At 54.9% G+C, this 42,882-nt stretch carries 36 protein-coding genes and 8 pseudogenes; 22 read left to right on the top strand and 22 right to left on the bottom strand.

All coding sequences use genetic code 11. From position 1 onward, the window contains the following. Positions 1-101: pseudogene (locus tag AC2FIT_RS20970) on the bottom strand (IS110 family transposase); the annotation flags it as partial. 157 nt (positions 102-258) lie between these two features. Here AC2FIT_RS20970 and AC2FIT_RS20965 point away from each other — a divergent pair. Then, positions 259-522: pseudogene (locus AC2FIT_RS20965) on the top strand (DDE-type integrase/transposase/recombinase); the annotation flags it as partial. 84 nt (positions 523-606) lie between these two features. On the opposite strand, the gene AC2FIT_RS20960 reads toward AC2FIT_RS20965, so the two are convergent. After that, positions 607-1,539, bottom strand: a complete 933-nt coding sequence (locus tag AC2FIT_RS20960) for an AraC family transcriptional regulator (RefSeq protein WP_496832151.1) — start codon at positions 1,537-1,539, stop codon at positions 607-609. A gap of 159 nt (positions 1,540-1,698) precedes the next feature. On the opposite strand from AC2FIT_RS20960, the gene AC2FIT_RS20955 reads away from it, so the two are divergent. From AC2FIT_RS20955 to AC2FIT_RS20945, 3 genes are all read left to right on the top strand, one after another. Continuing rightward, positions 1,699-2,223, top strand: coding sequence for a DUF4142 domain-containing protein (locus AC2FIT_RS20955; protein WP_496832149.1), 525 nt, complete (start codon positions 1,699-1,701; stop codon positions 2,221-2,223). A gap of 26 nt (positions 2,224-2,249) precedes the next feature. Beyond that, entirely contained in the window at positions 2,250-2,567 is a 318-nt protein-coding gene (locus tag AC2FIT_RS20950; RefSeq protein WP_496832147.1) for a cupredoxin domain-containing protein, read from the top strand. Positions 2,568-2,961: 394 nt separating this feature from the next. Further along, positions 2,962-3,501 carry a YcnI family copper-binding membrane protein gene (locus tag AC2FIT_RS20945; protein WP_496832145.1) on the top strand — a complete coding sequence of 180 codons (540 nt, stop codon included), beginning with the start codon at positions 2,962-2,964 and terminating at the stop codon, positions 3,499-3,501. Between the two features lie 64 nt (positions 3,502-3,565). Here AC2FIT_RS20945 and AC2FIT_RS20940 read toward each other — a convergent pair. The 4 genes and pseudogenes from AC2FIT_RS20940 to AC2FIT_RS20925 all read right to left on the bottom strand — a co-directional run. Further along, positions 3,566-3,819, bottom strand: a pseudogene (locus tag AC2FIT_RS20940) (IS6 family transposase); the annotation flags it as partial. Between the two features lie 129 nt (positions 3,820-3,948). Then, complete coding sequence (locus AC2FIT_RS20935) at positions 3,949-4,254, bottom strand: helix-turn-helix domain-containing protein (protein ID WP_496832144.1); 306 nt, start codon at positions 4,252-4,254, stop codon at positions 3,949-3,951. A 197-nt stretch (positions 4,255-4,451) separates the two neighbouring features. Next, on the bottom strand, positions 4,452-4,688 hold the full coding sequence (locus tag AC2FIT_RS20930) for a helix-turn-helix domain-containing protein (RefSeq protein ID WP_496832142.1): 237 nt from the start codon (positions 4,686-4,688) through the stop codon (positions 4,452-4,454). Continuing rightward, positions 4,685-5,254, bottom strand: coding sequence for a GNAT family N-acetyltransferase (locus AC2FIT_RS20925; protein ID WP_496832141.1), 570 nt, complete (start codon positions 5,252-5,254; stop codon positions 4,685-4,687). The genes AC2FIT_RS20930 and AC2FIT_RS20925 overlap by 4 nt, the downstream gene beginning before the upstream one ends. A 199-nt stretch (positions 5,255-5,453) precedes the next feature. Between AC2FIT_RS20925 and AC2FIT_RS20920 the strand changes: the two genes are divergently transcribed. Then, entirely contained in the window at positions 5,454-5,726 is a 273-nt protein-coding gene (locus AC2FIT_RS20920; protein WP_496832140.1) for a hypothetical protein, read from the top strand. Positions 5,727-5,772: 46 nt separating this feature from the next. Here AC2FIT_RS20920 and AC2FIT_RS20915 read toward each other — a convergent pair whose 3' ends face one another. From AC2FIT_RS20915 to ectA, 5 genes are all read right to left on the bottom strand, one after another. Further along, the gene (locus AC2FIT_RS20915) at positions 5,773-7,146 is read right to left on the bottom strand and encodes an aspartate aminotransferase family protein (RefSeq protein WP_496832138.1); all 1,374 of its coding nucleotides are present in this window, start codon (positions 7,144-7,146) and stop codon (positions 5,773-5,775) included. 344 nt (positions 7,147-7,490) lie between these two features. Continuing rightward, positions 7,491-8,927 (bottom strand): aspartate kinase, encoded by a 1,437-nt coding sequence (locus tag AC2FIT_RS20910; RefSeq protein ID WP_496832137.1) that lies wholly within the window; start codon positions 8,925-8,927, stop codon positions 7,491-7,493. A gap of 32 nt (positions 8,928-8,959) precedes the next feature. Continuing rightward, positions 8,960-9,352: an ectoine synthase gene (locus tag AC2FIT_RS20905; RefSeq protein WP_496832135.1), complete on the bottom strand. Its 393-nt coding sequence runs from the start codon at positions 9,350-9,352 to the stop codon at positions 8,960-8,962. Between the two features lie 4 nt (positions 9,353-9,356). Next, positions 9,357-10,646 (bottom strand): diaminobutyrate--2-oxoglutarate transaminase, encoded by a 1,290-nt coding sequence (gene ectB, locus AC2FIT_RS20900; RefSeq protein WP_496832133.1) that lies wholly within the window; start codon positions 10,644-10,646, stop codon positions 9,357-9,359. Positions 10,647-10,709: 63 nt separating this feature from the next. Beyond that, complete coding sequence (gene ectA, locus AC2FIT_RS20895) at positions 10,710-11,240, bottom strand: diaminobutyrate acetyltransferase (RefSeq protein WP_496832153.1); 531 nt, start codon at positions 11,238-11,240, stop codon at positions 10,710-10,712. 213 nt (positions 11,241-11,453) lie between these two features. Here ectA and AC2FIT_RS20890 point away from each other — a divergent pair, with 213 nt between their 5' ends. Then, complete coding sequence (locus AC2FIT_RS20890) at positions 11,454-11,930, top strand: MarR family winged helix-turn-helix transcriptional regulator (protein ID WP_496832131.1); 477 nt, start codon at positions 11,454-11,456, stop codon at positions 11,928-11,930. Between the two features lie 153 nt (positions 11,931-12,083). On the opposite strand, the gene AC2FIT_RS20885 is transcribed toward AC2FIT_RS20890, so the two are convergent. Next, complete coding sequence (locus AC2FIT_RS20885) at positions 12,084-13,307, bottom strand: M20 family metallo-hydrolase (RefSeq protein ID WP_496832129.1); 1,224 nt, start codon at positions 13,305-13,307, stop codon at positions 12,084-12,086. Between the two features lie 91 nt (positions 13,308-13,398). Between AC2FIT_RS20885 and AC2FIT_RS20880 the strand changes: the two genes are divergently transcribed. Together AC2FIT_RS20880 and AC2FIT_RS20875 are read left to right on the top strand one after the other, a co-directional pair. Then, complete coding sequence (locus AC2FIT_RS20880; protein WP_496832128.1) at positions 13,399-14,160, top strand: FadR/GntR family transcriptional regulator; 762 nt, start codon at positions 13,399-13,401, stop codon at positions 14,158-14,160. 56 nt (positions 14,161-14,216) lie between these two features. After that, on the top strand, positions 14,217-14,519 hold the full coding sequence (locus AC2FIT_RS20875; protein ID WP_496832126.1) for a glutaminase: 303 nt from the start codon (positions 14,217-14,219) through the stop codon (positions 14,517-14,519). Between the two features lie 44 nt (positions 14,520-14,563). Here the strand turns inward: AC2FIT_RS20875 and AC2FIT_RS20870 are convergent, their stop codons facing one another. Beyond that, positions 14,564-15,244, bottom strand: coding sequence for a DUF1028 domain-containing protein (locus AC2FIT_RS20870; protein ID WP_496832124.1), 681 nt, complete (start codon positions 15,242-15,244; stop codon positions 14,564-14,566). Between the two features lie 89 nt (positions 15,245-15,333). Between AC2FIT_RS20870 and AC2FIT_RS20865 the strand changes: the two genes are divergently transcribed. The 7 genes and pseudogenes from AC2FIT_RS20865 to tnpC all read left to right on the top strand — a co-directional run. Continuing rightward, positions 15,334-16,908 (top strand): ABC transporter substrate-binding protein, encoded by a 1,575-nt coding sequence (locus AC2FIT_RS20865; RefSeq protein ID WP_496832122.1) that lies wholly within the window; start codon positions 15,334-15,336, stop codon positions 16,906-16,908. A 53-nt stretch (positions 16,909-16,961) separates the two neighbouring features. Then, entirely contained in the window at positions 16,962-17,909 is a 948-nt protein-coding gene (locus AC2FIT_RS20860) for an ABC transporter permease (protein WP_496832120.1), read from the top strand. Further along, positions 17,906-19,792 (top strand): dipeptide/oligopeptide/nickel ABC transporter permease/ATP-binding protein, encoded by a 1,887-nt coding sequence (locus tag AC2FIT_RS20855; RefSeq protein ID WP_496832119.1) that lies wholly within the window; start codon positions 17,906-17,908, stop codon positions 19,790-19,792. Before AC2FIT_RS20860 ends, AC2FIT_RS20855 begins: the two co-directional genes overlap by 4 nt. Further along, on the top strand, positions 19,789-20,754 hold the full coding sequence (locus tag AC2FIT_RS20850) for an ABC transporter ATP-binding protein (protein WP_496832117.1): 966 nt from the start codon (positions 19,789-19,791) through the stop codon (positions 20,752-20,754). Before AC2FIT_RS20855 ends, AC2FIT_RS20850 begins: the two co-directional genes overlap by 4 nt. Before the next feature lie 408 nt (positions 20,755-21,162). Continuing rightward, positions 21,163-21,393: pseudogene (locus AC2FIT_RS20845) on the top strand (IS6 family transposase); the annotation flags it as partial. A 414-nt stretch (positions 21,394-21,807) separates the two neighbouring features. Beyond that, positions 21,808-23,301 carry a methyl-accepting chemotaxis protein gene (locus tag AC2FIT_RS20840; RefSeq protein ID WP_496832115.1) on the top strand — a complete coding sequence of 498 codons (1,494 nt, stop codon included), beginning with the start codon at positions 21,808-21,810 and terminating at the stop codon, positions 23,299-23,301. A 56-nt stretch (positions 23,302-23,357) separates the two neighbouring features. Continuing rightward, positions 23,358-24,786, top strand: a pseudogene (gene tnpC, locus AC2FIT_RS20835) (IS66 family transposase); the annotation flags it as partial. A gap of 139 nt (positions 24,787-24,925) precedes the next feature. Here tnpC and AC2FIT_RS20830 read toward each other — a convergent pair. From AC2FIT_RS20830 to AC2FIT_RS20820, 3 genes are read right to left on the bottom strand one after another with little or no spacing between them, the layout of a single operon-like run. Continuing rightward, positions 24,926-25,978, bottom strand: a complete 1,053-nt coding sequence (locus AC2FIT_RS20830) for an ABC transporter ATP-binding protein (protein ID WP_496832114.1) — start codon at positions 25,976-25,978, stop codon at positions 24,926-24,928. 14 nt (positions 25,979-25,992) lie between these two features. After that, entirely contained in the window at positions 25,993-28,149 is a 2,157-nt protein-coding gene (locus AC2FIT_RS20825) for an ABC transporter permease (protein WP_496832112.1), read from the bottom strand. 58 nt (positions 28,150-28,207) lie between these two features. Next, positions 28,208-29,242: an ABC transporter substrate-binding protein gene (locus AC2FIT_RS20820; protein ID WP_496832110.1), complete on the bottom strand. Its 1,035-nt coding sequence runs from the start codon at positions 29,240-29,242 to the stop codon at positions 28,208-28,210. A gap of 239 nt (positions 29,243-29,481) precedes the next feature. Here AC2FIT_RS20820 and AC2FIT_RS20815 point away from each other — a divergent pair, with 239 nt between their 5' ends. The 3 genes from AC2FIT_RS20815 to AC2FIT_RS20805 are packed head-to-tail and all read left to right on the top strand — an operon-like array spanning position 29,482 to position 33,342. Then, a complete protein-coding gene (locus AC2FIT_RS20815; protein WP_496832108.1) occupies positions 29,482-30,237 on the top strand; it encodes a response regulator in 756 nt (251 codons plus the stop codon). Continuing rightward, entirely contained in the window at positions 30,234-32,765 is a 2,532-nt protein-coding gene (locus AC2FIT_RS20810) for a sensor histidine kinase (protein WP_496832106.1), read from the top strand. The genes AC2FIT_RS20815 and AC2FIT_RS20810 overlap by 4 nt, the downstream gene beginning before the upstream one ends. Continuing rightward, positions 32,728-33,342: an HAD family hydrolase gene (locus tag AC2FIT_RS20805; protein ID WP_496832104.1), complete on the top strand. Its 615-nt coding sequence runs from the start codon at positions 32,728-32,730 to the stop codon at positions 33,340-33,342. Before AC2FIT_RS20810 ends, AC2FIT_RS20805 begins: the two co-directional genes overlap by 38 nt. A 108-nt stretch (positions 33,343-33,450) precedes the next feature. Here AC2FIT_RS20805 and AC2FIT_RS20800 read toward each other — a convergent pair whose 3' ends face one another. The 4 genes from AC2FIT_RS20800 to phnD form a co-directional block, all read right to left on the bottom strand. Then, a complete protein-coding gene (locus AC2FIT_RS20800) occupies positions 33,451-34,578 on the bottom strand; it encodes an ABC transporter substrate-binding protein (RefSeq protein ID WP_496832102.1) in 1,128 nt (375 codons plus the stop codon). Between the two features lie 24 nt (positions 34,579-34,602). Further along, a complete protein-coding gene (locus tag AC2FIT_RS20795; RefSeq protein WP_496832100.1) occupies positions 34,603-35,715 on the bottom strand; it encodes an ABC transporter ATP-binding protein in 1,113 nt (370 codons plus the stop codon). A 3-nt stretch (positions 35,716-35,718) separates the two neighbouring features. Beyond that, the gene (locus AC2FIT_RS20790; protein ID WP_496832098.1) at positions 35,719-37,554 is read right to left on the bottom strand and encodes an ABC transporter permease; all 1,836 of its coding nucleotides are present in this window, start codon (positions 37,552-37,554) and stop codon (positions 35,719-35,721) included. Positions 37,555-37,648: 94 nt separating this feature from the next. Next, positions 37,649-38,596: a phosphate/phosphite/phosphonate ABC transporter substrate-binding protein gene (phnD, locus tag AC2FIT_RS20785; protein WP_496832096.1), complete on the bottom strand. Its 948-nt coding sequence runs from the start codon at positions 38,594-38,596 to the stop codon at positions 37,649-37,651. A gap of 125 nt (positions 38,597-38,721) precedes the next feature. On the opposite strand from phnD, the gene AC2FIT_RS20780 reads away from it, so the two are divergent. Genes AC2FIT_RS20780 through AC2FIT_RS20770 form a run of 3 tightly spaced genes read left to right on the top strand, consistent with a single transcriptional unit; the run spans position 38,722 to position 41,791 of the window. Beyond that, positions 38,722-39,402 carry a response regulator transcription factor gene (locus AC2FIT_RS20780; protein WP_496832094.1) on the top strand — a complete coding sequence of 227 codons (681 nt, stop codon included), beginning with the start codon at positions 38,722-38,724 and terminating at the stop codon, positions 39,400-39,402. Next, entirely contained in the window at positions 39,403-40,800 is a 1,398-nt protein-coding gene (locus AC2FIT_RS20775; RefSeq protein WP_496832092.1) for a sensor histidine kinase, read from the top strand. It abuts the gene before it with no gap. Continuing rightward, on the top strand, positions 40,790-41,791 hold the full coding sequence (locus AC2FIT_RS20770) for a hypothetical protein (protein ID WP_496832090.1): 1,002 nt from the start codon (positions 40,790-40,792) through the stop codon (positions 41,789-41,791). The genes AC2FIT_RS20775 and AC2FIT_RS20770 overlap by 11 nt, the downstream gene beginning before the upstream one ends. 250 nt (positions 41,792-42,041) lie before the next feature. Here AC2FIT_RS20770 and AC2FIT_RS20765 read toward each other — a convergent pair. Both AC2FIT_RS20765 and AC2FIT_RS20760 read right to left on the bottom strand, forming a co-directional pair. Continuing rightward, positions 42,042-42,186 (bottom strand): annotated as a pseudogene (locus AC2FIT_RS20765) (hypothetical protein); the annotation flags it as partial. Positions 42,187-42,239: 53 nt separating this feature from the next. After that, a pseudogene (locus AC2FIT_RS20760) lies at positions 42,240-42,428 on the bottom strand (DDE-type integrase/transposase/recombinase); the annotation flags it as partial. Positions 42,429-42,451: 23 nt separating this feature from the next. Here AC2FIT_RS20760 and AC2FIT_RS20755 point away from each other — a divergent pair. Next, positions 42,452-42,658 (top strand): annotated as a pseudogene (locus AC2FIT_RS20755) (DDE-type integrase/transposase/recombinase); the annotation flags it as partial. Positions 42,659-42,882 lie beyond the last annotated feature (224 nt).

The following is a 42,882-nucleotide window of genomic DNA, read 5'->3' as shown; positions in this document are numbered from 1 at the left end:
AGTTTTGATCTGGTCACCTTCTTCGAGATCACCTCGCCCTGATCGGTGATCCCGTGGATGTGAAACGACTGTTTGCCCAAGTCAATCGCAAGTAACTGCATTCTGTGAACTCCTTCTGCTTGCCACGTCTGCCGAAAACTATCGGCGTCGGTGCAAGGGGCGTCCATTCCATAAGATGAGGAAGAAACCCGGAACCAAGCAGAGCCACGGTGAGAAAGTTGTAAACGACATCCGCCGCGCCACACGCAAACAGTACTTAAGCGAGAGGTCGCGCCGGGTTTGGATCATTGGTCGCACAAAGGCCCCAACAATCGAGCTGAAAACATTCATCTCCCTTTCCGAAGCCGGGAAAGGGCGATGCCAGGCTATCGCTCTCCACCAGGGTTGCGAAGGTTCCTGGCTACCCACTCAGTAATCCGCAATTGCTTTAGCGTCCCGGCTCTCGGCCGCTCCGCCTTAACAATCAAATATCACCGTCTCGAGGCATTAGACGCTTGGAACCCTGCCACTCAAGCCATTTGAAATCCGAAAACCAGGATTTCTATGTGGATCGCGAGTTAACGTGACAACACCGCAGATCTTTTGAATCACCGAACTGTCGGTGGATTAAAGCTGCCGAAACTCCGCCGGCGACATTTTCGTCTCTTTTTTGAACATGCGAGCAAACGCTGAATCAGACGCATAGCCTGCACTTTCGGCCGCATCCGTCAGCGATGACCCTGATGATAGAAGAACTTTCTTAGCAATTTCCATGCGCCACTTGGTGACGTAATCTATCGGCGTCATATCCATTGCTTTTTGAAACTGAACAGCAAAACTCGTCCGGGACATACCTGCGACTTGTGCAAGTGTTTCGACTGTCCAACTGTTGGCTGGGGCCTTGTGAAAGGCATCCAGCGCGCGACAGAGGTTTTTGTCCGCAAAAGCGCCCAACCCTCGCTCCAAAGCGTCACTTCCTTCAATGAAAGTTCTGATGGCTTGCGCTAATATTGCTTCGGACATTTTCAGAGCTATTAAATCGCCACCCAAATTTTGCCCACCGGTTTCTTCACCGATGATCCGCAATGTTGCTTCCATCCAGCGCCCTGCGCTTTCACCGTAGTTCTTGAGATGAATAAAAGAAGGTAGCCGTTCCATCAGGATGTGCCGCGCGTGGGGATCAAAGTCAAAATGACCACAAATAACCTGTGTTTCACTTTGCGGCTCTTCACCGCCATAGACGAGCACCCCTGAGCCATTGAAGCCTGAGGCTTCGAGAACCGTATCGAGCGGCAGGATCGTGTTTTTAGGATCTTGACCGCAGTATAGAACGTGAGCCGTGCCGTGGGGGATGATAACCAAATCCCCTTGCGCTAGACCGATGGGTTCATCGACACCATCGACGCGAATAAGACAGTTGCCGCGATGCGCGAAGTGAAATCTCGCGACGTTTCCATAGCTTGGAACTGCGACGCCCCACGGCCTTGTGAATGATGTGCGAAAATAGATCGTTCCGCGCATGGAAAGACTGGTCAGGATGTCACTCAGAAGATCAAGCATGGTAAAACCATACGGCACAAAGCGAACGTGTACAGAGGTCTCAACGAACTTGTACAGAGGTCTGAACTATCTGCATGACATTTGGAACGTTCGCGCATTCAAACACATCAAATCCTGTGGGTACTCATACGGTATCGACAATCCAAAGGAAATTCCGGCATGAAAAAACTACTGACCACGGTTGCAATCGCTCTGTCCATGGCAGGTGTTCAGGCGTCCGCAAAGGATGTTGCTGACATGAGTGATCTTGAATACGCACATATCGCCTACACGGCTGATAACATCGATATTCGCTACGCGTATCTGGCGCTCGCCCTATCGAACAACCCCGACATCCATGAGTTTGCAAATACAATGATCCGCGACCATACAGCGGTAAACGAAGCCGCATTGGGCCTTCTCGACAAGCTTGGTGCATCGGCACAAGACAATGCATTCAGCCAGAAGCTTAATGCAAATGCAGACGAGATTATTGATGGTTTCGTAAAACTGCGCGGCGCAGAGTTTGACGCGGCATATGCAGCCAACGAACTCGCCTATCACAAAGCGGTGAACGATCTGGTCGAGAACACGATGATCCCGAATATCGACAATGCCGAAGTAAAGGCGCTGTTCGAGCAGGGCCTTGAAATATTCAAGGCCCATGAAGGTCACGCCGAAATGATGGTTAAATCGCTGCAGTGAAGCGGGATTTACCAACACGCAGGGGCGTGATTGTTGGAGCGGCTGCAGTAGCAGCCGCTCCGATTCCGCAGCTTCTTATGGCCGAAACGCCGGTGGTGCACGAAGTTGAGATTCGATCATTCGAGTATCTTCCTGCCGTGGTCCACGTACGCATTGGCGATACCATACGATGGACGAACAAGGACATTGCTCCTCACACGGCAACCGCTGATGAGTTTGGGTGGGAAACCGAGACCCTGGAACGGAACGACACGGCTTCAATCGAGGTATTTGAAGCTATGGAGTTGTCCTATTTTTGTGCTTTCCACCCGCACATGAAAGGTCAGATCGAGATCATCGAGTAGCGGGCCAAAAAAGCACAGCGGATGCTTAGGCGGGAGTTGCATACAAAGAAGAGCAGACATCTGAGTGGCCCGCAGCATATGTCGATTTGGGCGCAGAGCAGACCCCAGAGGCGGTGCTGCATCGCGTGGTATGTACTGTCGGTTTGGCTGCTGCTGTTGGACTTGATCGCAGTTACGACCCTCGCTGTCGGCGGTGTGCTGGGAGGCGAGCTTGTTCACAAACAAGGCGCCACTTTGAGATCATCCTCAGGACAGCCGAATTCCTCTCGACCGGAAACATCTTAGGATCTTCAAAAACCCAGCCTGATCAAAGGCCCGCTCGTAAGACACACCCGGCGTCCCAGCCTCGTTTCGAAATCCAACTGAATCAGAACGCAAAGCAAAAACAGAACCCATGAAACAAATCACTTCCCTCACTGCGATTACTTCTTTGCTGATATTCGCATCCCAGGCGAATGCGCATGTTTCCCTTGCAGAAACCGAGGTTGCGCAGGGGGAAACCGCGCGTCTGACGCTGCGCATTCCCCATGGCTGCGGAGACGAGGCAACCTTGCGCGTCCGTGTACAAATTCCAGAGGGATTAATCGCGGCGCAGCCGATGGTCAAAGCCGGATGGGCACTTGAAACAGTGATCGGCGAGTACCAGAACAGCTACGAATACTATGGAAGTACCGTCTCGGAAGGTGTGCAGGAAATCATATGGTCGGGAGAGCTTCTGAACGCTTACTACGATGAGTTCGTATTCCGCGCCTGGATCAGCGATCGTGTTTCTGCAGACGAAATCCTCTACATTCCCGCGATCCAGGAATGCGCGAATAGCGAGCGACACTGGATCGAAATCCCTGAGGCTGGGCAAGACGGTCATGACCTGGAAGCTCCGGCACCAGGTGTTTTGGTTGTGCCGGCGAGTGCTGATGAGGGCCACAGCCACTGACTGGGCCCTGTCACGTTAACCGCCGTTCGGTTGCTCTTGCCTGGATTAGGACGTAGGGGGCATCGATGAATTCATCCAGGTGCCATCTGTCAGCCGCTGTATGCCGGTCGCGCTTAACACATCTGGCGAAATGCCGACCAAACCGGTTAACCCATTTGCGGACGGTTTCCCGGCTGACAATTCGCCTCGCTCGGCAAGCAGGTTCTCCACGTCCGCCGTGCTAAGTGCGAAACGGCGGTACGCCCACACTGCATAAGCGATAATCTCACGTAGGAAACGGAAGCCTTTCAGGCGCGGCATATCAGCTGGAATATTCATAGTCACCGGCTAGACGCCCTCAGGGGGTGCAGCAAGTCTGCAATCCCAGAGGAACTGCTGCTGCAGGAAATCCTGACTGCAATTGAGACAACACCAATGGAAGTACGCACTTACCGCTGAGTTTTGCACTCAACAATATTGCTGCAGTCGGGAAATCATTTCTTTTGGGTGAGCGTTCAACAAAGCGAGCAGCCTATATGCTGGACCTCCGGGGCGGCGTGTTTCCTGTTCCCACATCCGATAGCCAAACTCGGTCATCCCGATAAGTTCGGCCATTTCCGATATGGTTAAGCCGACCTTTTCGCGCACCTCAAGAGGTGAGGCTTCAGCGAATGACCTGGTCTTTTTTTGAGCGCCTTGCACCGGGTCAGCGGGTAAAAGATTGGGGTCCGGTTCCGTCATAATCTGCTCCTTTCTTGTTGCCCTTTGACGCATGACCGTAAGTCATGCCTAAAGTTCGTAATTGCGCAGAAATCACGTTCTGCCGCGCAGGTGTTTTTCTACCGTGCGCAGTCCGCGCGTCGCCTGTGCGATATCCGCCTGAAGGCTCCTGAGCTCATTTAGGATATCCCGCATGTTTTTTGAGGCCAACGAAGCATCGACGGGGTCAGGACCACCTTCTCCCTCACCGCTTAGAAGCAAAACCAGAGATACCCAAGAATGCCGGACATCATCTGCGCTTTGTTTGCACGTGGCTCTGTGCGGTCTTCGTCCCATCTCTGGACGGTCTTCAGCTTAACGCCCAACCTTGAGGCAAGTTCCTTTTGCGAATACCCCACGGCTTCACGCGCGGCGAAGATCCGGTCTCCCAGAGTTGCGGTTGCTTTACGGCTCGGATTCTTATTCGATACGGTCGTGTCTACGTTCATTCCACACTCCCACTTTCGCAAAAAAATAGAGGCGCTCCGGCCGCACGCTCAGAGCGACTCCCAAGGCGGATCGTCACAAGATTGCTGTTTTCGTGGCGGCGAAAAGGCTCCAGCGCTTGGGTGATGAAAGGCTGGATATCCATCCGCGACCGTTGCCACCTTGCAAACCGACGAAACAACGCCCAGTTCCGCTTGTCGCTTGATGGAATGACGGTCTGAACACGGGTTACATCGGCACACACGTCCCGCTGCATCACCTGCCCCAGCATGAGCGAGGCAAGTCCTTTTTCAGCCTCACTCTCAGATACATACACTTGCCAGATAAACAGAGTTTCCCGGTCGTAGGGGGGAATATAGGCCAACATCGCGCCAACCGTTTCCCCATCAAGTTCAGCGATGATCGAGAATTTATTGTAATCCTCGAATTTCGCGAGTTCACGTAGCAAGTTTCCGAAAGTTTCTTGATCTGCGCTTACGGTCAACGAAGCTACCGCCATGCCGTCTTGCGGCAAAAGGGTACGTAATACCGGAAATGGTTGTTCGAACAATTCCAAAAAATGCTGCATACAATACTCCATCATTAAACTTTGATATGCTAACTATCACAGAGAAGAGAAAAGACAAAAAAGCGAATTTTAAACTGATAAATTTTCCATATAGCTTTTGCTTTATGTTTCGCTAGGCTAATAAAATTTCAGGACAATTCGATTTGAGCTATCGACTCGGTTTAGACAATCTCGTGCTCTTTGAGCCAAGAGTAGATACTTGCATCGTATCGACATCAACCTTGTCGCCTCGCGCCAAGTTCTGTGTGCCGCCAAGATGTCTGGCCCGAATTTGGAGAAATCCGCTGGGCTGACCGAGGTCGATCCGTTGAGGATGCCCCAAGTCCTCGACAAGAGTGGGTTTAGACAGATGGAAGAACGAGAAAGATCAACGATTGTAGCCGTGCTTGAGCGGGTTGCCAGGGTGCTCGATACCAAAGACCTTCCGGACGGTGCAAATCTGACGACAGGTGAGTTTCAAAAACCGGAATGAAAAGGGGCCGGCGCGGCCGGCCCTTTCGTCTTGCTTTCCTGGCACCTTATCCGAGAACGGCTTTTACCGCCTGTACCGTCCCGGCAACTACCTGATCGGCCTCTTCGCGGGTCAGGCAGAAGGGCGGCGCAAAGCCCAGGATGTCACCTTGCGGCATGGCGCGGGCGATGACCTTGCTTTGCTCCAATAGCTTGGCCGAGATTTGCGGACCGATTTTGTCGGCTGAGTCGAAGAAGGTACGGCTATCCTTGTCTTTCGCGAATTCCACCGCACACAGCATCCCTTCGCCACGGACATCACCGACATGGGCGTGATCGGTCAACGCCTCGGCCATGGTCTTGTTCAGATAGGCGCCCACTTCACCCGCTTTTGAGACCAAATTCAGTTCGTCAATTAGCTTGAGGTTGGCAACACCGGCCGCAGCACCGATGGGGTGCGCCGAATAGGTCCAGCCATGTCCGATTGGTCCGTATTCATCCGTACCCTGTTCCAGCACTTCCCAAACCTTGTCACTGACAATCGAGCCGGACAGCGGCGCATAAGCCGATGTCAGACCCTTCGCGATGGTGATGATATCGGGTTCGATCCCGTAGTGATCAGAGCCGAACATGGTGCCAAGGCGACCGAAGCCAGTGACGACTTCATCGGCAACCAGCATGATGTCGTGTTTCTTCAGCACCGCCTGAATGGCCTCCCAGTAACCTGCGGGCGGGGGAACGATGCCGCCTGTGCCCAGAACCGGCTCACCGATAAAGGCGGCGATCGTGTCTGCGCCTTCGCGCTCAATCAAAGCTTCCAGTTCGGCAGCGCAATGGGCGACGAATTGCTCTTCGGTCTGGTCCAGATTTTCACGGCGATAGTAGTAAGGAGCCTCGGTGTGGATCACCTGTTCGACCGGCAAGTCAAATTTCTTGTGAAACAGTTCCAGCCCGGTCAGCGAACCCGTCACAAGACCCGAGCCGTGATAACCACGCCAACGCGAGATGATCTTTTTCTTTTCCGGGCGGCCCAGAATGTTGTTGTAATACCAAATCAGCTTGATGTTGGTTTCATTCGCGTCCGAGCCGCCGAGGCCGAAATAGACCTTGGACATGTTCGCAGGTGCCCGGTCGAGGATCATTTTCGACAAGGTGATCGATGCCTCGGTGCCGTGGCCTACATAAGCGTGGTAATAGGCCAACTCTTTGGCCTGCTCGCCGATGGCCTCGGCAATTTCTTGACGGCCATAGCCGACGTTCACACAATAAAGTCCGGCAAAGGCGTCCAGCAGTTTGTTCCCGTCACGGTCTTCGATAAAGACACCGCTGGCGGTCTTAATTACGCGGTTCGGGCTTTCACCACGCGCGTGCTGTGCCAGATGGGTCGAAGGGTGGAAAAAATTTTCGCGATCCCACTGGTCGAGTTGGTCATTCTTCAACATTAGCTTTCCCTTTGTGTCACAGCAAACTTACACCCGATTGCGGCGGTCAGCAGTCTCGGAGAAAATTGCTTGTGACAAACACTCCGCGCCCTTCATTGGTCTGGGAAGGGCACAAGACCAAGAGTGGATGATGTTTCAGACTTCGGACAAGTGCAACCCATGCGATCTGTGGCCAGGCAAGCTTCTTTGACAATGCCCGTCCACGCACCACCGCCTGTTGCCTATCGCGAGCTTAGTGCCCTGATCATTCCGCATACTATTCACTCCTATACCACGTAGTGCCTTTGTGGGTGCGGTTGCAGACCAACCTTGCCGACGCATCTTGAGATGTTAGGTAATGAGGTTCATGCGGCCTTGCCAAGTTGGATCATTGCAGACTTGGTGATCAGCGCCTCATGCAACGCAACGATTGCGTCACTGGCTGCATCGCGCGGAACAACGAATTGAATGTCCACATTGCGTGTCGTTTGTTGCGCCGCAATCACGTCTATATCCGCCTTTTCCAGCGCTTGCAGACCCGCACTGAAAGACTGTAAGCCGGACAGGTCGCGCCCTATTGCAGAAACGACGGCTACGGAGCGCGCGCTAATGTCGGCGGAAGGAAAAGACTTCTCCAAATCTGAAATAACCCGACGGACAGTTTTCAACGAAGCCTCTACATAATGAGTGATCGTGTTGGCATTCGAAGACTTCGAAGCAATGCGTACATTGTGTCTCCGCAATGCTTCCAACGCTGTCGCATCGTAACCTTTTACCCCCACCATGTCCTGCTCGAACAACTCTAGCGCCACGACATCCAGACCCGTTATAATCTCGACGGCCGGGGATTGAGCGGGCTGATCATCAACCAATGTTCCGGGGTCTTCCGGATCGAACGCATTGGTCACGCGCAGAGCAACCTTTGACTGGCGGAGGATCTTGGCAGCATTTGGGTGAATAGCCTCCATGCCCATGTTGGAAAGCTGGTCAGCGACATCATAGTTTGTATGCCCCAGCTTGCGCACAGCTGCCTCGCCCACCAGTGCGGGATCGGCGGAAGACAGGTGAAATTCCTTGTGAATTATCGCTTCTTTTGCCTTGGTATAGGCAGCAATATTGGAAAACGTAACCTCAGAGTAACCGCGATCGTATTCGCGCATTAATCCTTCACGGCACTGCGCATAGCCTGTGACAATCGGCATTTCACAGGACAGGTCGACATCGCCAAAGCCGCTGGCGATACGTTCCTCAAGTGACCGTTCGATTTCATCCCGCCAACCACTGAGATCGACAAAGCGTGCATTAACGCCCGCGCGCTGCAACATCAGCGTGGTGACAAAGGCCGAGTGTGCTTCGCCCAGTCCGGACAAAAGCTCGCGTACGATCATCATTTGACTGGACAGGCGAAAATGCCCGTACGAGCATAAACGTTGCAGGTCGAACAGGCAACTCCGGGCGCCCTCAATGCGCTCGCGAACGAAATCCTCAGCCAAGGCGCGATCACCTTGATTGCCCAAGACCGCAGCATGCGCTTCGGACATTGCCTTTGCGACCCGTGAAAGGGCATCAAGCCAGCCATGATCGCTGTCGTCATTTGCAAAAAGTGCGTAAACGCCGGGCTCACCGGTTTTCTTGTGTTCCAACAATAAGTTGGTGATGCCGCCAAAAGCTGACACAACGAAAACACGATGATACAGGTCGGCACCCTTGCGGTCACCGATGAAAAGCGTGTCGCGCAACTCGCGGACGCGACTCATTGATGTTCCGCCGATCTTTTCGACGGTGTGTTCTGGGAAAGTCACAGATTGTTCACCCGGCGCGGGCCGGGGCCTCTTTAGCAGGTTTCCAATGCGTATGAGCCGTCTTCGCGGTGCACTTCGGCTCCGGTGACGGGTGGGTTGAACACACAGGCCATGACCAGCTCTTCTTCGGCACGCAAGACGTGGCGGTCATGCTTATCAAGCGCGTACATGACGCCGGGCTTGATATAGTGCGTCTCACCTGTTGCGACGTCTGTGATCGAGCCCGACCCCTGCATGCAGTAGACACTTTCAAAGTGGTTCTTGTACTCGAACGTGTGTTCGGAACCCTCTTCCAGAAACGTTATATGGAAAGAGAAACCCATGCCGTCTTGTGCCAGCAGCATGCGCACAGAAGACCATTTTGCGTCAGAGACTACTCGGTCTGGGTCGTTTTTTATAATGTCGTTGAAATCGCGTACAATCATGATGCTACTCCGCCGCCATTTTGTAGGTTTTCATTGCGTTTCGGGATGCGTCTATCAGGATAGAAAGACCTTTTCGGAAGGTTTCGTCCGGTGTCGTCAATGGGGCCAGAACCTTGACCACTTGATCATCGCTACCGGATGTTTCAATAATCAGCCCATCTTCGAAGGCGCGGCGGCAAATCTCGGCGGCCAACTCGCCAGACTGAACGTCAACGCCCTGCATCATCCCGCGCCCTTTCAAAGTCGCACCCGGAACCTTTTCTGCCACCTCGGCCAGAGCCGAGGTCAAAACCAGAGCCTTGGCGTTAATCTCTTTCTGAAACGTCGCGTCCGACCAGAACTTCTCGATTGCAACACGGGCCGTGACGAAAGCATGGGTGTTCCCACGAAAGGTTCCATTGTGTTCAGCCGGGCCAAATACGTCGTGTTCCGGGCGCACCAGCATGAGAGCCATCGGCAGACCGAACCCTGACACGGATTTCGCAAGCGTCACGATATCCGGGACAATCCCCATTTCTTCAAACGAGAAAAACCCACCGGTTCGACCGCATCCCGCCTGAATGTCGTCAATGATCAATAGCGCGCCGTGTTCCTTGGCAAGTTCGGCTACACGTTTCACAAATTTTGGCTGTGCCGCGTTCAGACCGCCCTCGCCCTGCACGGTTTCAAGCAGGATTGCTGCCGGGGCATCAATTCCGCTGGACCTGTCTTTAAGCATGACATCCAGGAAATCGGCGGCATCGTGATCACCTGGAAAAAAACCGTCATAGGGCATTCGGGTTACGCCATTCAGCGTGGTGCCGGCTCCTGAGCGATGGTATGAATTACCGGTTGCTGCCAAAGCCCCCAGAGTAACGCCATGAAACCCGTTGGTGAAGGCAATTATATTGTCCCGGCCGGTTACCTTGCGCGCCAGTTTCAAGGCAGCCTCGATCGCGTTGGCACCTGTTGGCCCGGTAAACATGACCTTGTGATCCATACCGCGAGGCTTCAAGATATTGCGCTCGAATACTTCGAGGAATTCAGCCTTTGCATCGGTGTGCAGGTCAAGCGCATGGGCCAGACCATCGGACGTGATGTGCTCGATCAATGCAAGCTTCATATCCGTGTCGTTGTGGCCGTAATTCAAGGACGAACAGCCCGACAAAAAGTCGATGTAGGTATTGCCGCTGGTATCGGTCAATTCCGAACCCTGCGCATGGGCAAAGACCGTATCGAAGTTTCGACAATAGCTGCGCGCCTTGGATTCGCGACGTTTGAAAACAGAGATTTCGGCTGACGTATCAGTCGGCATATCAAGTCCTTTTGGGATTGGGTAATTGAAAACAGGTAATCGCCACATAAAGTCGGCACCTCTTTATGCGGCCAGTCTAGTTGCTTCCGGCAAGTCGATCGTGACCATGTATTCCGTGCTTTGACGGTCGCAAAAATGTTGCGTTTGGGTGAAATGGGCCTGACTTTTCAACACAGCACCGCGCGCTTGGGAAAATTTCCGGAACAAGGCCCATGAGGCCATGTTGTCGCGCGTGATCGTGGTTTGAAGGCTTTTAATGTCTCTGCAAGCATCGCGTCGCAAAAGGGAGCTGAGCATAATAGAGCCCAATCCTGTTCCCCGCGCCGCTTCAGACACAGCCACCTGCCAGACAAACACAGTGTCGAGGTCGTGGGGAAGAATATAGGCAGATATCCAACCAACGACTTCGTCATTCAGCTCTGCCACCACACAGGTGTCCCTGAAGTGGTCACACTGGATCAGGTTGCAATACATGGAGTTTTCATCAAGCGGTTTGCATGAGCGCACTAGGTCCCACACCCGGGGGCCATCTGCGGCTTCGGGCTTCCTTAAAGCGGGAAATGCTTTGCGAGGAAAATCTCGTGCATGTTGCATTGATAACACTGTCTCCATTTGCTTTGAAAAACTAAGTAACATCAGTCACAGATGCTTTCAAGTCGATGGCAAACTAAAAGGCATATTTCCGAAATTGGCCTAAATTTAACCAGTCTTTGTGACGTTGTGGAGAAATTTTCGTTTTGATGATCTAATAAAAAATCAAAATTCTCCTCTGTTGATCTTCTCGCCCCTGTCTGACAAAACCGAAAAATGAATAGGATTGACACCAGCCTTGTTGCCTTGCGCCGAATACTACGGGCAACGGACTTGTTCGGCCGCGAACTGGCACAGTCCGTAGGATTGACGGCGGCCCAGTTCAGAGTCTTGCAGATCATTGCTGAAACAGGACAATGCACTGCAACGGCAATTTCGCAGCGCATGCGCATTTCACAAGCAACAGTGACCTCGCTTGTCGACAAACTGGTTCGACAGAACATGGTGGTGCGTGAAAAATCGCAAACAGACAGGCGGCGAACCAACATTGTGGTGACAGAAAAGGGAAAACAGGCAATTTCAGATGCCCCTGATCCTTTGCAGCAAAGGTTCGTTCGAAAATTTGATGCCTTGGAAGATTGGGAACAAGCTGCGTTGATCGCGTCACTTGAACGCGTGGCCGCCATGCTGGATGCGGAAGATATCGACGCGGCTCCTGTTCTGGATGCGGGTGAATCTCTTACACCTTCGTGACTCTATGACTTTGGTCGAAACAATAACATTGTTTTCGGCGAATCGTTGAATGATTGTTGGGCAAACAAGTTGGCAATGTCGGCGGAACTGAACTTGGTATCGAAAGCTCCCGCAAAAGCGCAAAGCGCATAAGCGCCTAGACCTTCTCGCGCATTATCGCGTTCCTGACAGGGCCATTAGAAACCCTGCTATGGCGCGTATTGCTGCATCCATGTCGTCGCCAGTAGCAAATTCTTCCGGCTTGTGGCTGACTCCGTCTTTACAGCGAACAAACAGCATTGAGATCGGGCACAGATCGGCCATGGCCGAGGCATCATGGGTCGCTCCGGATGGGAGTCGCGGCGCAACCCGGCAGATCGCATTGGCAGAGGTTTCAAGCAACTCGATCAACGAAACGTTGCAGGGAACTGCTGGCTGTTCATATGTACGCGTCATGGAGAAATCGGCGTAGCGTTTTTGCGAAATAGCTTTGCCCTGAGAGCGTGCAAGCTTGGCGAAGTTCTCTCGGACGCTATCCTGCAGAGCGCGAATTTCTAGCGTGAGTTCGACTTTACTTGGGATCGCGTTCACTACGTTGGGATGCAAAGACAGGAATCCCACGGTTGCGCGCAGATCGGCGACATCACCAGCGGCATCATGGATGGCCGCGATGAAATCCGAAGCGGCCACCAAGGCATCACGGCGAGAACTCATGGGTACGGTTCCGGCATGTCCTGTGTCACCGGTAAATACAACGGTATTGCGTTCGATCCCGCAAATGCCCGTGACAATGCCGAGCGGTGAATCGACTGTTTCAAGTACCGGCCCCTGTTCGATATGGGCCTCCAGATAGCCCAAAGTGTTCTCTGGATCACGGGCAAGCGTCACAATCCCGTCCGGATCGCCGCCAAAGGCAGTCAATGCCGCGCGCAGCGTTACGCCTTTGACGTCGGTCATGGCCAGAACCGATTTGTCGAACGTTCCTGCCAGCGCGCGTGGCCCTAACAGCGCAGTGGGAAAACGCACGCCCTCTTCATCGGCGAAGGCCAGCACCTCGACAGCAAAGGGTAGGTTGACGCCCTCAGCCGCCAGTTTCTCCAAGGCCAGGCATCCTAGAAGCACACCCATGATTCCATCATAACGACCTCCATCGCGAACAGAGTCCTGATGAGAACCGATTAGAAAGGTTGGTGCGCCCGCGGGGCCTTCCTTCCGCCCTACAAGGGTTCCTGCCGCATCCATATGCGAGTCCAGCCCTGCCTGCGCCATCCAGTCGCGTATGACGCCAAGCGCCGAATCGTGCTCTGGAGTGAACGGAAACCGTGTGACGCCGTTAGACTCCAGGCTGCAACGCGCGATTTCTGACAAACGCGTCTGAGCAATTTCACCCCAGGTCACAATTATCCCCTATTTATCATGATAAATTTACCACTACACATGCACTATGGACGTGTCTATATTTTTATCATGATAAAATTTGAGGTGCAGAATGGATGGCGGCGATACATTACCGATCAAACCCAAAAGATCGCGACCTGTTCGAGTTGCCGATGAAATCAAACAGTGGGTTGTCAATCGTGATTTGAAGGACGGGGACAAGCTGCCAAATGAAAGCGCGATGATCGAATTGTTCGGTGTTTCGAAAGGTACGGTGCGCGAGGCGCTTCGTATACTGGAAGCCCAGGGATTGATCGTGACCAAGACAGGACCCGGCGGCGGCAGCATCGTAGGAGAGGTATCGGCAGAGCGTGCCCGATCTCTGCTTGCCAACTATTTTTACTTTCAGGAACTGTCGCTTGCTGACATCTATCAGATGCGCAAGGCACTTGAGCCCGAGCTTGCGGCCAGCCTGGCTGGTCACCTCAGCCCGTCGCAGATTGACGAATTGCAAAGCTTGGCAGAGCGCTATCCCGAACCGGCAAATTCTGCCGCGGAAGAGAAAGAGCAACACATCTCGTCCTTGGTCTTTCATGCCCGACTGTCGGAATTTGCCGACAATCGGCTGCTTGGGTTCGTCATCGGGTTCATGGCGCGAATTCTCACTGACTTAACGGTCTACCGTAAACTTTATGACCTTCCCAATATCGAGCTTTGGCGCAAAGGCCGGGAACACCAACTGCATTTGGTCGAAGCACTGCGCAACGGCGAAGCGGACAGGGCACGTGAAATTATGGCGTCGCACATGAGTATCGCGGAAGAACTGATGCATGTTCAGGAAGCCCGGCTAACTCGCCAATTCATAGGAGAATAGTTTGCCCTTGACCGAACGCGCCCTGCGCTATCTTCAGTACCAAGTGGTTCGTCAGCATGATTGAGGCTCGCTCGCACAATACGCCCCCGAACCCTTCTCGCGCCCCAAGGAATAGCCCGCAATCTATGTCTTGCAGATGGCCATTGCCTGAACGCATTGGCTGCGGACACGCCATTTTAATTTCAACACCTGCGCAGGTCTTCGTACTTGCAGTGACCTTAGGTCGGCTCGGCGATCAGTTTTGGAAACGTGTTAAACGCGAACCTTGTGGCATATCGTTCGACACCATCGTGTTAGGGGAGTCTGAATACGATCGCCCCCGCATCCCATTCGTAAACGCCGAGGCAGAGCACTTTTGAGGACCTGCGGCCTTGATAAAACGGTCAAACGGGCGGGCCGTTTTCTAAGGCGCGCATGAAACCTTGTTGGGGGCACGGGTTTTGTCCGCCTTCACGGGAACTTCGGACAGCCAATCGAAATAGGGTGATTGCCGTGCGCGTCGCCACAATGTCTTTAACTCTGAAATCGGCTCTTCACTGCAATCAATGCGCAGATCCAGGGGAGGGTGATCCGGCGCGAGAACCAGCAACGCAGCAGACATGAGCCCTCGGCTGTCACCTCCGGCTTGTTGGGCTGCTTCGAGGACGCGCAACATTCTTTGATCAACGGGGCTTTGTTCTGCCCGAGCCGTGTGTCTCATCGCCTCTAACACATCTGGTCCGTCCAGCATGTTTCCTGCGACTGCCAATCCAGGTTCGGTAATGTGGCTCGCAAATGCAACGCTATCCTCGCCGGTGAAGCCATGGGTAGTCCCTTGCCGATCCATTGCGATCAGCTGCCGATATGAGCGCCCTGAATCGGGCGTGGTTACTAACTCAACCGCCTCCCGGGCAGACTGTCCCTGATACATGGCCCGCAAGGCGTCATCACGCCAGAAGGTGCTGGGTGCAGTTCCCTGAGACGCTACTAGGCCCGATTCGATATCTCCGCGCAAAACCCAGCCCCCCACACAAAGGCTTCCGGTCGCTGCAGCGGCAGCAAAAACGCCTGTTTTGTCTTCAAAGGTTAGAATTGAGAAGGTCATCACACAGTCCTATCACATTTATCTTGAATTTATCATGATAATTTGTCTAAATGCAATTCTTCATGATAAATTGTTAGGGAGGACAGCTCATGACATTGTTGAAATTGACCCGCCGAGCAATGCTGGCGGCTGGGGCTGCAACTGCCCTTGCCCTTTCACCGCTGGGTGCATCCGCACAATCACCATCTGAAGTTCTGATCGTCGGTCAGATTGCGGAACCCAAAGCTCTTGATCCAGCGGCCGTAACAGCCGTCAACGACTTCCGAATTCTGATGAATGTCTATGACGGTTTGGTGCGCTACAAGGGCGGGACGCTCGAGGTTGAGCCCTCGCTGGCTACCTCGTGGGACATCAGCGAAGACGGAACTATCTATACATTCACGCTGCGCGATGGCGTGACCTTCCATGACGGCAGTGCCTTCAACGCCGATTCGGTCAAATTCAACTTCGATCGGATGCTGGACGAAAACCACCCCTATCACGACACCGGCCCCTTTCCGCTTTCCTTCTTCTTCTCGGCAATTGAAAATATCGAAGTTGTGGACGACTTGACCGTCAGGTTCACGCTTAACGCACCCTACGCACCGTTCCTGTCGAATCTAGCTTATCCGACGGGTTTGATCGTCTCTCCGTCCGCTGTTGAACAGCATGGTGCAGACTTCGGACGCAACCCCTCTGGTACCGGCGCTTTCAAATTTGCCGAATGGCGTTCGAACGAAGCCGTAGTCGTCGAGGCCAACCCGGATCACTGGGACGGCGCGCCGGAATTGCAAGCCGTAGTCTTCCGTCCAATCAGCGACGCCAATACACGCACCGCCGAAATGCTTGCAGGTGGCATCGACCTTATGGTTGAAGTTCCGCCAGTAGCGCTCAGCGAATTTCAAGGTGATGCCTATACAGTTCATGAACAGGCGGGTCCTCATGTCTGGTTCCTGATCCTGAATGCCAAAGAAGGCCCCTTTGCTGACGTACGGGTGCGGCAGGCGGCCAACTACGCCATCAATAAAGAAGCCATCGTGAACGATGTTCTCGAAGGTACGGCCGAAGTTGCAGCAGGTCCAACCCCGCCTGCCTTTGCATGGGCCTACAACGAGAACCTCGAGCCCTATCCATACGATCCTGACAAAGCGCGCGAATTGATCGCCGAAGCAGGGGCCGAAGGGTCTGAACTGACTTTCTATGTTACCGAGGGTGGCTCTGGCATGTTGGATCCGATTGCCATGGGCACCGCCATTCAGGCTGATTTGAATGCTGTTGGCCTGGATGTGAAAATCGAGACCTATGAGTGGAATACCTTCCTAGGAGAGGTGAACCCTGGCCTTGAGGGCAAGGCGGACATGGCCCAGATGGCCTGGATGACCAACGACCCTGACACCCTGCCATTCTTGGCGTTGCGCACAAGCGCATGGCCGGATCAGGGTGGGTTCAATTCGGGCTATTATTCCAATCCCAAGGTTGACGAGTTGTTGGAAGCTGCCCGCGCGGCAACCGAACAGGCTGAACGCGCACGCCTGTACCAGGAGATGCAAACCATCGTTCAGGAAGACGCGCCCTGGGTGTTCGTCGCCAACTGGAAGCAGAACGCGGTAACGTCTGATCGGATCGAGAACTTTTCCTTGCAACCGTCCTTCTTCCTGCTGCTGGACGACGTCATCAAAAACTAACACCAAGGATGCAGCCGCACTCACTCTGCGGCTGCACCGCTCTGGGAGGGGACATGGCAGGGTATATCCTAAAACGGCTGATTTCAGCGATCCCGGTTCTGTTGGGAATTTCCATCATCGTATTCGTGATCATGGCGATGATTCCCGGCGATCCTGCCACGGCGATCCTCGGCTCTTACGCGACGCCAGAAAATGTTGAGAAGCTAAACCGCGACCTTGGATTGGATAAGCCCATGGTTCAGCGATATTTTATTTGGCTCGGCAATATGCTGCAGGGTGACTTCGGGCGCAGCTTCTCCCTCAATCGTGATGTTCTGGATGAAGTCCTCGACCGGTTCGGGGCAACCTTGGTCCTCGCCGGCACTGCCTTTGTTCTGTGCTCGCTGTTTGGGATCGCTGCGGGCGTCATTTCGGCGGCACGCCAATACGGTGCGGCCGACAAGACCATTACCTTTGCTGTTTTGTTGGGAATATCCATTCCATCATTCTTTCTTGGGATGATGATGATCCTCGTCTTCGCGGTGAAACTGCGCTGGTTTCCGGTGTCGGGCATGTGGCCTGTTTACGGCGCGCGCGACCTTTCAGCGCTAATCAGTCATCTCACTCTGCCCGCCTTAGCGCTCGCTGTCGTTGCAACTGGCGTCATCGCGCGCCTGTCACGCTCGGCCATGCTTGAGGTTTTGCGGCAGGATTTTATCCGGACCGCCCGAGCCAAGGGTGTGCATGAGCGGTCGGTGATCTGGCGCCATGCCCTGCGCGCCGCCATGGTCAGTATCATTCCGGTTCTCGGGGTTCAGGCCGGATTTGTCCTGTCCGGTGCAGTCTACATCGAAATGGTGTTCCAGTGGCCCGGTGTCGGGCGCATGCTTGTCGACGCCATCCTGAAACGCGACATTTTGCTTGTTCAGGGTGGGGTCGTTTTTGTCGCGGCCTGTTACGTGCTGTTCAACATCGCTGTCGACGTTGCCCAGAGCATGCTGGACCCGAGGATCAAGACATGAAGAATTTCCTTTTGCTCTTGGCGCGCAACCGGCTTGCCCTCGGTGGCCTTGTCGTGATGGGGCTGGTTGTTCTGCTAGCACTTATCACACCACTCCTTCCGCTTGCCGATCCGGATGTGACCGACACGGCAAATCGCTTCAAGAAACCGTTTTCCGAAGGCGCGATTCTGGGTACCGACCATCTGGGCCGCGATCTGCTGAGCCGTTTGCTTTGGGGCACGCGACTTTCCCTCGCGGTTGGTTTTGCAGCCGCAATTCTGGCCGCCACGTTCGGTGCGGCAATCGGCATTATCGCGGGCTTTTATGGCGGACGGACGGACAATGTCATTATGCGCGGCGTCGATATGCTGATGGCCTTCCCCTATATTTTGCTGGCGCTGGCTATTGTGGCAGCACTTGGTCCGGGGCTCCTGAACGCGCTGATTGCTGTCGCCGCAGTTAATATCCCGTTCTTTGCCCGAAACATCCGCGGTATCACCGTTGGCATCGCACACAAAGAGTTTGTGGATGCCGCACGGCTCTCGGGCATGAGCGATGCGCGCATCATTCTAAGCGAAGTACTTCCCAATGTGATCCCGGTGATCGTGATCGCCGTATCGACCACCATTGGCTGGATGATCCTTGAGACTGCTGGCCTCAGCTTTCTAGGTCTTGGCTCGCAGCCCCCGCAGGCCGACCTTGGCTCCATGTTGGGCGAGGCCCGTTCGGCCCTGATCACCAACCCACACACATCTATCGTTCCCGGCGCGATGATCCTGATCATCGTCATGGCTATCAACCTGCTGGGGGATGGGGTGCGCGATGCGTTGGATCCGCGTCTGAAATCTGGTGCCCTGTCACGCCCGATGCCGACAACAATGGTAAAAAGATCGGGTCCAATCCCCAAGGCGACAGACGACACGTTGCTGGCTCTGCGCGACCTGAAAACCCAGTTCCATGTCAAAGACCGTATCTACAAAGCCGTTGGCGGTGTTGATTTGCGGGTCAATCCCGGCGAATGCCTCGGCGTGATCGGTGAAAGCGGCTCGGGCAAATCCGTTACCGCGCTCAGTATCATGGGGCTCGTCGCCTCGCCTCCTGGCATTATCACCGGCGGCGCGGTGCACTACAAAGGTGAAGATCTGATAGGCGCACCCTATGAAAAACTGCGCTCGCTCAGAGGTGACAGAATTGCCTATATCTTTCAAGATCCGCTCGCCACGCTGCATCCTTTGTACACGGTCGGCGACCAACTGATTGAGGCTGTTCGCGCGCATCATTACATTGACAAAACCAAAGCCCGCGCCCATTCCATCGAGTTGCTTAAATCCGTGCGAATACCCAATGCCGAACAGCGCGTAGACTCTTACCCTCATGAATTGTCCGGAGGTATGCGGCAACGCGTGGGGATTGCGATGGCGCTTGCCAATGATCCCGAGGTGATCATCGCCGATGAGCCGACCACCGCATTGGATGTCACCGTTCAGGCGCAAATCCTCTCTTTGCTGGATGACCTGCGCCGTGAACGGGGCTTGGCGATCATCTTCATCACTCATGATTTTGGTGTGGTTGCGCAACTTTGTGATCGGGTCGCTGTCATGTATGCGGGCCGGATCGTCGAAGAAGGCCCGACGCAAACCATCCTGAACGCACCGGCCCACCCCTATACCTCGGGTCTGATGGCCTGTGTTCCTGAGCTGGGGCAGGGCCGCCGCGAACTGGCTGCAATCCCAGGGCTTCCTCCGATGGTTGATAAACTACCCGAGGGATGCGCGTTTGCAGAGCGTTGTCACAAAGCCGCAAATACCTGTCGACGGGGCGATATTGAGCTGTCCCCGCACGGAGAGAATAGTCTGGTGCGCTGCATCGCACCGGAAACTCAACTGCAGGAGGTAGGGCAATGACAACCGCGCTAAAACTCACGAACCTGAGCAAGGTCTTTCCGGTCGGCAAACGCATGTTTGGTCCCCCACGTGCACTTGTGCACGCCGTTCAGCCGCTGTCTTTGGAGGTTCAGGAGGGCGAAACTCTTGGTATCGTCGGCGAGTCGGGTTGTGGTAAATCGACATTTGCCCGGATGCTGGTTGGACTTCTGGCACCAAGCTCCGGCATGATCGAAATAAATGGCGAACCTTTGGATAATGCCGACCCCGCCTTGTTCGGCCGCAAGATCCAATACGTGTTCCAGGATCCGATCAGTAGCCTTAATCCCCGCAAGACCATACGCCAAATCATGGAAGCGCCGCTAAAGCACCTACACGATATGCCCGCTTCAGTCCGGTTGGAGCGCATTCGCGAAATCTTTGCTGCGGTAAACCTGCGGGAAGAGTTCCTTGATCGCTATCCGCACGAGTTCTCCGGTGGGCAGGCTCAGCGGATCGGGATCGCCCGAGCATTGGCAGCTGATGCGCGCATTCTCATTCTGGACGAACCTGTGTCTGCGTTGGATGTTTCAGTGCAGGCTCAGGTTCTGAACCTGCTTTCCGATCTAAAAGCGCAATTCGGCTTGACCTATCTGTTCATTAGCCACGATTTGGCCGTAGTAGAGGCGGTCAGCGACCGGGTCGCCGTTCTGTACTTTGGGACCGTGGTAGAGATCGGCCCGGCGGATCACGTCTTTTCCAAGCCCAAACACCCCTATACAAAGCTGCTGGCCGAAAGTGCGCCGGTGGTTGGGCGGCCTCTGACAGCTCCTGAAGGGCGCGAAACCGAATTGCCCGACCCCCTGAACCCGCCCGAGGGCTGTGCTTTCAGGGCAAGATGCCTTTATTCCAGCGAACAATGCGGCCGCAAGGCACCGCACCTTGCCCAACAAACGGACGGGGTATGGGCAGCCTGCTACCACCCGCTTGAGGGAAAGGAATAGAGTCCTTCGAATTTGTACGGCGTTGGTGTTACCGGTTTTTTCGAATGTTTACCTGCCAATCGATGAGTTGGGACTTTCGCGTTGGCTCTATGTTGCAAAGATTTTCTGGTTGAAAGTTGACCACACAGCTATTGGTTGAATGTGATGTTACCTTTGACATCTGGCTATTTGTCGTGGAAATGGCTGTTTGTGATAGCGCGGATGGGTTTGACACCCTGCAGTTCCATTTTGGCGTCATGCTCGCCGATTAGGCAAAAACCAAAGTTCTGGGCGTACGCATTGACTGCTCGCCATAGGTAGCACCTTCTGCCTCCCACCCCGATGAATGTTCCTTGGTTGAGCAGTAGCTATCGGTAAGACTGGGATTGCCAACTTGTTTGGGCTCTTTTTGTTGGCTACGCGTTTGCGATGAACATCCCCTTGACCATGCCCCGCCTGAAAGGTTACCGCTTCCCGCGTGGGATCGTCGTCTATGCGGTCTGGGTCTACCATCGTTTCGCTCTCAGCACGGCCGATGTGGAGGATTTGCTCGCCGAACGGGGTGTGAAAGTCAGCCGGGAGACGATCCGGAAATGGGCGAACCGTTTTGGCTGCCATTTCGCCGCTTGCATCGACCGCCCGCCAAAGCCAGAATTTCACGCCAGAAATTGAAGTAACGACTTCAACAAGGTGCCTTCTATTCCCAGGCGAAAACCGATCTCTCTTGATGCTTTCCGCAAAGTGTCGGCCAAAACGATTGACCCGAAGCGGGATTGCTTCACGACTTGCAACGACCTCGCGCTCGGCAAGAACGCCTTCGATATCAGAAGCGTTCATGTTGAATCGCTGATAGACCCAGACGGCCTAGGCGATGATCTCATGCAGGAAGCAAAAGCATTATAGGCGAGACACGGAAATCGGTACGATCATTGGTCGCTGTTATCGCAACGACGAAGCAAGAACAATTTGGCAGTACCCAGTAAATAAATCCCATATCTGAAACCAGTCTTTTACCGTTTCCGCTTTACGAGAGCGAAACGCCGAAACTGCGTTTTACGTTTGGAAGGAAAGAAGATGTCACCCGAACACGCAAAAGTTCTCTCGAAGTTTGGCCTGAATGGCGAGGCGAGAGGCTACCTGACCAAGGGCGGGGAATTAATTGTTCCCCTGCTGCCGGAGGTTCTGGATCACTTCTACGCCATAGTTACCGAAGACCCGGAAACGGCCCGGTTCTTTCCCGACAAAGCCCTGATGGAACGAGCCAAGGCAGGGCAGCAGCGGCACTGGGAGATGCTGCTGTCTGGAGAATTCAGCGAGGCCTATTTTGCGTCAGCCTATCGTATTGGTCGGATTCACCCCAGCATCGGCCTGCCGTTTCTCTTTTATCTGTCTGGCTATGCGAACGTGGCCTCCCATATCCAGGAGCTGTTGCTGAAAAAATACGGCGGCCTGAGCGGAGCATGGAGATACAGAAACCTGTCGGCAGTTTTGACCGCTTTGACCCGTGCTTTTGCACTGGATACGCACATCATATTGGATGCGCATTTTGCAGCCGAGAGGGAAGAGCAAGAAGCCGCATTCCGGCATCTTATCGACGGCATTAGCCGGATGGCTGCACGGGATATGACCGCACCTATTCCCTCCCCTAAGGACAGCGACTTCCCCGAGCGGTTCAACCCTGTCAGGGAATCCTTTAACGGGCTCATGCAGACGCTGCGCGAGACTATGGTCTCGGTCCAGGACACTGCCAACAGCCTGCACGGCATGGCGAATGAGGTTGCGCAATCGGCGGAGGATCTTTCCAAGCGCACCGAATCTCAGGCAGCTACTCTAGAAGAGACCGCAGCCGCTTTGGAGGAAATCACGGTAAGCATGCGATCGTCAGCGGAAGCGACAGCGGCAACCAACCGGACCGTCTCTGAGACGCGCATCCACGCTGAGCAAGGCAGCGACGTGGTCAAAAATGCAATCCAGAAGATGCAGGAGATCGAGGAGTCATCCAGCAGAATATCCCAGATCATCAGCGTGATTGATGATATCGCCTTCCAGACAAATCTGCTCGCACTCAATGCAGGTGTCGAAGCCGCTCGTGCTGGAGAATCCGGACGCGGGTTTGTGGTCGTGGCCTCGGAGGTGCGGTCACTCGCACAGAAGACGACTGAATCGGCAAATGAAATCAAAACACTGATCAATGTCAGCTCGGCGCATGTCGAAAGCGGTGTTGCTCTTGTCGATGAAACAGGGAGCGCCCTTGATCGAATGGTTGCTGACATCAATCGGACATCAGAACTGACCGGGGACGTGGCGAGTTCCGCTCAGGAGCAATCGACAGGCCTTTCCGAAATCAACACCGGTGTTGTGCAGCTTGACCAGGTTACCCAGCAAAATGCTGCCATGGTCGAGCAGACAACGGCTGCAGCTCTCTCAATGCAGCAGGAGGTGAGCATGCTCGCTGAGCTTGTTGGGTCTTTCCAGGTCACCAGAAAAGAAAAGCATGCGACCGCAGAGGATGCCCCCAAGGACCACGCCCGACCTCCAGAGCTCCAGGTTGTCGGCGGGAAACCCTGAAAAGTATGCAGTGGACCGCGCTGCACATGGTTTGATCTGCGGTTCCGTTGCAAGGTTATGGCCGTAAATCCGAAAAGGTTGATCCAGACCAGTTCGAGCGCGCTCTTGAAGACATCGAAACCGGGATTGCTCGGGTCGAGGCCGAGGGCGAAGCCAATCCGCTTGTCACGCCGACGCGAACCTCGATGCCACGCAAGTCCAACCGGGTATCATTGCCCAAAGATTTACCGCGCATCGTCGAGGTGACCGAGCTGGACAGCACGGTTTGCTGTTGTGGCTCTGACCTGCATGTGATTGGCGAGGATGTCAGCGAGCTGCTTGATGTCATTCCCGCCCAGTTCCGCGTGGTCGTCACCCGCCGCCCGAAATATGCCTGCCGTTCCTGCGAAGAAGGTAACGTCCAAGCAACCGCTTCGGCGCACCTGATCCTAGGTGGGATGCCGACCGAAGCCACCATTGCGCATGTGTTAGTGTCAAAATATGCGGATCACTGTCCGCTCCACAGGCAATCCCAAATCCTGGTTCGTGCAGGCATCAAAATTCACCGGACCACTTTGGCTGATTGGTTCGGCAAAGCCGCCTTCCATCTGGAACCGGTGGGTGTCGACTGGCAGAACACCTGAGGGCGTCCATGGAGCTATTCATGCCCTCCCGGCAGCATGCTTCGCATACGCCTGCCGGGTAATAGATCAGACAACCGCACCAGTCCTGCACCCCGGCCGTAAGAAGACCAAAACCAGATATGTCTGGGCCTTGGCGCGAGATGATCCTCATTGGGGTGGTGATGATCCGCCCGGTGTTGTGTTCTTCTACGCCTCCTGATCGTCGAGGCGGGAATGCGGTAAAGTTCCTCACGGGCTTCAATGGCATTCTGCAGTTGGACGGTTACCAAGTATACAATCGCCTTTTCCGCACTACACCCAAGGGCGGCGATCCCATTGTTGTGGCTCATTTCTGGGCCCACGCCCGCCGCAAGCTCAAGGAAATCCACGACCGTGATAAATCCGAGGTCGCAGCAGAAGGCCTGCGCCATCGAAAAAGAAATTCGAGGCACATCCCCCGGCCAGCGTCTGTCTGCCCTCCAAGCGCAAACAGCGCCTCTGATCACCGCCTTCGACGAGTGGTTGCAAGCGCAACGCATGCGCGTCTCGGCCAAGTCTCGCCTCGGTGAAGAATTTGCGTATATCCACCGCCATTTGGACGGATTACAAACACTCCTCGATGACGGGCGCGTCGAGATAGACAGCAACCAGGTCGAAAATCTGATCCGCCCGATTGCCCTAAATCGCAAAAATGCACTGTTTTCAGGTCACGACAAAGGCGGCAAAGCCCGGGGGCCGCATCGCATCTCGGATCGAAACCACCAAAATCAACGGCATCGAACCCTTCGCCTATCTCAAAGCCGCTCTCGAAGCCGTCGCCGCAGGACACCCAAAAAACCAGATCGACGACCTGCGCCCGTGGAACTTCAAGCCGCCAAGCTGAAAGCCCAGCGGTCTTCAGCCACCGCTTACGTCTCAGCGCATCGTGTCTGACGTCAGCACCATTTACGACCAACCCACGGGTTGCTTTCGTAATACTTCAACGCGGATTGATCCAACGGCGATGACTTTCGTTCCGTCCTTCAAACAGGGACAAGCCGGATGTCCTCAGGGGCAAAACCAACCCGAAGGGTTTCACCCAACTGGTATGGATCGGCGCGGGGTGGGCATATTGCAAAAAGCGGGCCGACTGGTGTTGCAAGCGTATACTGAACCGAGTTTCCCAGCCAGGCTGCATAGCTGATCTCGGCAGGTATCACGCCTTGGTTGGGATCGCGGCTCAGCGATATGTGGTGCGGCCGCAGAACCATCTTTGCTGGTCCTTGTATTTCGCTGTGGAAAGGAAGCAACAAGTTCTCACCCAGCAAGGAAACCTGAGTTTTTTCCCCGGCCTGTATAACATCAACTTCAATCAGGTTTGCGTCGCCAATGAAGTCGGCAATGAACGCGGACGCAGGTCGGTCATACAGGGCGAAAGGGGAGCCTGTCTGTGCGATCTCGGCATTGTTCATAACGATAATCTGGTCCGACACCGCCATCGCCTCTTCTTGGTCGTGCGTCACGTAGACCGCGGTCAGGCCCAACTGTTGTTGAATCTGGCGAATTTCTTCACGAACATGGCGGCGCAGCTTGGCGTCAAGGTTCGACAGTGGCTCGTCCAGCAGTAAGACCTCGGGCTCTAACACAATGGCGCGCGCAACGGCGACACGCTGCTGTTGACCGCCCGACAGTTCGGAAGGAAGCCGGTCGCCAAACCCTTTCAACCCGACCATCTCAAGCCCGTTTTCGGCCTTTTCACGCGCCTCGGCCTTTGGGGTCCGTTTCACGCTCAAGCCATAGGCCACGTTTTCAAGCACGGTCATGTGCGGGAACAGGGCGTAGGATTGAAACACCATCGAAACCGCGCGGTAAGTGGCCGACAGATGTGTGACGTCCTTGCCACCGATCAGTATTTTGCCCGAACTTGCGCTTTCCAATCCGGCGATCAATCGCAGCGTTGTCGTCTTGCCGCAGCCGGACGGGCCAAGCAACGTCACCAGCGAACCCGGTGCAATATCCAGAGAAAGCGGCTTCAGTGCGGTAACTTCGCCGAAGCGTTTAGTGACATTTTCGAACCGAACAGACCCTTTGGTCATATTGCTCTCCTCAGTCATGCGGTCTCGATACGGTCGGTGCGACGAAGCCGGCGGCGCCCGATTACAAATTGAAGGATTAGGATTGCTGCCAGCATCGTTACAATCAGGACAGCCGAATAAGCGATGGCTATGCCATATTCGCCATTCTCGACCCGTCCCACGATGAAGGATGTTGCCATGTTGTATCGCGCGGACACCAGGAAGATGACAGCTGAAACCGACGTGATTGCCCTTACAAAGCTATAGGTCAAGGCGGCCAGGATGGCTGGGCCCATCAAGGGCAGGATGACCCTGCGCAGCGTTGTCGCGGAGTTTGCGCCCATCGTTATTGACGCTTCGTCCAATGATTTATCCAGTTGACTCATCGCTGCGATACCGCCGCGCACGCCGACCGGCATGTTACGAAAGACAAACACGATAACCAGGATCAGACCGGTGGCCGTCAGCTCGATCGGCGGAAAGTTGAAAGCCATGACATAGGCCACGCCAATCACTGTGCCGGGAATTGCGAAAGACAGCATGGTCGAGAATTCAAACGCGTCTTTTCCCTTGAAGTTTTGCCGAACCAGCAGATAGGCCGTAGCCAGTCCGACAGCGGCGGTAAGGGGGGCGGCGATGGCAGCGATGGACAGCGTGGTGACAAAACTGTCCCAGGCTGCTCCTGTAAAGTGGATGCCATTGCGAACCACGATGCCAAATGCCCGATGGTAATGTTCCAGTGTCAGCGTGTGGTCATATCCCCAGAGCTTGACGAAACTGCCAAAAATGATGAGCACGTACAGAACCAGAGTAAAGACCGCCCAAGGCAGCGCAACCAGGTAGCACGTCCAGCGCAGTGCTGGGTTTAACGCAGCATGGCGTCCGGAATCAGCCTTTCCGGTAACCGTGGCATAGTTCTTTTTTCCCAACCAGCGGCGTTGCGCAACAAAGGCGATCAACGTCAGTGACAGCAGGATCATTGAAAGGATCGCTGCTTTTGCAGGGTCTGCCACGGTACCGACGATTGCAAAGTAAATCTCAGTCGACAGCACATTGAAGTTGCCACCCAGAACAAGTGGATTCCCGAAGTCCGCGACACTTTCGATGAACCCCAGAAGAAATGCGTTTGCCAGGCCCGGTCGCATCAGGGGAAGGCTGATGTTTCGGAACGTTTGCCACCGGTTAGCGTCCAGCGTCTGGCTCGCCTCTTCCATGGACGGGCTGATGCCTTCGACCACTCCGATCAGAACGAGGAATGCAATTGGAGTGAACGACAGCATCTGTGCTAGCCACACACCCCAGAAACCGTAAAGCCACCGGGTTTTTTCCCATCCGAATGCATCGGCGAAAAACTCCGTTATTGTACCCGACCGTCCAAGAAGCAAGATCAGCACCAGCCCGATCACGAAGGGCGGTGTTATGATGGGCAGAACCGTCAGCACGCGAAGCAGACGCTTTGCCGGAAAAGCAGTGCGCGTAAAAATAAGCGCGAAGGCCAGTCCCAACAGCATTGTGCCGGTTGCCGTGGCAAGGCCCAGCAGGGTCGAATTGACGGCCGCGCCGCAAAACCCACGGCCTGTCAGGCACGCAAGCGACCAGATTTCTGGCGCAAAAAACCTTGGCAGGAATTCGGACACGCCCAATCCAGCCCCGTCGCGCAGTTCGAACGCACGGATCAGGATGAACAGCATCGGATACAGCACGAAAACCGCAACCAAGGCGACTATGCCGCCGACAAGGCCGGTGATGAAAGCATCGCCGCGTCCACGTCCAAGGCCCGAAATACCAGTCGTGGCGATAAACAACAGCGATGCGGCGGTGACAAAGCCGCCCGCGCCGATACCTGGCTGAGTGAACCCGTCCAGAACCCCCAGACGCGATCCATTTCCGAGGATCAATAAGCCCTGGGCAATCATCAGGAACAGGCCAAGACCCCCGCCGAAAACCAGCCCGCGGGCCATGCTCAGCCCTGAGCGGGCGAACCTCAGCGACAGAGCCGCGACCGCGAAGCCAGCCAGCGGTGCGACAAGCCAGGGACGGCCTACCAACGTCCAGACCAAAGCCGACACTTCACCGTCGGCAAGGCCGCTTAGCCAGCCAAACGACCAAAACCCGCCCATCGTCACGTACCAGGGCAGCAGGGCATAGCCCAGCACCCCGGCCAAAAGCCATAGCCCCGCCGTGCGTCGCATTTTGAAATTCCCGAAGTCCAGTGGTGGCCCACCCGATCAACGGGCAGGCCATTTCAGATTATTCTTCGAAGTTGCCGCCCTTGGCTTTCACTTCCGCGCCCCAGCGTTCAAGAAGGCGACCTCGCGTTTCGGCAGAGCCGTAGGTCGCAAAGTCGTAGTCGATCAACTTGACGGCCGCCATGTCCGGTGCATCTGGGTCGGTTGCCGATTCAGCGTTCGAGGGTATGTTGAAAACCCCGACTTCCAGCCCACGCGACTGCGCCTCTGCACTGATTACGTATTCAACCCACTGTTTCGCTTCTTCCATGTGCGGCGTTCCGTTTATGACCGATACAGCACCGACCTCGTAACCGGTTCCTTCACAGGGCGACACGATCTCAACCGGGAAGCCCTGTTTTTTCAGGTTAACCATGTCATGCATGAACCCGACCGCGATGGTGGTTTCGCCGCGCGCTGCCATCTTGCCCGGCGCCGAGCCAGATTTGGTGTGCTGGTTTACGTTTGCGCCAATGTCGCTCAGCAGGCTGAACGCCTCGTCTTCGCCAAACAGCTGCACTAGCGTGGCAAGTTGCGTGTAGGCTGTACCCGAGGATTGCGGGTTCGCCACAGTGACCTCGCCCTTGTATTCGCTCTTTGCCAGATCGCGCCAGCAAGCCGGAGCAGGTATGCCTTTGTCGCTCAGAACTTCGGTGTTGTAGAGCATACCCAGCAGACCCACGTGAACGCCAATGGCACGGCCCTCTGTCATCTCTTCCATGTTCCGCGCCCATCCAAGCAAGCCGGACGTATCTACGCCAGAGGCCACGGTAAGCCCCTCGTTCGCAGCGATTAAATGGGGGTCGCCGGTGCCGCCCCACCAGACATCAATCTTGGGGTTCCCGGCCTCGGCCCGAACTTGCGCCAGAACTTCGCCCGTGGATTTGCGCACGATGGCGGTGTCAATCCCGGTATCGATCTCAAAGTTCTGTGCCATGAGATCACACCATGACTGTTCATTCGAGCAAACGACATTTAATGCCTGCGAATACGCGGCAGTGGCGCCAAGCCCTGCGGTCAGTGCAAGAGCGCTGAGCGTAAGTTTCTGCGCTTTCATTCTTTTTCCTCCCTGGTGGTTTCCCGAATGGGTCTACGCCGGTGAAGGTTGCACAGACACCGCTAGTGCACGAGCGTTCTTGTATTAACAGCATTGCACGTGAGGGAAAGAAATATGAACAGTGTTACAATCTGGCACGATGGCCGTTAACATTTGAAACATGATACGGGTTCTCTGGCACGATTACTTGATTGGAACATTGGTGCAAAGCACATAACTTCGTTCCAGGAGGAAAAGTAATGCTCACAAACGCCAGGCCAGAGACTCTGGCGCGTGGGGACGCAGCTCACCCGGTCGTTGCGGTTATCGATGATGATGCAGACCTGCGCCACACAGTTGCCGCTTTGCTTGAGGACAGTGGGTTCATACCGGTGGCCTTACCGGATGGTGCTTCGTTTTTTGATCTTGGACCAGCGCCTGGCGTCGATTTGGCATTGGTTGATTTACGCTTGCACGGTGAAAACGGCCTTGCCCTGGCGTTGCGCATTCGCGAACGCTTTGGCGTCCCTGTCGTGATGCTCACAGGACGCGGAGATGAGATGGACAAGATCATTGGCCTGGAAACCGGGGCTGATGATTACATGATGAAGCCATTCAACCCACGCGAGCTGATCGCACGGGTGCGCGCCGTGCTGCGCCGATCTGGTCATCCGGCCATGGTGCCGACGGATCGGTCCGGAAACCGTATTTGCAGTTTCGGTGACCTGCATCTTGATCTGACACGGCGGGAATTGTTTGGACCGGATGGCAACGAAATACCGCTGACCAACGCCGAATATAAGTTGCTGAACCATTTTGTACTTCACCCTGATCAAGTCATCTCGCGGGCTGACCTGCTGATGGAACTTGGCAACGACATTTCGTTGTATATGGACCGTACAATTGATGTGTTGATCTTACGTCTGCGCCGCAAGATCGAACCAGTGCCATCCAAACCTGTTCATCTTCAGACCAGACGAGGTCGCGGTTACATATTCGTAACCTCGAAAACATGAAGCGACGAATTTCTGTTCGCGCTCGGCTGTTGCTGGCGCTGACACTCCTGGCCGCAGCAACATTGACCATTGGTGCGATTGCATGGGTCGGCCTGACGAATGGGGCCGATCGACTGGATCGGTTGCATGGCGGTACCCTAACCGAGGTTGATCGCGCTCTGACATTGTCGCGGCAGGCGGCTGATCTGGCTACATTGGCCCCTTACTTGCTGACTTTGGACAGCACTTATCGGATAAGCACAGTCGGCGAGCAAGCCACCGCTCTGGTCGATGCAATCACGTCAGGGCTTCCTCATAGCGCGCGCTTGCGGGACCAGATGCAGAGGACACGACTGGCAATCAGGCAGGTCGTCCGCGAAACACGTCTGTCTGCAGGGCTGCGCGACGCAACCCTGCGGGTCAATGCCGAATTGGCACGAGCCGAACGGCGCTTTGCGGCACGTTCGGCCCGCTTGGACACACCATTGACCGAAAGACAGGATTGGTTGGCGTTGCAGCGGCAGGTCGCGGCCCTGCTAGGGGCCGGACGCGCCGAAAACCTGATCGGCGTCGGAGAGTTTCATCGCGAATACTTGGCGTTGTCATCCAAAAACACATCCGCAACCACGGCCGAGATTAATACCCAACAAAATCGGTTGAGCGATATCGCTATTGGCCCCGATGGGCTGTTCGAGTTGCGCAGGTTGGAATTGGCAAGCCAGCTTCGCGCCGAAGCGGCACTGGTACGCATTCGCGAGGGGGCCGCTACCGCTACGGCTTATGCCGTCTCTGTCACCAATGATGCGCAGAACACGATTGCTATCGAACGAAACCGGGCCACAACGGCGATTGGATTCACAAAAAGCACGATCCTGGTTGTCGGGTTGTGCAGCGCGATCTTGGCGCTTGTCGCAGCGTTGTATGTATCGGGTTACGTTACCGCGAATTTACGCGCCATTTCCAATGCGATGATACGCTTGGCCTCGGGAGATCGTCAAACCCGTCTGCCACGCGGCGAGGGATCGGGGGACGAGATCGGAAAGCTGCTTCACGCCTTTCGTTTCTTTCGCGCAAATGCCTTGCGACTTGACCGGTCAAGCCGGCAAATGGCGCGGCGAACGGCGTTGTTCGACAACATGATGGAAGGAATTAGTGACGGGGTGGCGATCCTGTCCGACCAAGGGACCGTTCTGACATCCAACCAACGCATGAGTGAAGTGTTACGCGTAGGGCAAGATCAGCTGTCGGGGCGGCCCTGCTTGCGGGATGTTATCGCCGCAGCGGGGTGGACGACGACCGTCGGGCCCAGCGGCTATGCTGAACTTTTTCTTGGCCCGTATCACTATGCTGAGTTGCGCGAAAGTGCCCTTCCGGGTGGGCAATCCGTTGTGCTGATTTCCGAGGCGACGGAACGGCGGCAGGTGGAAAAACGCCTTCAACAGATTCACCGTATAGAAGCGCTTGGTAAGGTGTCCGGAGAAGTGGCGCATGATTTCGGAAACATACTGTCCACTATTTCCGGCAGTTTGCACTTGATGGAAACCGCCGCGCCCGAACGGCAGAGCGAACTGCGTCAAATGGTTGTCAGTGCCGTAGAACTCGGCACTTCACTCACGCAGCGGCTACTGTCATTTGCGCGGCGCCAGCAGCTTGAACCTGAGACAGTTGAACTGAATGCTCTGGTCGAGGGCATGGGCGATCTTGTCGGCTTTGCCCTGTCAGATGAGGTTGAACTGGAGCTTTGTCTCCACCCAACTGCTCTATGGGTAAGGGTTGATCCAGGACAGATGGAAAGCGCCATTCTGAACCTTTGCCTGAACGCGGGACAAGCCATTGCCGGGACAGGACGTGTGTCGGTTGCGGTCGATGTTCACGATGGCCTTGCGCGCGTCATCGTGACCGATAATGGCGTTGGCATGTCACAGGATATCTTGTCCCACGCGATGGAACCTTTCTTCACAGCACGAGCGGATGGCACCGGCACCGGGCTGGGGCTTGCCATGGTGTATGGCTTCATTGGTCAGTCCGGAGGGGATGTTCACATCGACTCTAGCCCCGGTGAGGGTACGAGTGTAAGCCTGTCCTTACCCTTGCAAGCACGACCTGCAGAAGATGCACAAAACATTCGGTTGCCGCAATTTGAGAACGTGTTTCTTGTGGAAGACGACACTGCAGACATGGCCTATGCTTATGATCTGCTGAAAGGTGCCGCGAACAACCTGGCAGCTTTTGATGATGCGGGTCAGGCTTTGGAACAAATCGCGCAAGATTGCCCCGATCTCATACTGACCGACTTGAACCTGCATGGTCGGATTGAAGGCTGGCGATTGGCGCAAGCTGTTCTTTCCGCCTCGAAGACGTCGCTCGCGATTGTGGTATCGGGTCATTTACCGGACGTCACGCCTTTGACCCCGCGATATGGGAACCGATTGGCCGTAATAGAAAAACCCCTGACGGCGCAAAATCTGGTCCAAGCTTTTGATACTTTGACCACCAACCTAGGAAATATTGATGACACGGCAACCACAAGCGGTTCTGTTCGACTGTGATGGCACATTGCTGCTGACGGCTGACCTCCATTTCAAGGCGATTGAAAAAGCGATAGCGAATGAGGGCGCGAGGCTTCCAAAGGATTGGTACCTGGCCCGCACCGGCTTGGGACGCCATGACTTGCTGACAGCCTTCAACCGCGAATTCGCCCTTGAATTGGATGTCGCCAAAATGTGCACGGGGAGTATCGGAAATACACTTGCGATGGCTGGGCTGGCTTGTCCCAATCCCCCGGTTTATGATTTGGCACGACGCTGTGCAGGGCATATTCCCATTGCCGTCGTGACCAATAGCGAACGCAGGGTCGTCACCGCGCTGCTGAGCCAATCCCAGATTCTGCCCCTGTTCGACACGGTCGTCTCTGTCGATGACGTGCCGTTACCAAAGCCAGCGCCTGACATGTTCTTGCTGGCGGCAAACCGGTTAGCTGTGGATCCTGCCACTTGCCTGGTTCTGGAAGACAGTGATCAAGGGGTGGCTGCAGCGATCGCTGCGGGAATGGACGTTGTGGACGTTCGTCGAAAAGATGCAGTGCAAAAGTTGGAAGATCTTGGGCCGATGCCGATTCTGGATTGATACAAAAAAGGGCAAACGCGTCTTGCCGACGGTTTGAGCCTTCGGCCTTTATCTGCTTTCAGCGCCAAGCCCGTGCCACCGCGCCCAAGCGGTGGCACGGTTTCCCGATTAACGAGAGTGAACAGTCCAGAGATCCTGCCAGTCTTGTAGTTTCAGGTAATCTTGGTCCGTTGTGGCCGAATTCGTCACATGTAGCTGATCTACATAGTTGGTAACGCCGGAGCCTTCTGCTTCGGGCATGGGGGTATTGATGTTGGTCGCGATTTTACCGTCTATCAGCTGAGGTTCCATGCCCTCTCCACGCATCATGAAATGTACGAAGAGTTTTGCGGCGTTCGGGCTGTCTGTGCCGCTGGCGATCACAGCCACGCGCGGGGTCAGTTGCCCGGCAAACGGTTCCATCCCACCGCAGATCCCCATCTCGTAGCCATATTTCGCACGGAAGATTGCCGTACTGACGAAGCCAAAGTGCGGATCCTCAAGACCGGGCGTACCAACGGCGGGCCCAACTTCGCTGTCTTTGCGAGTGACGTTCGGGCCGTTTTCAGCGAACCGCTTGACCCATTCACTTGTCGCGCTCTGGACGTCATCCGGCAGATCAGTGCCGAAATGGGCCTGGTAAGCCTCGCGCATCGCGTCGTCATTGTGGGTTTCCAGTTGATTGAACCAGAACATCGTTTCGTTACGCAACAACGGATCCGGAATGCTGACACGGCCAGCCCATTCCGGTTCGGTCAGTTCCCAGATGTTTGAGACCGGGCAAGTCTCGCCGTATTTCTCGGTGTTGTAGGACCAGACCCACGGGTTCAAGCTTGTCACCGCCGGGGTTTGGTAGATGGCCGGTGTGGTATCAACAAGATCGGGTGGCATCCAGCTGACGCCTGCACCGGTCGGCAGAATTTGCGTGGTCACCGACGGTAGGTTGCTCATGTTGAAAACATCATGCGTGACGTTGCCAGCTGCGGCTTCGCGGTTAAGGATCAGCTCTTGCTCCTGACCGCCGAGTTTGACGCCCGTGGCTTCGATCCCGTAAAGCGCGGTGAAGTTTTCAGCCATCGTCTTGATTTTGCCGGTGGCGTCGACAACGATGATCGGCGGTTCATTCTTGGCGGCTTCAATCAAAGCCTCAAGCGAATAGTCTTCATCCGAAATGCCCAGTTCTGCTGCCTGTACAGCGGGCGTGGCAGCAAGCGCGGCCAACACTGCCCCGGAAAGTTTCAAAGTCTTGGTGTTCACGTCGTTCTCCTCTGTTGACGTTGGTTAATTTGTGGATCTCGGGTTGAGCCGATCTCCTTCGGCATCAAACGCGTGCAGGTCATCCCTGTTGATTGACAGCTGAACTGTTTGCTCCAACTCCAATCCCCGCACGTGGGCTTTCAGCGCGAACAGCCGATAGCCCGAGATGTTGAGTTCGATGATCCAGGTACCGCCTGTTGGGACGAGATCGACGATTTGTGCCGTACACGTAGGGCTGTCGTCGGTAGGCACACTGCCTTCGGGTACGAGGTTTATTGTTTCCGGGCGAATACCGACAGAGCTGACGATGCTCTCTGACAAAGACACAAGTGCCAGGTTCTCATCCAGCCAGTTTCCAATCGCGGGATTTTCCAATGTCGCCAACTCGATGATATTGATTGGAAAAGTCCCGACGAACTCTGCAACAAAGCGGTTTGCCGGGCGATCATAGATGTCTTCGGGTGTGCCAATTTGCTGAAGCCGCCCTTCGTTCATCACGGCGATCTTCGTCGCCAACGTCATCGCCTCCCACTGATCATGGGTCACGAAAACGAAGGTTGACCCAAGCTCTGCATGAATGCGCTTGAGTTCGGCGCGCATATCCAAACGCAGTTTCGCGTCCAGATTGGACAAAGGTTCATCCAGAAGTATGACTTCTGGGCTGACCGCGATCATGCGGGCAAGCGCAACCCGTTGCTGCTGGCCACCTGAAACCTCGGACGGATATCGGTTTCGGTATTTCTCGATACCCAGTTTTCTCAGGACGGTGTCAATGATGGATTTGCGCTGGTAGGCCGGTGTTTTCTTGATCTTCAGGCCGAACTCGATGTTGTCCTCAATCGTCATATGCGGCCACAGGGCATAGTTCTGAAACACCATTCCCAGATCGCGCTTTTCCGGTGGTACGAAAATGCCTTGAGCGTTGGAATCAACGACCTTGCCCCCGATCGCGATTTCGCCGGAAGACAGGTTTTCAAGACCCGCTATCATGCGCAGGGTCGTCGATTTGCCGCAGCCGGACGGCCCAAGCAGACAAAGAAATTCGGACGTTGGGATTTCCAGGTTCAAGTCGGCGACAGCGCGGGTGCTGCCTTGTGTGTATGCTTTGTTGACATCACGTATGTGAATACTGGTCATCCGTTATCCTCCGAGACCACTGCTGAGATTGCTTTTTCCGACCTTTTGGCCAAGCCATGTTCCGGTGAAGGCAATCAGGCAGATCATGATTGCGATTGCGTTCGCCGCCTGGGTGTATCCAAAGTCCACCAGGCGAACCGCGTAAGTTGTCAAAAGATCAGTGCCCGGGACGGCCAGAAGAATGACCAGGCTCAGCCCTTTTATCCCCGAGATGAAGGGCAGCAGGATTCCGGAAACCAGGGCACCACGGTGGATGGGCAGGACGACAGTGATTGCACGTCGCCACCACCCGGCACCGGCGATCTGGGCTGCCTCTTCGGGATCGCGACCCATTTGCATCATGGCGGCGATGCCAGCCCTAGACGCAAAGGGCATCTGGCTTGCCAGCAGCGCAATGACCAGGATGTATTCAGTGCCATAAAGCGAGGGTACGGGGCCACGCGGTACGGCAAACATCGACAGGTAAGCAGCAGCAAACGCCACGCCCGGCACAAGATAAGGTAAGAAGGTGACTTGTTTCAGGAAGGACCCAAGAAACAAAAACGGAGAGCGGACCACGATGTAACCCACCACCAAGCCCAGCAATCCAGCGCCAATAGAGGCCAGTCCAACCATCCAGACCGTATTCCAGGCGGCAACCCAGAAGTCCTGGGTAAGAAGCAGACCTTGCGGCATCGCCGTTGTCAGAAGATCACGCCCAATCCAGTAATCGAGCGTAAAATTCTCCATCTCGAACACGCCCGGCATGTGCATCACGGTGGTCAGGAACAATGCCCCCAGCGGGATGACGGCGCTGATCAATACGAAGAAACCGGCGAAACAAAACGCAGGCAGGCGCCATCTGTTAAGCTCGCTGATGCGGTGTAGCGACCCTTTGGACCCGATGGTAACGAACCGCTGGGCAGATTTCAGAAGCTTCATGTCGATCAAAACCGACGTGGCCCCCAAGATGACAATCGCGCCAGCTAGAACAGCCGACATTCCGGCTTGACCCGTCGAAATCGTTCTGAGCAAGGAAGTTGACAGCAGATCCAGTTTAACCGGGGCACCACTGATGTAGGTGACCCCGACATCCCCCAGGCATTTTGCAAAAACCAGTGTCGAGGCCGAGATGATCGAAGGGCGCAGCAGGGGGAAGATCACCTTGCGCGCGACCAACATCGGGTTGGCGCCCAAGGTCCGCGCGGCCTCTTCCAGCTGGCTGTCAAATTGCTTCAGGGCGTTACCCACAAGCAGTATGACAAACGGCACATAGTGAAGGGCGAGGATAACGGTGATTGGCAAAAAGCCATAGGCCAGCCAATCCGGGGGTGTGAAACCCATGCTTTCCAACCAGCCTGACGGACCGCCCAGCTTCCGGTTTCGGAAAATCGCCATCCATGCCAGCGCGAAAGTCCAGGACGGCACCATGTAAGGAACAATCAGCGCGGTTGAGAACCAGCTGCGGCCCGGAAGATCGGTGCGGCTTACCAGCCAGCCAAGCAAGCCCCCGACAACAAGCGTCACAATGATGACGGACACGGAAACAAGCGCCGTATTCACGAGCGGTTTCCAGAAGATATAAGTAGAGATCGGGGAAAGCAGCGCGCGCTCGAAATAGTAGGTCGTCAATTCGCCAGCAGATTTGCCGGTTCTGATCTGGTCGGCAAAGTCGACAGTGATCGCATCCCAAAGCATCAATAGCACCGGGGCCAGGATCAAATAGGCGGCCAGAATGGTAAGCACCACACCCAGAGCAACTGTTGGATTCGTGGCCCAGGATCTGGACTTGTAGAGGGTTTTACGCAGTTGGCGACGCAGCCCGGGTCTGGTTTCTAGTGGAACTTCAGGATGGCTCACGAATGGTTTTCCTTAGAATCATGACAAATGATCCCCGCCAGCGCCGCAGCACTGCTTTAAGCATCAGGGAGTGAGGGTAAGTGGACGGGACGGATTAGTTCTGCATGGCGATGCCACTTTCCAAAACTGCACGCACGGACAGCCAATCCTTTTGGTAACTCACAGGTACAAATCGGGTATCGCCCTGGAATTCTTCGACCATTAGGGGCGAGAACTCGAAGGAAAAGAAGCATTCGCGCAGCGTGTCCTTCAAACTTGGCTCCAGATCATGGGCATAGGCGAACGAGGATGTTGGGAAAGAAGGGCTGGTGAACAGGACTCTGAAATCTGCGCGGTCAATCCGGCCGCGCTTGGCCATGCGTTCAAATACATCTGACGCCACAACCGCCATGTCGTAGTCGCCGCTGAGCAGGCCCAGGATGGATTGACCGTGCCCGCCGGTCATTATGGGGGTGTAGTCCTCAAATGGTGTCAGATCGTTTTCAGGGAAATAGTGCAGGGCTGAACTGTGACCGGAGTTCGATTGATAAGAGGTATGCGCAATCCTGTGACCACCAAGCTCTTTCAGGGATGTGAAGGCGCTGGAACTTCGCACAATCGCAATCGAGGTGTAGCGTCGAACGCCACTTTCAGTACCCTTCGCCGCAAAAGGATGTGCTCCTGCTTGCCGGACGGCGGCCACTGTTGCCCCCGTCCCGAACCCTGCAAAATGCAGTGGCCCGCGCTGCAAGGCAGCGATCTGGGCTTCTTCGGACTGCACCGGATAGTAAATAATCTGGCGCTGGGTGCATTCCTTTAGATGCTGCGTAAACGGACGGAAGAGTTCCGCATAGATCGTGGGATCTTCGATTGGTGCATAGGCCCAAACCAACGTTCCCGGATCGCGCAAAGCCGAATTTTTTGCGGGCGGATCGGCAAGAAGATCACAATCCAAATCCGAATAACGCGACAGCAACTGAGCGTTCTCTGCGCACTCAGCTGCGGCTGCGCCGCCTGTCACTGCCGCGATAAGCGCGAAATACCCAAGGAGAATATTGCGCAATATTTTTGGTGGCGCTAACATTCGGGGCGTTCAACCTGCATTTCTGGCTCCACGGCTACGATGGTGATTGAATGGGATAATGCACAGCTAACCTGTCAGAGTCCTGTCAAGTAAGGAGCTTGAGAATGAAAGTTTTAGTGATCGAGGATAACGAGGATGTTGCGTTCGCCGTCAAAGAGCGCCTGAAATCCCGTGGAAATATGGTTGACCATTCCCCTGATGGCAACGAGGGGTACGAACTTGCGCGGACCGGCGATTACGATTGCGTGTTGCTCGATATCAACCTGCCGGGAAAAGACGGTTTTTCTGTCATGTCGAAGCTGCGGAAAGACAACATCGAAGTCCCCATCCTTGTTCTGTCCGCGCGGGGCGAATTGCATGACAAGATAGATATGTTGGATTTGGGCGCGGATGACTACATGGTAAAACCTTTTGCCCTGGATGAGGTCGAGGCGCGGCTGCGCGCGATCTCGCGCCGTCAGACGGGACAGGTGGATTCAGTGCTGGAAGTAGGCGGTTTACAGATTGATCAATCCAGCCGGTCAGTTCTGTTGAATGGCGAAGCCCTGGACGTGGGGCGGCGGGAATTGCAGCTGCTTGAGTACCTGATGCAAAACAAGGGCAAGACGCAAAACAAGGAAAGTTTGGTATCCAAACTTTTCGGGTTTGACGAAGCGGGTTCACCAAATGCGATAGAATTGCTGGTATCCAGGCTGCGTCGAAAGCTGGTTGGTGCAAACGTACAGATTCTTACACGGCGCGGGGTTGGATACCGATTGGTGGACCTTGGCGACGATGGTTCGTGAATGAAGCTGAATTCGATACAGGCAAGGCTGGTTTGCTATTCCACGCTTGTGTTCTCGGCTTTGACGCTAATGTCTGGCGTGTTTGTTTTGAAGGTTTCGACACGTGCGGCAGATGAAGCTTATGACCGTGTGCTTGGCGCCGCCGCACTTTCGATTTCAGAGGCCATCACGGTGCGCGATACCTACGCCAGTGTGGATTTGCCATATGCGTCATTTGCCATTCTTGGAACGTCGGGACGTAACAGGATTTTCTATCGTATAGTGAACCCCAAGGGTGAGCTTGTAACAGGCAACCCGGTTCTGGGCATCGATCAAAACTTGCTGGCCCAAGATCAAACCCGATTTTTTGACAGTTCGTACAGGGGTCAGACAATTCGAGTGGCGCAGGTGGCGCAATACCATCAGGGCCGAGCAGGAGGCGGGTGGTTCAACGTCTTTGTAGGTGAAACACGTGAGGCACGTGATCTGCTTTCACGCAGGATAGCGGGATTTGCGTTGTTCCCCGCATTTGCGGCGATCCTGGTGGCCGTAGCCCTTCTGATCTTGGCCATTCGATCCTCATTCCGACCTCTCAATCGTATTGAAAATATGCTTAAAAATCGCAGTCCGGCAGATCTGTCGCCAATCAAACCGGGCGTTCCCTCAGAGGTTGAGGCGCTTGTTGATGCGATCAACAATTTCATGGTACGCCTCGAAGGCGCGCTGGCAGGGCTACGCCGTCTGTCTGCCGATACTGCGCACCAACTCAGAACGCCGTTGGCAGCGATGCGCGCAGTGTCCGAGCTGGCGCTGGATGGAAAGCCACCGCCGCCACATGAGGGCTATGTTCAGCGCATTCACTGGAATGCCGTTGTTGCCTCTGACTTGGTCGACCAATTGATGACAGAGGCACGGTTGCTGCATTCCATGGAGTCCGGGGCTGTTGAGCACGTGGACCTTGTACAGGCAACGAACAACGTCCTGCGTCGGGTCCGCAGCGAGTGGTGGAAGACGCCAGTCGCCCCCACTCTTCGGCTGGAATACGGCAGACTGGCGAACACTACCATTCATTGCAATCCGGTTGCGCTGGGAGAGTTGCTCAAGAACCTGGTCGACAACGCGATCAAACACGGCAAAGACCCAGTCACCATCGTTCTGAGCGACCGCGCCGATCAAGTGATCATTCAAGTCAGCGACCGGGGAAACGGGATTGCCAAAGACCTGCGCGACCAGGTTTTTGAAAGATTCGTGAAAGGGCCCGAGGCCAGGAATGGCTCGGGTCTGGGTCTTGCGATCGTTCACCAGATCATAGAGGCCGTAGGCGGTGAAATCCGCTTGACCAACAGAAAAGCAGGCGGGCTGACGGTAGAAGTGCGTTTGCCCAGATGGCCGGCAGCAAGGCAAAAGTATGGGCATTAGATCAATAGTTTGCCGGTGGCTGATACAAGTGGCGCTTGCTGCACTTTTGGCCTCGGCGGTATCGGCGCAGAACGTTCGGGGCGCGTTTTCGGTCGTAGGAACGGCACCGGCCTCTCTGTTGGAACCACTGTTCGCGCATGCAAACGAACGATCTGCCGGGACGGATATCAGGTATACCCAAATGCGGCTGAGCGACATTGTCTCTGCGCTTGCAGGGGAAAAACCCAGCCCGGTCACAATGGATATGGCGCTGTTGCCGACGCCGGATCTGGGCGTGCAGCTCGCCAACGAAGGCAATCTGGCCCGTATTCCGGCCCTACCGGCGCAGCCACATGATAGCCATTGGCGGCAAGAAGTTTTTGCCGTTTTCTATGACCCCGCTGTATTAATTGTGCGCGCCGATCGCCTGGATTTGCAGGACTTGCCAAAGAACAGGCAAGCGTTGGTTGGGTTTCTTGAGGCCAACGCAGACACACTGCGAAACAGGGTCGGGCTGGTAAACATAGGCACCGCGCCGCAAAGCTATGGTTTTGCTGTTCAGGATCAACTGAGATCCCTTCTTTATTGGCAACTCACACAAGCAATTGGCGATCTGAACGCACACGTTTTCGAAACCAACCAAGAAATCGCGGCGGCCCTGCAAGCCGGGCAAATCGACTTGGCTTACAACGTTCCACTGTCTCATCTGGCGTTTGCCGAACTTAACGACTTTGAAATCATAACGATGGAAGATTACACGGTGGCTTTGCCTTGGGTAGCGGTGGCGCCTCAGACCGCGCAAAAGCGTGCCGTAGCGGATGTTGTCACGCGTCTTCGGCACAGCAGTGAGTTGGTTTATTTTCCCACTTTAAATCGAAAAAAGTCCAATACGATGTCTTGGCGCCACGAATTTCAGCGCGTGAAACTGGGCCCGGAGTTACTGGTGTTTCTTGATCCCCTCAAGAAAACAACTGTTCTTGAAAGCTGGTTACCAGCTGTAACGGGGCAATAGGTTTTCAATCTGCGACTTGGGCCAAGTCACGCCAATTCAGGAAGGGTTGTTGACGTCTTGATGTGCCCATGCGTGGCACGAATGCAGAGGGATTTGCCAGAGGTCGAAAGCATCGGCTCTGGCGTGGCGGCATGAGATGGTGGAGAGCCGATATCGACGGGTGCGGAAGATTGTATTGATCAGGTCGTGGGCGGCGCGTCACCGGCGTTTGATCGGCTGGGGCGCTGCGATTCAGTGTAAGCAGCCTTCCGGCCCTTAATGGTGACCACCTCATCGCCTTTCAGGTTCAGAGTCCTGCGGGTATCTCCGTTCTGGAACTCAAAAGGGATCACCCCCATGCCCGCAAGGTTTGAGCGGTGGATACGCTCAAAGGTCTCGGCAATGACTGCCTTGAGGTTCTGTTGCAGTCTTTTGAGAACGGTGACCTGTTTTAGCGATTGCAGTGGAGCTAAGCGGCCAGTTCTGCGAATTGACGAAGAGGACAGATTCGGGGCGTGAACTGACCCTTATGGATCATGTTCGCGACTTTGATTCCGTCCAGCGTTGCAACTTTTGAAGCGAAGGCCTGGAAACCCAACATCGGTCGAGTGCGCCGCTTTATGAAACAGTGGTCCTGCTCGACGATATTATTCAAGTTTCTTCGCCTCACCAATTCGATCGGAATCGGTCAGGCGGAAATACCTCAATAACATCATTGAACAGGATCACCGTTGCGTTAAACGAAGGATCAGACCCATGCTGGGCTTCAATTCTTTCGCTTCAGCCGCATCTGTCCTGACAGGCATAGAACTGATCAACATGATCCGCAAAGGTCAATTCACGCCCGGACTCCGTCCGTTTCAGCAGTTTATCCAGCTGGCGGGATAACCGCTTCTCCCGTTTCGTCGATTCAGCCCTCAAAGAAATTTGCAACAGAACCTTGCCGAGAGCCTGTATTTTCTTGTCGAAGGAATTCCTTAAGGCTAGAAAGAGTCGGCTGGCTGTTGTCACCGTCCGCGCGGCTCAACCGACACTTGTCTTTTACCATCATGGTGGTCACACTGCTTTCCACCATCGCCATGGTCGCCTATCCCGCCGGGCTTTTGGCCCTT

It is taken from the genome of Ruegeria sp. YTSA135 (genome assembly GCF_059610165.1).
Note: the sequence above shows the minus strand (reverse complement) of the source record. Positions and strands in the feature narration are given on the sequence as shown.

Bases quoted from the DNA above. Each gene is read 5' to 3' on its own strand.
- AC2FIT_RS20960 (WP_496832151.1), bottom strand. From the start codon at position 1,539: ATGCTTGATCTTCTGAGTGACATCCTGACCAGTCTTTCCATGCGCGGA.
- AC2FIT_RS20955 (WP_496832149.1), top strand. From the start codon at position 1,699: ATGAAAAAACTACTGACCACGGTTGCAATCGCTCTGTCCATGGCAGGT.
- AC2FIT_RS20945 (WP_496832145.1), top strand. From the start codon at position 2,962: ATGAAACAAATCACTTCCCTCACTGCGATTACTTCTTTGCTGATATTC.
- AC2FIT_RS20935 (WP_496832144.1), bottom strand. From the start codon at position 4,254: ATGCGTCAAAGGGCAACAAGAAAGGAGCAGATTATGACGGAACCGGAC.
- AC2FIT_RS20930 (WP_496832142.1), bottom strand. From the start codon at position 4,688: ATGAACGTAGACACGACCGTATCGAATAAGAATCCGAGCCGTAAAGCA.
- AC2FIT_RS20925 (WP_496832141.1), bottom strand. From the start codon at position 5,254: ATGCAGCATTTTTTGGAATTGTTCGAACAACCATTTCCGGTATTACGT.
- AC2FIT_RS20915 (WP_496832138.1), bottom strand. From the start codon at position 7,146: ATGTTGAAGAATGACCAACTCGACCAGTGGGATCGCGAAAATTTTTTC.
- AC2FIT_RS20905 (WP_496832135.1), bottom strand. From the start codon at position 9,352: ATGATTGTACGCGATTTCAACGACATTATAAAAAACGACCCAGACCGA.
- ectB (WP_496832133.1), bottom strand. From the start codon at position 10,646: ATGCCGACTGATACGTCAGCCGAAATCTCTGTTTTCAAACGTCGCGAA.
- ectA (WP_496832153.1), bottom strand. From the start codon at position 11,240: ATGCAACATGCACGAGATTTTCCTCGCAAAGCATTTCCCGCTTTAAGG.
- AC2FIT_RS20890 (WP_496832131.1), top strand. From the start codon at position 11,454: ATGAATAGGATTGACACCAGCCTTGTTGCCTTGCGCCGAATACTACGG.
- AC2FIT_RS20880 (WP_496832128.1), top strand. From the start codon at position 13,399: ATGGATGGCGGCGATACATTACCGATCAAACCCAAAAGATCGCGACCT.
- AC2FIT_RS20875 (WP_496832126.1), top strand. From the start codon at position 14,217: ATGATTGAGGCTCGCTCGCACAATACGCCCCCGAACCCTTCTCGCGCC.
- AC2FIT_RS20870 (WP_496832124.1), bottom strand. From the start codon at position 15,244: ATGACCTTCTCAATTCTAACCTTTGAAGACAAAACAGGCGTTTTTGCT.
- AC2FIT_RS20865 (WP_496832122.1), top strand. From the start codon at position 15,334: ATGACATTGTTGAAATTGACCCGCCGAGCAATGCTGGCGGCTGGGGCT.
- AC2FIT_RS20860 (WP_496832120.1), top strand. From the start codon at position 16,962: ATGGCAGGGTATATCCTAAAACGGCTGATTTCAGCGATCCCGGTTCTG.
- AC2FIT_RS20855 (WP_496832119.1), top strand. From the start codon at position 17,906: ATGAAGAATTTCCTTTTGCTCTTGGCGCGCAACCGGCTTGCCCTCGGT.
- AC2FIT_RS20850 (WP_496832117.1), top strand. From the start codon at position 19,789: ATGACAACCGCGCTAAAACTCACGAACCTGAGCAAGGTCTTTCCGGTC.
- AC2FIT_RS20840 (WP_496832115.1), top strand. From the start codon at position 21,808: ATGTCACCCGAACACGCAAAAGTTCTCTCGAAGTTTGGCCTGAATGGC.
- AC2FIT_RS20830 (WP_496832114.1), bottom strand. From the start codon at position 25,978: ATGACCAAAGGGTCTGTTCGGTTCGAAAATGTCACTAAACGCTTCGGC.
- AC2FIT_RS20825 (WP_496832112.1), bottom strand. From the start codon at position 28,149: ATGCGACGCACGGCGGGGCTATGGCTTTTGGCCGGGGTGCTGGGCTAT.
- AC2FIT_RS20820 (WP_496832110.1), bottom strand. From the start codon at position 29,242: ATGAAAGCGCAGAAACTTACGCTCAGCGCTCTTGCACTGACCGCAGGG.
- AC2FIT_RS20815 (WP_496832108.1), top strand. From the start codon at position 29,482: ATGCTCACAAACGCCAGGCCAGAGACTCTGGCGCGTGGGGACGCAGCT.
- AC2FIT_RS20810 (WP_496832106.1), top strand. From the start codon at position 30,234: ATGAAGCGACGAATTTCTGTTCGCGCTCGGCTGTTGCTGGCGCTGACA.
- AC2FIT_RS20805 (WP_496832104.1), top strand. From the start codon at position 32,728: ATGACACGGCAACCACAAGCGGTTCTGTTCGACTGTGATGGCACATTG.
- AC2FIT_RS20795 (WP_496832100.1), bottom strand. From the start codon at position 35,715: ATGACCAGTATTCACATACGTGATGTCAACAAAGCATACACACAAGGC.
- AC2FIT_RS20780 (WP_496832094.1), top strand. From the start codon at position 38,722: ATGAAAGTTTTAGTGATCGAGGATAACGAGGATGTTGCGTTCGCCGTC.
- AC2FIT_RS20775 (WP_496832092.1), top strand. From the start codon at position 39,403: ATGAAGCTGAATTCGATACAGGCAAGGCTGGTTTGCTATTCCACGCTT.
- AC2FIT_RS20770 (WP_496832090.1), top strand. From the start codon at position 40,790: ATGGGCATTAGATCAATAGTTTGCCGGTGGCTGATACAAGTGGCGCTT.